General features: G+C 72.3%; 50 protein-coding genes and 1 pseudogene (1 of these 51 running past the window's edge). 15 read left to right on the top strand and 36 right to left on the bottom strand.

Annotated elements, in window-relative coordinates:
• On the bottom strand, positions 1–1,180 hold the 5' portion of the coding sequence (locus tag AC3EN4_RS24805; protein ID WP_435208192.1) for an MFS transporter. It extends 221 nt beyond the left edge of the window; only the first 1,180 of its 1,401 coding nucleotides appear in the window; it begins with the start codon at positions 1,178–1,180; its stop codon lies off the left edge, out of view.
• Positions 1,181–1,212: 32 nt separating this feature from the next.
• On the bottom strand, positions 1,213–1,527 hold the full coding sequence (locus tag AC3EN4_RS24800) for an MGMT family protein (protein WP_435208190.1): 315 nt from the start codon (positions 1,525–1,527) through the stop codon (positions 1,213–1,215).
• 13 nt (positions 1,528–1,540) lie between these two features.
• Here AC3EN4_RS24800 and proB point away from each other — a divergent pair, with 13 nt between their 5' ends.
• Positions 1,541–2,698: a glutamate 5-kinase gene (gene proB, locus AC3EN4_RS24795; RefSeq protein WP_435208189.1), complete on the top strand. Its 1,158-nt coding sequence runs from the start codon at positions 1,541–1,543 to the stop codon at positions 2,696–2,698.
• 10 nt (positions 2,699–2,708) lie between these two features.
• Positions 2,709–3,950, top strand: a complete 1,242-nt coding sequence (locus tag AC3EN4_RS24790) for a glutamate-5-semialdehyde dehydrogenase (protein ID WP_435208187.1) — start codon at positions 2,709–2,711, stop codon at positions 3,948–3,950.
• A gap of 49 nt (positions 3,951–3,999) precedes the next feature.
• Here AC3EN4_RS24790 and AC3EN4_RS24785 read toward each other — a convergent pair whose 3' ends face one another.
• The 6 genes and pseudogenes from AC3EN4_RS24785 to AC3EN4_RS24760 all read right to left on the bottom strand — a co-directional run.
• The gene (locus AC3EN4_RS24785; protein ID WP_422740834.1) at positions 4,000–4,887 is read right to left on the bottom strand and encodes a prenyltransferase/squalene oxidase repeat-containing protein; all 888 of its coding nucleotides are present in this window, start codon (positions 4,885–4,887) and stop codon (positions 4,000–4,002) included.
• A gap of 106 nt (positions 4,888–4,993) precedes the next feature.
• Positions 4,994–6,175 carry an adenylyltransferase/sulfurtransferase MoeZ gene (moeZ, locus tag AC3EN4_RS24780; RefSeq protein ID WP_435208186.1) on the bottom strand — a complete coding sequence of 394 codons (1,182 nt, stop codon included), beginning with the start codon at positions 6,173–6,175 and terminating at the stop codon, positions 4,994–4,996.
• Positions 6,176–6,283: 108 nt separating this feature from the next.
• The gene (locus AC3EN4_RS24775; protein WP_435208184.1) at positions 6,284–7,111 is read right to left on the bottom strand and encodes a DUF3152 domain-containing protein; all 828 of its coding nucleotides are present in this window, start codon (positions 7,109–7,111) and stop codon (positions 6,284–6,286) included.
• Positions 7,112–7,185: 74 nt separating this feature from the next.
• Positions 7,186–8,025: a DUF3152 domain-containing protein gene (locus tag AC3EN4_RS24770; RefSeq protein ID WP_435208182.1), complete on the bottom strand. Its 840-nt coding sequence runs from the start codon at positions 8,023–8,025 to the stop codon at positions 7,186–7,188.
• Between the two features lie 5 nt (positions 8,026–8,030).
• Positions 8,031–9,005 carry an alpha/beta fold hydrolase gene (locus AC3EN4_RS24765; RefSeq protein WP_435208181.1) on the bottom strand — a complete coding sequence of 325 codons (975 nt, stop codon included), beginning with the start codon at positions 9,003–9,005 and terminating at the stop codon, positions 8,031–8,033.
• 87 nt (positions 9,006–9,092) lie between these two features.
• Positions 9,093–10,790: pseudogene (locus AC3EN4_RS24760) on the bottom strand (hypothetical protein); the annotation flags it as partial.
• A gap of 1,869 nt (positions 10,791–12,659) precedes the next feature.
• Between AC3EN4_RS24760 and AC3EN4_RS24755 the strand changes: the two are divergent.
• Both AC3EN4_RS24755 and AC3EN4_RS24750 read left to right on the top strand, forming a co-directional pair.
• Entirely contained in the window at positions 12,660–13,298 is a 639-nt protein-coding gene (locus AC3EN4_RS24755; protein ID WP_435208180.1) for a TetR/AcrR family transcriptional regulator, read from the top strand.
• 61 nt (positions 13,299–13,359) lie between these two features.
• Entirely contained in the window at positions 13,360–13,587 is a 228-nt protein-coding gene (locus AC3EN4_RS24750; protein WP_030329796.1) for a DUF3107 domain-containing protein, read from the top strand.
• Positions 13,588–13,654: 67 nt separating this feature from the next.
• On the opposite strand, the gene AC3EN4_RS24745 is transcribed toward AC3EN4_RS24750, so the two are convergent.
• Complete coding sequence (locus AC3EN4_RS24745) at positions 13,655–14,296, bottom strand: ferritin-like fold-containing protein (protein ID WP_435208177.1); 642 nt, start codon at positions 14,294–14,296, stop codon at positions 13,655–13,657.
• Positions 14,297–14,561: 265 nt separating this feature from the next.
• On the opposite strand from AC3EN4_RS24745, the gene AC3EN4_RS24740 reads away from it, so the two are divergent.
• Together AC3EN4_RS24740 and AC3EN4_RS24735 are read left to right on the top strand one after the other, a co-directional pair.
• Positions 14,562–16,235, top strand: coding sequence for a DEAD/DEAH box helicase (locus tag AC3EN4_RS24740; protein WP_422737017.1), 1,674 nt, complete (start codon positions 14,562–14,564; stop codon positions 16,233–16,235).
• A gap of 91 nt (positions 16,236–16,326) precedes the next feature.
• On the top strand, positions 16,327–17,484 hold the full coding sequence (locus tag AC3EN4_RS24735) for a class I SAM-dependent methyltransferase (protein ID WP_435208175.1): 1,158 nt from the start codon (positions 16,327–16,329) through the stop codon (positions 17,482–17,484).
• 9 nt (positions 17,485–17,493) lie between these two features.
• Here the strand turns inward: AC3EN4_RS24735 and AC3EN4_RS24730 are convergent, their stop codons facing one another.
• From AC3EN4_RS24730 to AC3EN4_RS24720, 3 genes are all read right to left on the bottom strand, one after another.
• Positions 17,494–18,345: a GSU2403 family nucleotidyltransferase fold protein gene (locus AC3EN4_RS24730; protein WP_435208173.1), complete on the bottom strand. Its 852-nt coding sequence runs from the start codon at positions 18,343–18,345 to the stop codon at positions 17,494–17,496.
• Positions 18,323–19,420: a hypothetical protein gene (locus AC3EN4_RS24725; protein ID WP_435208172.1), complete on the bottom strand. Its 1,098-nt coding sequence runs from the start codon at positions 19,418–19,420 to the stop codon at positions 18,323–18,325. The genes AC3EN4_RS24730 and AC3EN4_RS24725 overlap by 23 nt, the downstream gene beginning before the upstream one ends.
• A gap of 198 nt (positions 19,421–19,618) precedes the next feature.
• Positions 19,619–20,059 (bottom strand): hypothetical protein, encoded by a 441-nt coding sequence (locus AC3EN4_RS24720; protein ID WP_435208170.1) that lies wholly within the window; start codon positions 20,057–20,059, stop codon positions 19,619–19,621.
• A gap of 238 nt (positions 20,060–20,297) precedes the next feature.
• On the opposite strand from AC3EN4_RS24720, the gene AC3EN4_RS24715 reads away from it, so the two are divergent.
• Positions 20,298–20,714: a helix-turn-helix domain-containing protein gene (locus AC3EN4_RS24715; protein WP_435208169.1), complete on the top strand. Its 417-nt coding sequence runs from the start codon at positions 20,298–20,300 to the stop codon at positions 20,712–20,714.
• 156 nt (positions 20,715–20,870) lie between these two features.
• Here the strand turns inward: AC3EN4_RS24715 and AC3EN4_RS24710 are convergent, their stop codons facing one another.
• From AC3EN4_RS24710 to AC3EN4_RS24700, 3 genes are all read right to left on the bottom strand, one after another.
• On the bottom strand, positions 20,871–21,926 hold the full coding sequence (locus AC3EN4_RS24710; RefSeq protein ID WP_435208167.1) for a hypothetical protein: 1,056 nt from the start codon (positions 21,924–21,926) through the stop codon (positions 20,871–20,873).
• Between the two features lie 123 nt (positions 21,927–22,049).
• Positions 22,050–24,179, bottom strand: coding sequence for a RecQ family ATP-dependent DNA helicase (locus AC3EN4_RS24705; protein ID WP_435208166.1), 2,130 nt, complete (start codon positions 24,177–24,179; stop codon positions 22,050–22,052).
• A 62-nt stretch (positions 24,180–24,241) separates the two neighbouring features.
• Positions 24,242–25,906 carry an AfsR/SARP family transcriptional regulator gene (locus AC3EN4_RS24700; protein WP_435208164.1) on the bottom strand — a complete coding sequence of 555 codons (1,665 nt, stop codon included), beginning with the start codon at positions 25,904–25,906 and terminating at the stop codon, positions 24,242–24,244.
• Positions 25,907–26,048: 142 nt separating this feature from the next.
• Here AC3EN4_RS24700 and AC3EN4_RS24695 point away from each other — a divergent pair, with 142 nt between their 5' ends.
• Entirely contained in the window at positions 26,049–26,867 is an 819-nt protein-coding gene (locus AC3EN4_RS24695) for a hypothetical protein (protein WP_435208163.1), read from the top strand.
• Positions 26,868–27,014: 147 nt separating this feature from the next.
• Here the strand turns inward: AC3EN4_RS24695 and AC3EN4_RS24690 are convergent, their stop codons facing one another.
• The 7 genes from AC3EN4_RS24690 to AC3EN4_RS24660 all read right to left on the bottom strand — a co-directional run bounded on the left by AC3EN4_RS24690 (position 27,015) and on the right by AC3EN4_RS24660 (position 33,034).
• Positions 27,015–27,761 (bottom strand): SDR family NAD(P)-dependent oxidoreductase, encoded by a 747-nt coding sequence (locus AC3EN4_RS24690; protein ID WP_435208161.1) that lies wholly within the window; start codon positions 27,759–27,761, stop codon positions 27,015–27,017.
• Positions 27,762–27,892: 131 nt separating this feature from the next.
• Positions 27,893–28,984: a branched-chain amino acid ABC transporter permease gene (locus AC3EN4_RS24685; RefSeq protein ID WP_435208159.1), complete on the bottom strand. Its 1,092-nt coding sequence runs from the start codon at positions 28,982–28,984 to the stop codon at positions 27,893–27,895.
• The gene (locus AC3EN4_RS24680) at positions 28,981–29,871 is read right to left on the bottom strand and encodes a branched-chain amino acid ABC transporter permease (protein WP_435208157.1); all 891 of its coding nucleotides are present in this window, start codon (positions 29,869–29,871) and stop codon (positions 28,981–28,983) included. The genes AC3EN4_RS24685 and AC3EN4_RS24680 overlap by 4 nt, the downstream gene beginning before the upstream one ends.
• Positions 29,871–30,641, bottom strand: coding sequence for an ABC transporter ATP-binding protein (locus AC3EN4_RS24675; protein ID WP_435208155.1), 771 nt, complete (start codon positions 30,639–30,641; stop codon positions 29,871–29,873). The genes AC3EN4_RS24680 and AC3EN4_RS24675 overlap by 1 nt, the downstream gene beginning before the upstream one ends.
• A complete protein-coding gene (locus tag AC3EN4_RS24670) occupies positions 30,641–31,384 on the bottom strand; it encodes an ABC transporter ATP-binding protein (protein ID WP_435208154.1) in 744 nt (247 codons plus the stop codon). The genes AC3EN4_RS24675 and AC3EN4_RS24670 overlap by 1 nt, the downstream gene beginning before the upstream one ends.
• A gap of 3 nt (positions 31,385–31,387) precedes the next feature.
• Entirely contained in the window at positions 31,388–32,587 is a 1,200-nt protein-coding gene (locus tag AC3EN4_RS24665; RefSeq protein ID WP_435208152.1) for a substrate-binding domain-containing protein, read from the bottom strand.
• A 207-nt stretch (positions 32,588–32,794) separates the two neighbouring features.
• On the bottom strand, positions 32,795–33,034 hold the full coding sequence (locus AC3EN4_RS24660; protein WP_435208151.1) for a hypothetical protein: 240 nt from the start codon (positions 33,032–33,034) through the stop codon (positions 32,795–32,797).
• 278 nt (positions 33,035–33,312) lie between these two features.
• Here AC3EN4_RS24660 and AC3EN4_RS24655 point away from each other — a divergent pair, with 278 nt between their 5' ends.
• Positions 33,313–33,543 carry a GntR family transcriptional regulator gene (locus tag AC3EN4_RS24655; protein WP_139586398.1) on the top strand — a complete coding sequence of 77 codons (231 nt, stop codon included), beginning with the start codon at positions 33,313–33,315 and terminating at the stop codon, positions 33,541–33,543.
• Positions 33,544–34,101: 558 nt separating this feature from the next.
• Here AC3EN4_RS24655 and AC3EN4_RS24650 read toward each other — a convergent pair.
• Positions 34,102–35,214, bottom strand: coding sequence for a glycerophosphodiester phosphodiesterase (locus tag AC3EN4_RS24650; RefSeq protein ID WP_435208150.1), 1,113 nt, complete (start codon positions 35,212–35,214; stop codon positions 34,102–34,104).
• 141 nt (positions 35,215–35,355) lie between these two features.
• Here AC3EN4_RS24650 and AC3EN4_RS24645 point away from each other — a divergent pair, with 141 nt between their 5' ends.
• Both AC3EN4_RS24645 and AC3EN4_RS24640 read left to right on the top strand, forming a co-directional pair.
• Complete coding sequence (locus AC3EN4_RS24645) at positions 35,356–36,690, top strand: TrkH family potassium uptake protein (protein ID WP_435208149.1); 1,335 nt, start codon at positions 35,356–35,358, stop codon at positions 36,688–36,690.
• A gap of 16 nt (positions 36,691–36,706) precedes the next feature.
• Positions 36,707–37,375, top strand: a complete 669-nt coding sequence (locus tag AC3EN4_RS24640; RefSeq protein WP_435208147.1) for a potassium channel family protein — start codon at positions 36,707–36,709, stop codon at positions 37,373–37,375.
• A gap of 41 nt (positions 37,376–37,416) precedes the next feature.
• Here AC3EN4_RS24640 and AC3EN4_RS24635 read toward each other — a convergent pair whose 3' ends face one another.
• The 7 genes from AC3EN4_RS24635 to AC3EN4_RS24605 form a co-directional block, all read right to left on the bottom strand.
• A complete protein-coding gene (locus AC3EN4_RS24635; RefSeq protein ID WP_435208145.1) occupies positions 37,417–39,057 on the bottom strand; it encodes a serine/threonine-protein kinase in 1,641 nt (546 codons plus the stop codon).
• 71 nt (positions 39,058–39,128) lie between these two features.
• Entirely contained in the window at positions 39,129–40,682 is a 1,554-nt protein-coding gene (locus AC3EN4_RS24630) for a fused MFS/spermidine synthase (RefSeq protein WP_435208143.1), read from the bottom strand.
• 36 nt (positions 40,683–40,718) lie between these two features.
• On the bottom strand, positions 40,719–41,732 hold the full coding sequence (locus tag AC3EN4_RS24625; protein ID WP_435208141.1) for a coiled-coil domain-containing protein: 1,014 nt from the start codon (positions 41,730–41,732) through the stop codon (positions 40,719–40,721).
• Between the two features lie 206 nt (positions 41,733–41,938).
• Entirely contained in the window at positions 41,939–42,748 is an 810-nt protein-coding gene (locus tag AC3EN4_RS24620; protein ID WP_422737039.1) for an inositol monophosphatase family protein, read from the bottom strand.
• Entirely contained in the window at positions 42,741–43,193 is a 453-nt protein-coding gene (locus tag AC3EN4_RS24615) for a response regulator (protein WP_421473310.1), read from the bottom strand. The genes AC3EN4_RS24620 and AC3EN4_RS24615 overlap by 8 nt, the downstream gene beginning before the upstream one ends.
• Positions 43,190–44,917, bottom strand: coding sequence for a sensor histidine kinase (locus AC3EN4_RS24610; RefSeq protein ID WP_435208139.1), 1,728 nt, complete (start codon positions 44,915–44,917; stop codon positions 43,190–43,192). The genes AC3EN4_RS24615 and AC3EN4_RS24610 overlap by 4 nt, the downstream gene beginning before the upstream one ends.
• Entirely contained in the window at positions 44,914–46,113 is a 1,200-nt protein-coding gene (locus AC3EN4_RS24605) for a PP2C family protein-serine/threonine phosphatase (protein WP_435208137.1), read from the bottom strand. Before AC3EN4_RS24605 ends, AC3EN4_RS24610 begins: the two co-directional genes overlap by 4 nt.
• Positions 46,114–46,318: 205 nt before the next feature.
• Between AC3EN4_RS24605 and AC3EN4_RS24600 the strand changes: the two genes are divergently transcribed.
• Positions 46,319–48,739, top strand: a complete 2,421-nt coding sequence (locus AC3EN4_RS24600) for a M28 family peptidase (protein WP_435208135.1) — start codon at positions 46,319–46,321, stop codon at positions 48,737–48,739.
• Positions 48,740–48,808: 69 nt separating this feature from the next.
• Here the strand turns inward: AC3EN4_RS24600 and AC3EN4_RS24595 are convergent, their stop codons facing one another.
• The gene (locus tag AC3EN4_RS24595) at positions 48,809–49,300 is read right to left on the bottom strand and encodes a hypothetical protein (RefSeq protein ID WP_435208134.1); all 492 of its coding nucleotides are present in this window, start codon (positions 49,298–49,300) and stop codon (positions 48,809–48,811) included.
• A gap of 284 nt (positions 49,301–49,584) precedes the next feature.
• Here AC3EN4_RS24595 and AC3EN4_RS24590 point away from each other — a divergent pair, with 284 nt between their 5' ends.
• Positions 49,585–51,735, top strand: coding sequence for a tetratricopeptide repeat protein (locus AC3EN4_RS24590; RefSeq protein WP_435208132.1), 2,151 nt, complete (start codon positions 49,585–49,587; stop codon positions 51,733–51,735).
• A gap of 4 nt (positions 51,736–51,739) precedes the next feature.
• Here the strand turns inward: AC3EN4_RS24590 and AC3EN4_RS24585 are convergent, their stop codons facing one another.
• Both AC3EN4_RS24585 and AC3EN4_RS24580 read right to left on the bottom strand, forming a co-directional pair.
• On the bottom strand, positions 51,740–52,681 hold the full coding sequence (locus AC3EN4_RS24585; RefSeq protein ID WP_435208131.1) for a threonine/serine dehydratase: 942 nt from the start codon (positions 52,679–52,681) through the stop codon (positions 51,740–51,742).
• A 16-nt stretch (positions 52,682–52,697) separates the two neighbouring features.
• Positions 52,698–53,498, bottom strand: coding sequence for a 2OG-Fe(II)-dependent halogenase WelO5 family protein (locus AC3EN4_RS24580; protein ID WP_435208129.1), 801 nt, complete (start codon positions 53,496–53,498; stop codon positions 52,698–52,700).
• Positions 53,499–53,793: 295 nt separating this feature from the next.
• Here AC3EN4_RS24580 and AC3EN4_RS24575 point away from each other — a divergent pair, with 295 nt between their 5' ends.
• Entirely contained in the window at positions 53,794–53,970 is a 177-nt protein-coding gene (locus tag AC3EN4_RS24575) for a hypothetical protein (RefSeq protein WP_422737048.1), read from the top strand.
• 209 nt (positions 53,971–54,179) lie between these two features.
• On the top strand, positions 54,180–54,749 hold the full coding sequence (locus AC3EN4_RS24570) for a P-loop NTPase family protein (protein WP_435208127.1): 570 nt from the start codon (positions 54,180–54,182) through the stop codon (positions 54,747–54,749).
• 68 nt (positions 54,750–54,817) lie between these two features.
• Here AC3EN4_RS24570 and AC3EN4_RS24565 read toward each other — a convergent pair whose 3' ends face one another.
• The 3 genes from AC3EN4_RS24565 to AC3EN4_RS24555 form a co-directional block, all read right to left on the bottom strand.
• Positions 54,818–55,300 carry an SRPBCC family protein gene (locus AC3EN4_RS24565; RefSeq protein ID WP_435208125.1) on the bottom strand — a complete coding sequence of 161 codons (483 nt, stop codon included), beginning with the start codon at positions 55,298–55,300 and terminating at the stop codon, positions 54,818–54,820.
• Positions 55,300–55,617, bottom strand: a complete 318-nt coding sequence (locus AC3EN4_RS24560; protein WP_435208123.1) for an ArsR/SmtB family transcription factor — start codon at positions 55,615–55,617, stop codon at positions 55,300–55,302. The genes AC3EN4_RS24565 and AC3EN4_RS24560 overlap by 1 nt, the downstream gene beginning before the upstream one ends.
• A 62-nt stretch (positions 55,618–55,679) precedes the next feature.
• Entirely contained in the window at positions 55,680–55,934 is a 255-nt protein-coding gene (locus AC3EN4_RS24555) for a Smr/MutS family protein (protein WP_088987488.1), read from the bottom strand.
• Positions 55,935–56,021 lie beyond the last annotated feature (87 nt).

Here is a 56,021-nt window from a genome sequence, read left to right as displayed (position 1 = left end):
GGCCGTAGATGCCGGGGCCGAGAGCCAGGCCGAAGGTCTCCCCGGCGGTCCACAGGCCGGTGAAGACACCCGCCTGCCGGCGGCCGGTACGCGCCGTGTCGTACGCGATGCAGTCCGGGAGCATGGCCAGCGCGAACACCTGCTGCCCGGCGTACCCGACGCCGAGCACGGCGACCACCAGGTAGACCACGACCGGGGGCAGCACCGGGGCGGCGACCAGGGCGAGCGCCCCGGCGGCGAGGATCAACCCGGCGGTGACCAGGGCGGCCCGCTTGCCCAGCCGGGCGCCGACCCGGGCCCAGAGCGGCATCACCAGCAGGGCCGGCCCGACGAAACAGGCGAAGAGCAGCGTCGGCCCGTTCCGGTCGTCGCGCAGGATCTGCCCGGCGAAGTAGTTGACCCCGGCGAGGATGGTCGCCACCCCCACGGACTGCACCACGAAGCAGATCAGCAGCGCCCGGAACGGCCGGTTGGCCCCGGCCACCGCGAGTTGGGCACGCAGCGACGGTTCACTGACGCCGACCGCGCCAGCGGGTGCGGACCGGGTGCCGAGGAACGCGCCGAGCGCGCCGACGGCGATGAGCGCCGCCACGAACAGGCCCATCCAACGATGCCCGGGCAACCCGTCGCCGCCGGCCGTCACCACCAGCGGAGCGACCGCGCCGGAGATCAGGATGGCCAGCGCCAGCAGGGCGATCCGCCAGGTCATCAGCCGGGTGCGTTCGGTGTGGTCGCCGGTCATCTCGGCGGGCATCGCCATGTACGGGACCTGGAAGAAGGCGAACGCGGTGGCCGTGGCCAGGAAGGCGAACGCCACGTACGCCGCGGCGGCCGGCCCGTTGTCGAACGGCGCGGCGAAGATCGCCGCGAAGAGCACGGCGAGCGCGAGACCGGCGACGAGCAGGTACGGCCGGCGTGCGCCCCAGCGCGACCGGGTGCGATCGGAGATCCGGCCGGCGACCGGGTTCACCAGCACGTCCCACGCCTTGGGCAGCAGCACCAGCAGGGCGGCCATCCCGGCGGCGACGCCGAGCGTGTCGGTCAGGTAGGGCAGCAACAGCAGGCCGGGCACGGTGCCGAACGCGCCGGTTGCCAGCGAGCCGAGCGCGTATCCGACGTGCACCGGGCGGGGCAGCCGACCGGTGGCGGGCAGGCCGGCAGCACCCGGCGGCTGGTTCATGGGGCCGAATGTTACTCACGTTATGGCGGGGGTCACATCCCCTCCTCGGGCGACCAGCCGGCCGCCGCGATGTCCACCCCAGAACCGCGCAACGGCGTCCCCTCGGCCCGCAGTCGGGCCCGCGCCTCGCGCTCGTGCCCCGGCGGCAACCGGCCACCCGCGGTCACCACCCGGTGCCAGGGCACCGAGCTGCCGTGCCGGGCCATGATGCCGCCCACCAGTCGCGCGGAGGAGCGACCCGAGCGTTCGGCCAGCGCGTCGGCGACCGCGCCGTACGACATCACCCGACCCTCCGGAATCCGCTCCACGAGGTCCAGTACCGCCTCGACGTACTCGTCAGGAGTCACAATCGGCCACCATATGGGAACGCCACCGGACCACGCGGGCGTGACCACGCAGAATGGGCGGGTGCGCGACGCAGTCACGGCCGCTCGGCGGATCGTCGTCAAGATCGGATCCTCCTCGTTGACCACCGCGACCGGCGGGCTGGCCGACGAGCGGGTCGACGCGCTCGTCGACACCCTGGGCCGGCTCGGCGCCGAGGGCCGCGAGGTCGTGCTGGTCTCCTCCGGCGCGATCGCCGCCGGCCTCGCCCCGCTCGGCCTGACCCGACGTCCGCGCGACCTGGCCACCCAGCAGGCCGCCGCCAGCGTCGGTCAGGGCCTGCTGATCGGCAGGTACGCGGCCAGCTTCGCCCGGCACGGTCGCACCGTCGGCCAGGTGCTGCTCACCGTCGACGACGTGACCCGCCGGGCGCACTACCGCAACGCGTACCGCACCCTGCGCAAACTGCTCGACCTGCGGGCGGTGCCGATCGTCAACGAGAACGACACGGTCGCCACCGAGGAGATCCGGTTCGGCGACAACGACCGGCTGGCCGCCCTGGTGGCCGCCCTGGTGCACGCCGACCTGCTGGTGCTCCTCTCAGACGTGGACGCGCTCTGGACCGGCGACCCGGCCCGCCCGCAGTCGGTACGGATCGCCGAGGTGCGTGGCGAGGAGGATCTCGCCGGGATCACCATCGGCGGCGCCGGCCGGTCCGGCGTCGGCACCGGCGGCATGGTGACCAAGGTCGAGGCGGCCCGGATCGCCACCGGCTTCGGCATCCCCGTGGTGCTCACCTCCGCCGACCTGGCCGCGCCGGCGCTGACCGGTGAAGCGGTCGGCACCCTGTTCCACCCGCAGCGGCAACGGCCGACGGCCCGGCTGTTCTGGCTGGCCCACGCCACCTCGCCCCGGGGTCGCCTGCACCTGGACCCGGGCGCGGTGGCCGCCGTCGTCGGGCGGCGCAAGTCGCTGCTGCCGGCCGGGATCACCGCCGTGGACGGCACCTTCACCGCCGGCGACCCGGTGGACCTGGTCGACACCGCCGGCGCACCGGTCGCCCGTGGCCTGGTCAACTACGACGCGGTGGAGCTGCCCGGGCTGCTCGGCCGCTCCACCTCCGAACTCGCCGCGGCGCTCGGCCCGGCGTACGAACGGGAGGTCGTCCACCGCGACGACCTCGTACTGCTCTGAGGAGTCGATGATGAGCGTCGCCGAACAGGCGCGGCGGGCGCGGGAAGCCGCCGCCGACCTGGCCGTGGCCACCCGTACCGTCAAGGACGCCGCGCTGGTCGCGATGGCCGACGCGCTGGTGGCGCGTACCCCGGAGATCCTGACCGCGAACGAGGCGGACCTGGCGGCCGGGCGCGAGGCCGGGCTGAGCGCGGCCGTGCTGGACCGGCTCGCCCTCGACGAGGGCCGGGTGGCCGGCATCGCCGGCGCGCTGCGCGAGATGGCCGCGCTGCCCGACCCGGTCGGCGAGGTGGTCCGGGGGTCCACTCTGCCCAACGGCCTGGAGTTGCGGCAGATCCGGGTGCCGTTCGGGGTGGTCGGCATCATCTACGAGGCGCGGCCCAACGTGACGGTGGACGCGGCCGGCATCTGCCTCAAGTCCGGCAACGCGGCGCTGCTGCGCGGGTCGTCGTCGGCCGCGCACTCGAACGCCGCGCTGGTCGCGGTGCTGCGCGACGCGGTCGCCGAGGCCGGTCTGCCGGCCGACGCGGTGCAATTGCTCGACGCCGCCTCACGCGACTCGGTGAAGGAGCTGATGCGCGCCCGAGGGCTTGTCGACGTGCTCATCCCGCGCGGTGGCGCGTCGCTGATCCGCACCGTGGTCGAGGAGTCGACGGTGCCGGTGATCGAGACCGGGGTGGGCAACTGCCACGTCTACGTCGACGCCGCCGCCGACGTGGCAAAGGCGGTCGCGGTGACGTTGAACGCCAAGACGCAACGGCTGTCCACCTGCAACACCGCCGAGTCGCTGCTGGTGCACGCGGACGTCGCCGACGCGTTCCTGCCGCCGATGCTGGCCGCGTTCGCCGAGGCCGGGGTGACCGTGCACGGCTCCCCCGAGGTGGCCGCCCACTCGGCCGCCGTGGTCCCGGCCACCGAGGAGGACTACGCCACGGAGTACCTGTCGGCGGACATCTCGGTGGCGGTGGTCGACTCGCTGGACGCGGCGGTCGCGCACATCCGCCGCTTCGGCACCGGGCACACCGAGGCGATCATCACCGACTCGACGACGGCCGCCCGCGCGTTCGTCGCCCGGGTGGACGCGGCAGCGGTGATGGTGAACGCGTCGACCCGGTTCACCGACGGCGGCGAGTTCGGCTTCGGCGCGGAGATCGGCATCTCCACCCAGAAACTGCACGCCCGGGGGCCGATGGGCCTGCCCGAGCTGACCAGCACCAAGTACGTCGTCACCGGGGACGGGCACGTGCGCTAGGGCCTGTCGGCCACGGACGGGCGGCCGTGCGCCACGGCGCGTCGGCCGCTCAGGCGGCTGCGGACGGGCGGCAGGCCCGGATGGCGGAGAGCGTGGAGTGCACGTCGAACTGGTGGCCGTCGTCGCTCTCCCAGCCACCGTCGCTGCGCTGGGTCTCGGCGAGCCGGCGCAGGGCGCGCACCATGACCCAGTCGTGGGCGTCGATGCCGACCCGGCGCAGCGTGGCCGCCAGCCAGGCCACGTCGCCGGCCGACATGGTGGCCATCCGTTCGGCGAGCACCACCTGGATGCGCGCCGATTCCTGGAACATGTCCTGACGGTGCAGGACGGCCGCGCCCAGCCAGCCGGCGGCGAGGAACGACGGCCAGCTCCCGTCCGGGCGCAGCCGCGCGACGATCGACTGGGCGGCGGCCTGCACCACACCGGCGTACGCCCCACCGACCCGGTGGTCGAGCGGACCCGAGGCGCGGGCGTCCAGGCCGGCGACGGTGAGCCAGAAGCCGGCGTTGGTGGTCAGGAAGAGTTTCGCCTCGGGGTCGCCGGGGCGGGCCCACTCGGGTGCCGAGCCGGCCAGCGAGAGGTCTTCGTCCCAGCCACCGTCGGGCTGCTGCCGGGACGCCAACCAGTCCAGAGCCCGGCGGGCGGCGGGACGGCCCAGCGCGCCGAGGTCGTCCAGCTCGCCGAGGCGGAAACAGGTGGCGTCGACCGAGGCGACCTCACCGCCCCAGGTCGCCGGCCAGCCACCGTCGGGCGACTGGCCGACCTCGGCCGCGTCCAACAGCTCGGGCGGTGCGGGCGTACCGTTGCGCAGCCAGGACAGGCGGGCGCGTTCCACCGCGTCACCGTGCGCCACGACGAACCCGATCGCGGCTTCCAAGTCGACCACGGCGGAGACGCTACCTGCGCAGACGCGATCCCGCCTCGGGGAATCGGCCAGCCGGAAATGGCTGCGTCGCTCGGCCCGCGGGTCTGGTCGGAGCCATCTGCGTCGATTGACGCGACGGGTCGGAGCCGGGACGGCAGGGCCGCCCCGGCTCCGCCGGTCAGTACGCGGGCAGCGACGGGTCGATCTGCTTGATCCAGGAGAGCACGCCACCCTGCACGTGCACGGCGTCACGGAATCCGGCCGACTTCAGCGCGGCGAGCGCCTCGGCGGAGCGGACGCCGGACTTGCAGTGCAGCACGATCTGCTTGTCCTGCGGGAGCTTGGCGAGGGCCTCGCCGGAGATGATGTCGCCCTTGGGGATCAGGGTGGCGCCGGGGATCCGCACGATCTCGTACTCGGCCGGCTCGCGCACGTCGACGAGGAAGATGTCCTTGCCGGCGTCCTGCCACTCCTTGAGCTCCAGGGCGGTGATGGTCGAGTCGAGCGTCGCCTCCTGCGCCTCGACCGAGACCGCGCCGCAGAAGTCCTCGTAGTCTTCCAGCAGGTCGGTGACGGTCGGGTTCTCGCCGCAGAGCACGCAGTTCGGGTCCTTCCGGACCTTGATCTTGCGGTACTCCATCTCCAGGGCGTCGTAGACCATGAGCCGACCCACGAGCGGCTCGCCGATGCCGGTGAGCAGCTTGATCGCCTCGTTCACCTGGATCGACCCGATCGACGCGCAGAGCACGCCGAGCACGCCGCCCTCGGCGCAGGAGGGGACCATGCCGGGCGGCGGCGGCTCCGGGTAGAGGCACCGGTAGCAGGGGCCGTGCTCGGCCCAGAACACCGACGCCTGACCGTCGAAGCGGTAGATCGAACCCCAGACGTACGGCTTGCCGAGCAGCACCGCCGCGTCGTTGACCATGTAGCGGGTGGCGAAGTTGTCGGTGCCGTCGACGATCAGGTCGTACTGGGCGAAGATCTCGCGGACGTTCTCCCGGTCCAACGCGGTGTTGTGGATCTCCACGTTGACCAGCGGGTTGATCTCACGGATCGACGCGGCGGCGGACTCGGCCTTGGACCGGCCGACGTCGGACACCCCGTGGATGACCTGACGCTGGAGGTTGGACTCGTCGACGGTGTCGAAGTCGATGATGCCGAGCGTGCCCACCCCGGCAGCGGCCAGGTACAGCAGGGCGGGTGAGCCGAGGCCACCGGCGCCGACACAGAGCACCCGGGCGTTCTTCAGCCGCTTCTGCCCGGCCACCCCGACGTCCGGGATGATCAGGTGGCGCGAGTAGCGGCGGATCTCGTCAACGGTCAGCTCGGCGGCGGGCTCGACGAGCGGGGGCAACGACACGGTGGACTCCCCGGGATCGGCGGTGTGAACCGCGCCATTGTTGCTCGCCGGGGCCCCGCTCGGCCATGAGGGAGGACACGTGGTCCGCGATGCGGGAGCGGGAATAACTCAGGGAACGATGTCGCCCGCGTAGCGACGGCCGTCGAGGTAGGGCCAGGCGTTGGCCACGCAGCCGTGCAGCCCGTACGTCTGTTGCTGCATCACCGGCGCGGGCTCGCCCGGCCCGGGGCACGCCTCGTGCTCCGCGCCGAACTCGTGGCCGACCTCGTGGTTGATCACGTAGGTGCGGTACGTCTCCAGCGGCGCGCCGTAGTCGGGCACCGCCTCCTGCCAGCGGGCCAGGTTGATGATGACCCGGCCGGGCAGCCGGCAGGACGTGTACCGCTCGGTGGTCAGCCCGCCCTCGGCGCACATCCGCTCCGAGGTGACCGGGGTGGCGAGGTAGATGGTGAAGTCGGCGGCCCGCGCGTCGGCCACCCGCTGCACGCGTAGCTCGCCGGAGGCGATCCAGCTACGCGGGTCGGCCAGCACCTCGTCCACCCGCGCCGCGAAGGCGTCGGCGTCCTGGCCGCTGTCGCGCTCGACCACGACCCGGTACCGGCGCAGCGGCCCGTCCTCGCCGTGCACGACCGTGCCCCCGTCGGCGGCGGTGAACCGTCCCGCGCCGACCGACGGGTAGTCGCTGGGTACCGGGTGGGCCGCCCCGCCGCCCACGCCCATGCCGCCGTCGGTCGGGGTGACCGGTGCGTCGGCCGGCTCCTCGCCTCCCCGGGCCACGGTCACGCCAACGGCGGTGGCGAGGACGAGAAGCCCGAGCAGCACGGCGCGTCGACGACGACGGCGCATCCGGGTGAGCGTGGGACGTACGCCCTCGTCCGCCGACCCCACCGATGGGTCGGGCGGCTCGGGCGGGCCGTAAGGGGACGACGGCATCATGACGTCCAGCGTGCCAGACTATTCGGTCAATTCTCCGCTTTTCCCGCCTATTACCGCAATACGTCTGAGCGGTCTCAGAGTGCCGGCCCGGCGTAGCGCCGACCGTCGACGTACGGCCACGGATTGGCCCGACACCCGTTGAGGAAGAGGGTCTGCTGCATCATCACCGGCGCCGGGCGTCCCGCGCCCGGGCAGCGCTCGTGGTGGTGACCGAGCTGGTGACCGACCTCGTGGTTGACCACGTACGTCCGGTACACCGACAGCGGCACCCGCGCCGAGACGTAGTGCGGCACCGACAGCCGCCACCGGTCCAGGTTGACGATCACCTGACCGGGCGCGCGGCAGGAGGTGTACGGCCGTCCGCCGACCCGGATGTCCACGCCACCCGCGGCGCACATCCGGCCCGCCGTACGGGCGGTCGCCAGGTAGACGGTGAAGTCCCGGGGAGCGTCCCCGGGCACCTGTTGCAACCGCAGTCGACCGCTGTCGACCCAGCTACCCGGCCCGGTGAGCGCCACCTGGACAGCCTGCGCGAACGCACCCGCGTCCTCGTCGCTGCCCGACTCGACCGCCACCCGGTAGCGACGCAGCCCGCCCGCACGGCCCAGAACCGGACCGGACCGGTCGTCGTACTCGAACCGGCCGGTCCCCGCGCTCGGGACCACACCGGACATCTTCAGCACCGGCGGCGTGCTCGGCGACGCCGCCACCGTGGCGCTCGGCGACGGGCTGACCGACTCCGGCAGCGGCCCCGCCACCAGCGGCGGCGCGGCGGCCTCCTCGGCGGTCAGCCGATCGGACGGCTCCCCCCGCTCCTCGGCGACCACGGTCACGGCCGCGCCGATCGCCAGCACCACCGCCACCAGCTGGGCGATCAGTGCGAAGCGTCGGTGGCGGGGAGCGGATCTGAACATCCGGGTCAGCCTGCCAGATCGGACCGCCGGACGGCGTCCCCCTTTTCGGTGAGCAGACCGACCACCGCCCGGGCGACCAGTCGAGGCACCTCGAGTTGCGCCACGTGACCGACGCCGTCGAGCATCAGCAGGCGGCTGTCCGGGATGACCCGGGCGGTCTGCGGTGCGACCCGGACGTCGACCAGCCGGTCCTGCCGTCCTCCCACCACGAGCGTCGGCGCGCGGACCGCTCCGGCGAGCCGCCACAGCGATCCCGACCCCGGCAGATACGCCCGCAGGAAGCTGGAGACCAGGCCCCGGAACGTGCGGACGTACGCGGCCGCGTAGTGCGCCGCCTCGTACCGCACCCGGATCTCCTCCAACGCCTCCTCCCGACGCTGCGCGCAGATGCGACTCAGGTCGGCGACGCACGCCTCGAGCACCTGCTCGGCCATCACCTCCGGGGCGAGCTGGGTGAGTCGCCGGGCGACCAGCCGCTCACCACCCGGGATGGCCAGCACCGGCAGCATCCTGCCCTGCAACGACCGCCGGAAGTCCAAAAACGGCAGCGCCGGAGAGATCAGGGTGAGGGTACGGACCAGGTCCGGCCGCAACCCCGCCACCTGGACCGAGACCGCGCCGCCCAGCGAATTGCCGAACAGATGGACCGGCCCTCGACCGGAGTGCTCGATCCAGCGGATGACCAGCTCGGCGAAGGCCGGGATGGTGTAGCGCCGGCCCGGGTCGCTGCGACCGAACCCGGGCAGGTCGATGGCCTGACCGGCCAACCGGTCGGAGAGCAGCCCGGCCAGGTCGGTCCAGTTCTGCGACGAGCCGCCGAGCCCGTGCACGAACAGCGCCGGCTCCGCGTCCGTACTCGTCGCCGGGGTGTCCCGCACGTAAGTGACCATGCCGTCGAGACGGACCTCCCGGCCCGGCCAGGGCGGCGGCACACCGCCCTCGGGAAGGAGGTGGTCCGGCCAGAGGGTGGCGCGCTTCATCCCCCCAGTCTGCCTCGCACCCCTCAGGGCCTGTTTCATAAGGGCGGTCGAGCCGAGGCGGAGTCCGGGCGGCGATCCGGCAAGGCCCTAGGACAGCAGCGCCTCCAGCCGACGGTTGACCGCCGCGAGGGTGGCGCGAACCACCGCCTGCCGCGGGTCACCGGCCACCAGGGCCGAGCCGGCGAGCTGCTCGACCCAGCCGTCGCAGACCAGCAGCACCACCACGGTCGCCACCTCGCAGTTGCCGAACGGCACCACCGCCGCGTGCTCGACGAAGCAGCGGCCACGCTCGGCGTTCTCGGTGCCGCGCAGCAGCTCGTCCACGGCCGCGGCGGCGGCCACCGCGCAGAGCCGCAGCACGTAACCGTCCACCGCGGGGCCGGTCGCGTACCCGGCGGCGCTGCCGTCGCCGGCCAGCAGCCGTACCTCCACATTGGCGTCCAGACCGAAGGTGCTGACCTGCACGTGGTCGATGACCACGCGCGGCCCCGGCGCGCCGCCGTTGTCCAGCGGGCGGGAGGGCGCCGACTCCGTCGTGGTCACCTGACCACCGGAGTACGACGTACCGACCGTCGCCGGGCTGCCGGTCGCCCCACCGGCGGGTACACCCGAGACCGAGCCGGGCTCCTCGACCGTGGCGCGCCCGCGGTGCGGGCTGCCCGTCCGCCGCTTACGTGCGGCGTCCGGGCCGGTCCACTGCTCGGGGCCGGGCGGTGCGGCCTCCGCCGGCCGGGCGCTCGCCGGCGCCTCGGCGGTCCCCGACGTCGCACCGGCGTTGCGCGGCTCGGCAGGTCGGGTGTCGGTGGACCGTGCGTTCGTGGGTTTCGCGCCACCGGGCCGGGGCTCGGCGGACCGCGGCTCCGCCGCGCGACGGCGCACCGGCGGGGCCGGCGTGCTGGGCAGGCCGGGCACGTTCTGCGGGGCGGCGGCGAGACCCATCCGTTCCTGGAGCAGGCGGGCGACCTGACGGCTCACCTCGGCCGGATCCGCGCCGTCGGCCAGGTCCAGCCGGAGGCTGTGCGCACCCGCCGGGGTACGACGCAGCGCCGCGTCCCGGACACCGGCCACCTCCCGGACGGCGTCCAGGATGGCGTTGACGTCGAACCCCTCGGGCCGCTCCCGCAACGGAGCGGGCTCGTCGTCCCGGCGCAGGTGGGTGGCGATGCGCGCGAGTTCGGGGGTTTCGGCAGGTGGTTCCACGGCTGGCGGCTCCGGCACGACGGGCACGTCCGGTTGCGCGGGGACGCGCTGCGGCAGTACCGCCGGTGTGTCGGGCCGTCGCCCACCGGCGGCGGGGTCGGCCGGCGACGTCGGGTCCGGGGCGGATCGGCGGGCCGCGTACGCAGGGGTGGACGCGGACGACGGTCGGTCGTGCCGCCCCGACCCGCCGGTGGCCGACGCCGGACCGGTTGCCGCCCCGGCGGTCGAGGTCGGCCCGGCGGTCGACGGGTCGGGTGGCTCGGGGCTGGCCGGCCGGAGCCGGAACGGCGCGGTCGGTGGTCGGACCGGGTTGGCCGACTCGCCCGCCTCGCTCGCGCGAGCGGGGTTCACCGGTCGCTTGGCCGGCCAGGACGGGCGATCGGCCGGCGTGGCCGGCGGGATGCGTCCCTCGGACCAGTCCGGTCGCTCGGCGGCCGCGTTCGCCACGGGTGTCGGCGAACTCCCGGCCCACGACGCACGCTCGGACGCCGGCCGGGCCGGTTTCGCTGGTGACGGCGTGCTCGGCGACGGCGCATCCACCACCGCCGCCGGCGGGCCGGCAGGGGCCGGTGGCGGATCGGCCGGCGTCGACGGCTCCACCGGCGCGGGGCCGGCCCAGGTGGGGCGCGTGGGCGTGCCATCGGGGACCTGTGCACCGGCCCAGGGCGGACGTGCCGCCTCGAAGCTGCTCGGAGCCGGGTCGGGCTCGCCGGCCCAGGAGGGGCGTGGCGGCGGTGGAAGGGCCGATGCCGGACCGGCCCAGGACGGGCGCTCGGCAGCCGGCGGGCCGCTGGTCGGCTCCGCGTGAGCGGCGCTGGTCGGGGTGGCACCGCCGGCCCAGGACGGACGCCCGACCGCCGGCGGACCACTGGTCGGAGTCGCACCCCCGGCCCAGGACGGACGCCCGACCGCCGGCGGACCACTGGTCGGAGTCGCACCCCCGGCCCAGGACGGACGCTCGGCCGCCGAGGCGGCGGGTGTGGGTGACCCGGCGCCGCTGGTCGGCGTGGGATCCGAGGCGCCCGCGCGGGACGACGGATCAGCCGGCACGCTCGACGGCGGCGCGGCCCAGGACGGGCGGTCCCCGGGAGGCGTGCCGACCGGCTCGGACGTCGACCCGCCGGCCCAGGACGGGCGCTCGACCGGCTCGGAACGGGAGGCTGCCGGCGGCACGCTGGTCGGCGTCGTGGCCGGACGTTCCCCGGCCCAGGACGGGCGCGCGGGCCGGTCGCGGTCGGATGCCGCCTCGGCCTCGGAAGCGATGTCGTACGCACGCGGCGGCTCGGCGGACACCGGCTGGTACGGACGGGTCGGTTCGGCCCGTACCGGCTCGTACGGCACGCTGGGCTCGGCGACCCAACCCGGCGCGGAGTCGTCCCGCGTCGGCGGGTCGGACGGCTCGCCGTCCTGCCGGGACCAGGGTGGCGCCCATCCACTGCCCCAGCTCGGGCGGTTCCAACTGGGCCCGGACCAGTCCGGCTCGACGGAGGAGGACTCGCCCGCGCGGCGGGTGTCGGCGGCGGGGCGGTCCGGCTCGGAGTCGTCGCCGCGCCCCGACTCGGCCGAGGCCTCCGGCGCGAGGGCTTCCCGCCGTCCGCGCGACCCGGTCGCCGGCTCGTCGACGGCCGAGCGGTCGCCGGTGGGGGCCCGCAGGCCGGGTGGCACCTCGAAGCCCGAGGCCGCCGTACCGACGGGCGGCACCTCGATGGGCGCGGTGCCCGGCACACCGGCTTCGGCCCAGTGGGCGCCGCGCGGTGTCGTGGGGTCGGCGGTCAGGTGCCGGGCCCGGCCGGTGTCGGCCTCCCCCGCCCCCGGTTCGGGGGGCGGCGCAGGACGCTGGGCGGGCACCGCGAGGCGGCCGGTGCCGAGGTCGGACCGGTCGTCGGCGGAACGCCCCGGCGGGGCGCTCACCGGTGCCTGGCGACCGGACGACGGGCCCACGCCGTTGACCTCGGCGTCGCCGTGGACGCCGTTGACGACGCCGTCACCGTCGATCTCGGCCGCACCGTGGTGGACGCCGTTGGTGTGGTGACCGTTGACCCGGGTCCTCGGCTCGACGCCGTCGGCCAGCCCGGGCAGCGGCGCGGGCAGATCACCGTGCCTCTTGGAGGTGGTGCGCCAGCCGGACGCGGGGTCGGGCTGCCATCGTGGCGCCTGCTCCCCGGCCGCTTCGCGCTCGCCAGACGGGGACCACCCGCCCGTCGAGGGCGCCCACCCGCTGCCGGGACGTCCCGGGTCGTCGTGCTGACCCGCTCCGTCACCGTGCTCTCCCGGGGTGGCGGCTCCGGGTTGCCCTGTTTCACTCACCGCGCGCTCCTTGGTCGCCCTCGCTGAGGCTACCGTGTGGGGAGAGTGGCGATAAGTTACAGCGGCGGGCCAATTCCACGACGCGGTCGGGGGCCGCCCCGGTCTGGGGGGAAAATGGCGGCTCGTACGAAGAACTCGGAGGATCCCATGACGGCTGTGGGGAACGGCGCACAGACCGCTGGCAGGCCCACCCGCCTGCCCCGCTCCGCGCGTCGTAAGCAGCTGCTCGCGGCCGCTCAGGAGGTGTTCGTCGCGCAGGGCTACCACGCTGCGGCGATGGACGACATCGCCGAGCGGGCCGGGGTCTCCAAGCCGGTGCTCTACCAACACTTCCCCGGCAAGATGGATCTCTACCTGGCGCTGCTGGACACGCACTGTGACGCCATCGTCGCTCAGGTGCGTGAGGCGATGCAGGGCACCAGTGACAACAAGGAGCGGGTCAGCGCGTCGGTCCGGGCGTACTTCGACTTCGTCGACCACGAGAGCGAGGCGTTCCGCCTCGTCTTCGAGTCGGACCTGCGCAACGATCCGGCGGTACGGCAGCGGGTCGAGCGGGTCGAGCAGGGCTGCATCGCGGCGATCACCGACACCATCATCTCCGACACCGGCGTGAGCCGGTCGCACGCCGAGTTGCTGGCCTCCGGGCTGGTCGGCGCGGCGGAGACGGCCGCGCAGTTCTGGCTGGCCGGCGGCCGGCAGGTGCCCAAGGCGGAGGCCGAGGCACTGGTCGCGGCGCTGTCCTGGCGGGGCATCGCGAGCTTCCCGCTGCAAGGTGAGTCAGCCTGACCGCCACCCCCGTGATCGGATAGCCTTCGCAGGGCGGTTATCGCCCAGTTGAGGAGGCACAGTGGAGGTCAAGATCGGCGTGCAGTACGCGCCGCGCGAGCTGGTTCTGGACAGCGCGCAGTCGCCGGCCGAGATCGAGCAGATCGTGACCGACGCCTTCGCCGGTAACGGCGGCACGCTCTCCCTGACCGACGAGAAGGGCCGGCGGGTCATCGTTCCGGTCGAGAAGGTCGCCTACGTCGAGATCGCCGAGGCGTCTCCCCGAGCGGTCGGTTTCACCGTCCGCTGACCGGTCCGGCCGTCGCGGCAGGTCGACATCCGGTCACCTGCCGCGGGCCGGTACCGCGTGAACGCGTTCAGTTGTTCAGTCCGACGGCCGCCATCCGCGCGGTGTGCGCGTCGGTGAGCCGCGCGAAGAGCCCCGGCACGTCGATCCGGTCGGCCCGCGTGATCAGCGTGGTTAGCGTGGCGCGTTCGGCGGCCACCCGGCCGGCCTGGGACAGTGCCTCGCCGACCAGCCGCCGGGCCCACATGGAGAGCCGGCCGGCCACCCGCGGGTCGGCGGCGACGGCCGTCCGGATCTCGGCGGCGGCGAATTCCGCGTACCGGGAGTCGTGCAGCACGTCGAGCACCAGCGTCCGGTCGGGTCCGTCCAGCGCGTCGGCGATCTCCCGGATGAAGTCGTCGGTGATGGCGTCGCCTACGTACGCCTTGGTGACGACCTCGGCCCAGTCCCGTGGCTCGGTGGAGTCGTGGTACGCCTGCAACGGTCGCAGGTACGGCGTCATCGCCGCCTCCGGCGACACGCCCAGTGCGGTGAGCCGGTCGGCGAGCCGGCGGTAGTTGTCGATCTCAGCCGCGGCCATCTGGTGCAACGCGACGCGCCGGCGCAGGTCCGGGGCGAGTCGTGCGTCAGCGGCCATCCGTTCGAAGGCGAGCAGTTCGCCGAAGGCGACGAGGCCGAGCAGGTCGGGGACGGCGGAACCGGCGATGGACACGAGCGCACGCTATCGTGTGTGAGGCAGCTCACATTCAGTCGCCCCGCGTGGCGGCTGGCCGACCGGGAATCGGGACGTGAGCTTGCCTGTTCGGGTAGCATAGAGCAGTTGCCGTGGGCGCCGATCCGTTCGACGTTCAGCCCGCGGCGCGCGTGCGGCCCGGTCCGGCTCGGCAGTCTGCCCCCGACCGTGTGGCCCGCGTCATACCGACCGCGCCCTGAGGACATGACGGGGCGCACCCACGAGAGGGCACCCCCACATCCACATGAGCGAGCTGACTCAAGATCTGATGGACGGCCAGGAACTGGCCCCCACCGCCCCGGTCCGACCCGAGGCACCCACCTTCGCCGCCCTCGGCGCCCGCGACGAGACCGTCGAGGCGCTGGCCGCGGCCGGCATCACCCGCGCGTTCGCCATCCAGGAGTACGCGATCCCGATCGCGCTGCGCGGCGTCGACCTCATCGGCCAGGCGCCCACCGGCACCGGCAAGACCCTCGGCTTCGGCGTACCGCTGCTGGAGCGGGTCTTCGCGCCGAGCGAGGGTGGCGACGGCGTCCCCCAGGCGCTCGTCGTCGTCCCCACCCGCGAGCTGGGCATCCAGGTGGCCAAGGACCTGGCCGCCGCCGGCCGCACGCGCGGCGTCCGGGTGCTGCCGATCTACGGCGGCGTGGCGTACGAGCCGCAGATCGACGCGCTGCGCAAGGGCGTCGAGATCCTGGTCGGCACCCCCGGCCGACTGATGGACCTGCAGAAGCAGAAGCACCTCCGCCTCGACCGGGTGCGCGCGCTCGTCCTGGACGAGGCCGACCGCATGCTCGACCTGGGCTTCCTCGACGACGTCGAGAAGATCCTGGCGATGCTTCCGGAAGACCGGCAGACGATGCTCTTCTCGGCGACCATGCCGGACCCGATCGTCACCCTGTCCCGGCGCTTCCTGCGCCAGCCGATGACGATCCACGCCGGGCACACCGCCGAGACCGGGCCGTCGCCGCAGACCCAGCAGCTGGTCTACCGCACCCACTCGATGAACAAGGTCGAGGTGGTTGCCCGCATCCTCCAGGCGGAGGGGCGTGGGCTGACCATGATCTTCACCCGTACCAAGCGGGCCGCCGACCGGGTCGCCGAGGATCTCGACTTCCGGGGGTTCGCCGTCGCCGCCGTTCACGGTGACCTCGGCCAGGGCGCCCGTGAGCGGGCCCTGCGGGCCTTCCGCGCTGGCAAGATCGACATCCTGGTCGCCACCGACGTCGCGGCCCGGGGCCTGGACGTCACCGGCGTCACCCACGTCATCAACTACGACTGCCCGGAAGACCAGGACACCTACACCCACCGCATCGGTCGTACCGGCCGGGCCGGGGCGACCGGCGTCGCGGTGACCTTCGTCGACTGGGACGACATGCCGCGCTGGCGGATCATCGACAAGACCCTCGGTCTGGAGATGCCCGAGCCGCCGGAGACCTACCACACCTCGCCGCACCTCTACACCGACCTGCACATCTCGACCGAGGTGACCGGCACGCTGCCCACCGCCGAGCGCACCCGCGCCGGGCTGTCCGCCGAGATCGAGGAGGACCTGGGCGGCACCACGCGCTCCCGCCGCGGAGACGGCGGTGGCCGGGGTTCCCGACGCGGTGAGAGCCGTGGCGGCGAGCGCCGGGGCCGGGGCGACGGCCGCCGGGACCGGGGCGACGCCGGCACGCCGGCCGCCGAGGCGTCCACGGACGCCACCGGCGACGAGGCCACCCGCACCCCGCGCCGCCGGCGCCGCCGCCGGGCCGGCGAGACGGTGTCCGGTGAGCCGACCGCCGTGATCACCGCCGACGCGTCGCCGGCCGAGCCGGCCGACGCCGAGGGCGAGCCGTCGAAGCCGCGCCGCCGCCGGCGCCGTCGTGGTGGCGGTTCCGGCGGGGGTACGCCGGCCGAGGCGACCGCGGACTGACCCAGCGAGAGATCCATCCGACATCCCCCGCGCCGCTCGAGCGGTACGGGGGATGTCCCCTTCTGCCCACCCACCTGCCGAAGATGGAACGATGCCGGAACCACTGGATGCCGCCCTCACCGAGGTCCGTGCCCTGCTGCTCGACCCCGCGCTGACCCGGGCGGTCGCCGCCGGGCGTCGCCGCGGGCACCGTCCCAGCGTCGTGCGGGCCGAACTGCGGCCGGTGACGCTCAAGGCCGGCGCACGGCTGCAGATCGCCACCTCCGACGGCGCACGCCCGTACACCCGTAACGTCGCTCCCGGCCCCGAGGCCGACGCGGCGGTCGACGAGCTCCTGGCCGAGCCTTTCGGCAACTGGCACGTGGAGACGGCCGACGCGACCCTTCAGCTCCGGGTGACCAAGTCCGGCGAGGCGCAGGTGCACCGCGCGGCGACGGTCCGACCGGCGGCGAAGGCGAGTGGGAACGACCGGGCGAAGGAGTACCTGCTCGATCCCGGCGATGAGATCTTCGCCGAGATCGGCGGTTCGGCGGCCAAGCGCCGCCAGGTCGACGCGTTCCTGCGGGCCCTGGCCGCGACCCTGCCCGACGACCTGACCGGTCCGCTGCGGGTGGTCGACCTCGGCTGCGGCAACGCCTATCTGACCTTCGCCGCCTACCGCTACCTGGCGAGCCGTGGACTCGACGTCGAGCTGGTCGGCGTGGACGTCCGGGAGGACCAGCGCCAGCGCAACACCGCACTGGCGCAGCGGCTGGGCTGGGCTGACAAGGTCAGCTTCGTCGCCGGCACCATCGCCGAGGCCGTCGTCGACCCCGCCCCGGACCTGGTGCTGGCGTTGCACGCCTGCGACACCGCCACCGACGAGGCGCTGGCCCGGGCGGTGCGCTGGCAGGCCCGCTGGATCCTCGCCGCGCCCTGCTGTCACCACGACCTCGCCAAGCAGCTACGGGCGCGGCCCGCTCCGGCGCCGTACGAGCTGCTGACCCGGCAGGGCATCCTGCGCGAGCGCTTCGCCGACGTGCTCACCGACGCGCTGCGCGCCGGCCTGCTACGGACGCACGGTTACCGGGCCGAGGTGGTGGAGTTCATCGACTCCCAGCACACGCCCCGCAACCTGCTGATCCGCGCCCGCCGCACCGGTGCCGCCGACCCGCGCCAGGCGGAGTACCGCGAGCTGGTCGACCAGTGGCAGGTCACACCCCGACTGGAGGTCCTGCTGGCCGCCGACCCGCAGCCCAGTAGGAGTTGAGCCCTAGCCTCAACCCGTCGCGGGCGTGTCGAGTGACCGGCCAACCAGAGCAAGTAAATCGTCAGCCAAGGCAGCGGCAGCGGCCGACACGACAGGGGGATCACCGATACCCTGCTCGGCTCTGCCAGCCATCACCGACCCCGGCGCTTCGGGGCCTGCCGCAAATAGATCTGCCAGGAAAACCAAAGCCTGTTCGGTGACCTGTTGCGCCAAATCATCCGCCCGCAACTTCGCCAGGCTGGCGGCGAGCCGCTCGGTCCGCACCGCGACCAGGAGACGGTAGATGTCGTGCGCGTCCTTGTCGACAAGGCGTTTGGGCGTCTCCTGCCGCTCGCCAATCTTGTGCAACTTCGCCACCAGCAGAGCGGCAGGGCCGGCGACATTGGCCGCATAAACCCGACTGTCGCCCGGAGCAAGCGCACGTATGTCTATTGCGACGTGATCGACAACAGCCGCCTCCAGTCCAACAGCCCTCCTGGCTGCGTTCCGGGCGTGCGGCGGAATTTTGACGGCACGGCGACCCGACCCTCCAGCAAGCGCTTCAGGAACCATCAAGTCGACAGGAATGCCTTTTGGGTTCAGCCACGCCCCAGGCTGCTGCGCCTGGACATTGAGATGAAACCCGGCTGCCCGCATAGCCTCCTCGAGCAACGGCTCCTCGGGAAGGACGCGCGCGTCAAGGGCCAAGTCGCAATCCTTGGTCGCCTCCGCAAGCGCGACAGGCGCGGCACCGGTGTGCAGGTAGACCGCCTGCGCCCCCACCACGACCACAGCGTCGGCGTGGTGACGGAGAGCTTCGAGGGCATCCAGTAATGCGCTACGCGCGGCAACAAGTAGATCAACGTCGCCAAGCTCGCTCATGCCCCTCCATCCAATCGAGGAGTTCCTGTCCCTCAGCCGGGGTCCGACCAGGGCCCGTCAGTAGATCAACAGCGGCTTGGCTCGGCGCTACATAAAGTAGGCCTTCATCGTGCGCCAGCCGATCGAACACGACGTCGTACTTTCCGTGCGCCACCAGTACGTTCGCGCCCGTTTCAACGGGACGCAGCTTGAGTCTTCGGGCGAGCTGTTCCGCATCGTCGGCGTAGAGCATCGCCAGCCTGGCCGGAGCATGGGGCGCTAGACGATGGGCCGCCAGAGACCCCGTCAATGCGTAACGCAATCCGCTCGCCTCACGCAGGTCCTCCTGAAAGGCTGGTATGCCTCGCGGACTCAGATAGGCGTTGACACTGTTGCTGCGCTGAAACCCGTAATCCTCACTCCATCTCTCCAGGATCCGACGCCACTTGACGTCCATGATCGGCCCCCCTCGGGGGCGTGTCACCAGCGCTTCGCGCTCCAGGAAATCAACCACGCGATACGTCGCACCTGTCGATGCCCCTGACAGCCGTATCAGGTCTGGAACCGTCATACTTCCGGCAAAGTCCACGAGGGCCCGAACCACACGAGCAGCCGGGGGGCCTTGCAGGGTGCCGCGTGGCCTGCCGGGCCCGCGCCACGGATCTCGATCGGAACCCCGGTCATGCAGGTAAATCGCTGGGCGTTCAAGCGATATGTGCATGTTGCCAGTGGCGTCGACATAGGAAAGGTTTCGTTCCTCCAGCCACTTCCGGGCAGAAGAGCCGATGTACCGTGCCGCGATCATGGGCACCGGGGACTCGACGTGGGACAAACTGTAGGAACGAAGTTGATCGAGGGTGCTAGCAAGATCGCCCGCAATCACCGAGCGTTTCGCCTCGATGAAGAAGGTCGCTCTCGTCCCATCCGGGGCAACCAGGTTCGCTACACCGTCGATCCGGCTTCCCGTCTCTTCCTCCGCAAGGTTGATCGACCAGCCCGCCGGCAGCCGGTCCACGACGAGCGCCACGGCGCGGCGGAGCACGTCGATCTCCCGCTCCGGCGGCTCGCCAAATGGCACCTTGCCTGAGGTCAGCACGTCTCACTCCGATGACAGCTTCGGGTAATTAACGTCTTCCGTTCCGAACGGAACCAGCGTATATCCCGAATCCATCCCAGCCGAACATAATGCTCGCACCGGCGTGCCGCTCGTGGACGGCCGAGCGCGGGCCAACTTCAACTCACCTCGTCAAGTCGGACCTTCTGCGCGCGGAACTGGAGTTCCGCCCAGGTCAGCTCAGCGTCGGCGGTCGGCGCTGCTACCCCGGTCCCGGCTGCCGGAGCGGTCGAAGACCGCCACCCGGTCCCCGCCGTTGCGCGTCGGGCGGTCCTCGTCGACCGGGCTGCTCGGGAAGGGCACCACCTTTCCCGAGCTCTCGGCGTTGCCGGCGGCCGTGAACGCGTTCCAGGAGATGTCGACGAGCAGCTTCTTCGTCTCGGCGTGCCGGACCGCCGCGTTCTGCTGGAGCGCCATCCGGGCGCCCAGCACCACGGCGACCAGCGTGGTGGTGATCGCGCCGGTGGCGGCGAGCACCTGGACGCCGGTCGCCGCGTCGGTGCGCAGCACCAGGATCAGCAGCCAGATCCAGAACCCGGCGGCGAAGACGCCGGCCTTGGCGACGAAGAAGAGGCTCACCGCACCGGGCTGGTACGGCTGCGGACGGCGCGATTCGGCCATGGTGCTCCTCGGCGGTGGTCCGGACGAACGCGGCAGGCGCGCGTGCGCCGTGCCGGGACGGGCACCGAGCTTAGTGGAAGAACGATGATGATCGCTCGGTACCGGTCCGAATACTGCCCGAGGTGGAGTCTCATCGGTGGGACAGTTTGTGCGGTCAGTCAGTGGTTTCCGATCCTCGGCGTACTACGCTCGGAGGCGCATCTTCCCAGTGCGCGGCCGGGAGGGAAAGACATACCGGATGGGTTCCGCAGACGTAACACCGCAGATGGCGTTCGCCCGCTTCGTTCGGCGGGCCATCGACGACGCCCGGGACGAGCGCGGATGGACGGTGACCGATCTGGCCGCGCACACCGGAGTGGGTCGCTCGACCGTGTTCCGTTGGCTCGCCGGTGACTGGCAGGACTACCCCGAACTGGCCAAGGTGCGCGGCTTCTGTGCCGCCCTGGATCTGCCGGTGGCCGCCGCGTTCCGGGCTCTCGGACTGCCCGACGCGGGCCCGGCGCCCCGCCGGCGCAGCGACGAGGGCCCGGTCGACGCCGACGTCCGCGCCATCCTGGACCGCCTGGCCGACCCCACCGTTCCGGCCGAGGAGAAGCACCACATCCGCGACCTGCTCCGCTACCTGGCCCGCCGCCCCACCCGCCGCGCCGGCTAACCCCAACCCCTCCCCCGCACCCACTCCGCCCCGCGCCGCGCCGCGCCGCCCCGCCCCGCCCCGCCCCGTTGATCATGAAGTTATTGCCACGACACGCCGACGCGAGTGGCAATAACTTCATGATCAACCCAGGCCGGCCGGGGGGGGTGCGGGCGGTTAGGGGATTGTGAGGGTTAGTTCGGCGGTGTGGACCTTGGTGGCTACCTGGAAGTCCAGGTAGAGGCGGTACCGGCCGGGGTTGGGGATGGTCAGCCAAAACTTCACCTGGCCGTCGACCAACTCCGGTTCGGGGTGCACGTGCAGGTAGCCGAGGTCGCCCTCGCGCAGCGCCACCAGGTGACCGTACGCGCCGAGGTAACGCTCCAGCGCCGCGCCGCCGTCCGGGCCGTCGATCCGGAAGGTCAGCGGCACCGTCACCCCGGCCTGCGGACTGCCCTGGTAGCCGACCGTGAACCCGTCCACCGTCGTCGAGGTCGCCGGCGCGGGCAGCGGACGCGGCTGGTACGCGCCCGGCACGACCAGGTCCACGCCGAGGGTCACGGCGCTCTGGCCGCCGTTGTCGGCGACCACGGTGAAGTCCGCGTACGCCCGCCAGACGCCGGGCTGCGCGAGGGTCATCGGCACCGACCAGATGCCGTCCGGCGTCATCGTCGGGTGCAGGTGCTGGTAGCCGGTCAGGTCCCGACGGACCACGATGACGTGCATCGGCTTGTCGTGCACGACGGCGAAGCGGGTGACCGGTCGACGTTGCGCGTCGCGTACCTGGAAGCGCAGTTGCTCCGGGCGACCGGCCGGGAACTCGGTGCCCAGCGGCACCAGCGTATATCCGCCCGAGCTGACCGACAGTCCGCCGGGCTCGGCGGCAGCGCCCTGGTCGACGCCGGCGACGGAGGCGTGCTCGTGGGCGGCGGTGCCCGCCGGGTGGGTGTGGTCGGGAGTGAGCGTCGTACCGCCGGCGCTGCCCCCGAGGCCGGTGCCGCCGGTGCCGGCGTTCAGGCGACCCAGGCCGAAGCCGAGCAGGACAGCGAGCACCAGACCGCCCACCACCAGCGCCATCCGGACCGTGCTCCGGTCGGGCGCCCCCGTGCCAGCCCGCTCCGGAGGAACCTCGCCTACGTCCGACGAGGCCGCGCCGACCTGGGCCGAGGCGGCGGGGCTTCCGTCCGACACGGCCGTGCCGGCCTGGTCAGGCACCGCCGGAGTCCCGCTCATCCCGCCACCGTACCGCCGCGCCCGGCCGGTTCCGGCCGACGGCGGGACAGCGTGGCGGCCGTCGCAATCCGCCCGGCCCGGGAACTTTCCGCACCGCAGCCGTCGACGGGCGGTCGGAGCGGGTCAGCCGGCCACGGCGAGGGCGAGCGGGAGCACGTCGGGAGCGCCGGCCCGCCGTAGTTCACGGGCCACCATCGCCATCGTCCAGCCCGAGTCGACCAGGTCGTCGACGAGCAGCACCGGCCCGTCCAGTGCGGCCAGCGCGTCGGCCAGTTCGGGCGGTACGGAGAAGGCGTCGTGCAGCGCGCGTACCCGCTGGGCGCTGTTGCCGCGCGGCCCGCCGGGGCCGTCCGGGCCGGTCGCGGTGACCGCGCCGAGCAGCGGCAGCCGGCCCACGGCGGCGATCCGCTCGGCCAGCGAGCCGACCAGCCGGGGCCGCCGACGGGAGGAGACCGCGACCACCGCCACCGGGCGTCGCGGCCACGGGTCGTCGCCGTGCGCCCAGGCCTTCAGCACCTCGACCACCGCGCCGGCCACGTCGTCGGGCACCGGCGCGTCGGGCGACTCCGGGCCGACCAGATCCCGCAGCCGACCGCCCCACCCCAGGTCGGAGAGGCGGCCGACCGCGCGGCCGGGCAGCGCCTGGTCCGCCGGGGCGATCCGGCCCTTGAGGGGTACGCCGACAGCCTCCAACCCGGTGGGCCAGAGCTTCTTGGGGGCGATCTCGACGCCCGGGCGGCCCAGGAACGTCTGCGCGGCGGCGAGCGCGGCCGTCGAGGTGTCCGCGGCGAACAGGGGGCCGGCGCACCTGTCGCACCGGCCGCAGTCGGTCGCCCCGGTGTCGTCCAGGCGCTCGCGCAGGTATCGCATCCGGCAGTCGGGTGTCGACGCGTACTCCCGCATGGCCTGTTGCTCGACGGTGCGCGCCTGGGCGACGCGGCGCAACCGGGCCTCGTCGTAGACCCAGGGCTCGCCCGTGGCGAGCCAGCCACCGCGCACCCGGCGGACCGCGCCGTCCACGTCGAGCACCTTGAGCATCAGCTCCAACCGGGCCCGGCGCAGGTCGACGAGGGGTTCGAGGGCCTGGGTGGAGAGCGGCCGGTCGGTGTGCAGGGCGGCCAGCACGGCCCGGACCTGCTGCTCCGGTGGGAACGCCAGCGAGGCGAAGTAACGCCAGATGGCGGCGTCCTCGACGCCGGGCAGCAACAGCACCTCGGCGTGTTCGACGGCGCGCCCGGCGCGGCCGACCTGCTGGTAGTACGCGATCGGTGACGGCGGCGCGCCGAGGTGGACGACGAAGCCCAGGTCGGGTTTGTCGAAGCCCATGCCGAGCGCGCTGGTCGCCACCAGCGCCTTGATCTTGTTGTCGAGCAGGTCCTGCTCGGCGGCGCGTCGGTCGGCGTCGTCGGCCTGCCCGGTGTACGACGCGACCGGGTACCCCCGGGAGCGCAGGAACTCGGTGGTCTCCCCCGCTGCCGCGACGGTCAGCGTGTAGACGATGCCGGAGCCGGGCAGCTCGTCCAGGTGATCGGCGAGCCAGGCCAGCCGGTGCGCCGGGCTGGGCAGGTCGAGGACGCCGAGCCGCAGCGACTCCCGGTCCAGCGTCCCGCGCAGGACGAGCGCGTCGCCCAACTGCTCGGCGACGTCCTGGGTGACCCGGGCGTTGGCGGTGGCGGTGGTGGCCAGCACGGGCGTGCGCTCGGGCAGTTCGGCGAGGAAGGTACGGAGCCGGCGGTAGTCCGGCCGGAAGTCGTGCCCCCAGTCGGAGACGCAGTGCGCCTCGTCGACCACCAGCAGACCGGTGGTCGCGGCCAGCTTCGGCAGCACGCCGTCGCGGAAGTCCGGGTTGTTGAGGCGCTCCGGGCTGATCAACAGGACGTCCACCGCCCCGGCCTGGATCTCGGCGGTGATCTCGTCCCACTCGTCGAGGTTGGCCGAGTTGATGGTGCGGGCCCGGATGCCGGCGCGGGCCGCCGCCTCCACCTGGTTGCGCATGAGCGCCAGCAGCGGCGACACGATGACGGTCGGGCCGGCCTGGTCGCCCTGCCTGCTGTCGCGCAGCAGCGCGGTGGCCACGAAGTAGACCGCCGACTTGCCCCAACCGGTGCGCTGCACGCACAGCACCCGTCGCCGGTCGACGACCAACGCCTCGATGGCCCGCCACTGGTCCTCGCGCAGCCGGGCGTGCTCACCCGCCAGCCGGCGCAGCACCGCCTCGGCCCGCTCCCGTACCGCTGCCCGCTCGTCGCCCATCCGGCATTTCTACCAGCGCGGTCCGTCAGAACCCCGGCCCGCGCGGGAGGTTCCGGTCACGATCAGGGTGTTCGCGCCTCGTCGGGCCGGGGCGCCGGGGGCAGGAAGAGCAGAAGGTCACGGAGGGGCTCGGTCGTGCTCGGCGGCAGCAGGCAGCGCGCGGCCAGTTCCTCCATCGAGGCGTACGGGCCACGCAGCCAGCGGTCCATGACGATCTGCCGGCCCTGCTCGGACGTCAGCCCGGGCAGGGCCGTGAGCACCTGCTCCGGGACCGCGTTGACGTCGACCAGGCCGCCGTCGTCGAAGCTGCGCGCCAGGTCGGGCCGGCCGAGCCGCCACTCCTCCCGGGCCGCCGGGTAGTGGTAGAGCAGGTAGCGGGCGTGCTCGCGGCGGATCCGCCGCTCCTCGTCGGCGCGACCCCGGGCGCTGTCCGGTCGTCCGGTGATCGCCTCCCAGATGCTGAGCAGGATCACGTGCATCGCGCCTGCCATCCAGGTGATGAGGCCCAGGCCGCAGAAGGTCGCCGCCGTCGGGCCGGACACCTCGGCATCCGGACTGTCGAGGTCGAGCAGGATCACCTCGATGACGACAAGCGCCAGGTAACCGACGCCCGCGAGCGCGAGACGCCAACTCCTCCGCCACGCCGCGTGGGCCAGGATCACCAGCCAGGTCAGGCAGCCGAACGAGAGCAGGACGAGCGCCGTACCGAGGATCGTGACGGTCCGGTTCGCCCAGTACGGCCTCGGCGGTCGCCCCGGGTTCGCGGGGAGCAGGGGTGGAGGCGGCGCGGCCAGGGCGGCCGGCGATACCGGTCCCGGTAGGGCGGGGACGGGACCGCCGGGTACGACCGTCGGCGTCACCAGTTCGGGACCAGCGGCCGTCACCGGCGCCGGCGGTTCGGCGGAGGGCGGCGCAACCGTCACCGGCGCCGGCGGTTCGGCGGGAGGCTGAGCCGCCACCAGGGTCGGGTCGGAGCGCAGGATGCGCCGGTGCAGTTCCCGCAACGCCTCGCCCGGCTCGATGCCGTACTCCTCGCGGAGCAGGTCGTCGAACTCCCGGTAGGCGGTCAGCGCCTCGGCCTGCCGCCCGCCGCGGTAGAGCGCGAGCATGAGCTGGTGTCGCAGGCGTTCCCGGACGGGAAACTCGGCGACCAGCTCCACCAGCTCACCGACCGTCTCGCGGTGCTGCCCGAGGTCGAGCCGCAACTCGGCGCGGGTCTCCAACGCCACGGCGCGCAACTCCACCAGCCGCTGCCGAGCCGCCTCGAAGTTCGGCACGGAGAAGCCGGTGAACGGTTCCCCCCGCCAGAGGCCCAGGGCGGTGGACAGCTCATCGAGCGCCCGTTCCGCATGCCCGGACGCATGTCGCTGGCGGGCGGCCTGGACACCGCGTTCGAAGCGGACCGCGTCCACCGCCTCGGGGTCCACCCGCAGCGAATAGCCGGCGTCGGTCAGGCTGAGCACCTGTCCGGGCGTACGCGGGGACCGGTCCGGTTCCAGCACCCGGCGCAGCCCGGCCACGTACTTCTGCACCACGTTGGGCCCGTTTGCGGGCGGCTCCTCCGGCCAGACCGCGTCGACGATCTGCGCCGTGGAGACCGGGCGGCCGGCGGCGAGCAGCAGTACGGCGAGCACCGCCCGCTGCTTGGCCGGACCGAGGTCGATCTCCCGGTCGGCGTACCAGGCCCGCTGAGGCCCGAGAATCTCGAAACGCAGTTGGCCTGACATGCGCGTTTTCGCTCCTGACACCCCCGGGACCGCCGGACGGCAGTGCCCGGCAGCCGGACGGCAGCATATCGGCAGCCGAACCGCCGTGCCGGCCCGCAGCATTCTCGTCGGCAGAAGCCACGCAGCGAGAAAGAGACATGTGATGACACAGGCAACGGGCACCGCCGGCACCATCCGACGGACGGTCGGTACGGCCGCAGCCGTACTGGCCGCGACCACCCTGCTCGCGGGTTGCGGCCCGGACAGCGAGCCCGCCGCGGCGCCACCGAGCAGCCCGTCCGCCAGCCCGAGCGTCAGCCCGAAGGACGCGCTCCTCGACGCCGTCCCGGACGGCACCGAGGGGGCGTTCCGATTCAGCGGCAAGGACGCGTCGAGCACGATCGACGGCCGGATCGACCCGGCGGCGAACGCATTCGAACTCAACATGGTCATGCCGCCCGACGAGGGCGTCGTGGTGAAGATGTCGTTCCTGGTGATCAAGGACCAGAACTGGGTGAAGGCGAAGTTCAGCGGCCGTCCCGGCCTGCCGAAGTTCCCCGACAAGTGGATGAAGCTGGACCCCACGAAGCTGACCGACGCCGCGAGCATCCCGACGTACGACGGTGTGGACCAGGGCAACACGGGTCCGCTGATCCAGGCGGCCACCGAGGTCGAGGAGAAGACCCCCGGCACGTACGTCGGGTTCATCGACGTGAGCGCCGGGGAGGCGGCGAAGGCGCTGGAGGACGGTGAGGCGGCGGCCCTCGGCGAGGCCGGCAAGAAGGTGCCGTTCACGGCGGTGGTCGGCGCGGACAAGCACCTGGCGTCCCTGACGCTGAAGATCCCGGCCGCCGGTAAGGCCAAGGCGTACGACTACGTCGTCAAGTACGCCGACTACGGCAGCGCCCCGAAGATCACCGTGCCGACCGGCGCCGCCGCCACGAAGGCCCCGTCAACGGCGTACGAACTGCTGAACGGCTGACCCACGAGGGGCGGCGGCCACACGGGGGGCCGCCGCCCATCCCGCCCTCCCGCCCGCCCCCCTTTCGTGCCGGTGATCAAGAGGTTCGCGTCATCGATCGGCCGATTTCTGACGCGAACCTCTTGATCAACACGGTCGAGGGTGCGCTTATCGGCCCAGGACTGAGCCGCCGTTGACGCCGAGGATCTGGCCGGTGACGTAGCCGGCGGCGGGGCTCGCCAGGTAGCGGACCGCCTCGGCGATGTCGTCCGGCAGCCCGGCCCGCCCGACCAGGGTCGCCGCGACCCGCTTGGCGTGCCCCTCGGGGGTCATCCGGTCGCCGAAGAACTCGGTCTCCGCCACGTAGCCCGGGCTCACCACGTTGACCGTGATCTGTTCCGGGCCGAGCTGCGCCGCCAGGTCGTACGCCCAACCGTGCAGGGCCGCCTTGCCCGCCGAGTACGGGCCACCACCACCCCGCTGGGCGGAGATCGAGCTGACCATGATCACCCGGCCGCCGGGCCGCCGCAGCAGGGGCCGAAGCGCCTCGGTCAGCAGGACGGCAGTGAGCACGTTGGCGTCCAGGTTGGCCCGCCAGTACGCGGCGGTCCCGGCCAGCGTGTCGGTCTCCCCGGCCAGGTAGCCGCCCGCGTTGTTGACCACCGCGTCGACCGGCCGACCGCCGACCGCCGCGAGGACCCGGTCAAGGTGTTCCGGCTCGGTCAAATCCGCCGTCACCGGAACGACCGCGTCTGATCGTCCACAGTCGACATTGATGCGTTCGGCGGCAGCCGCCAACACGTCCGCCCGCCGCCCGACGACGAGAACGTCGTACCCGTCCCGCACGAGCGCGGAAGCGACGGCAGCCCCGATCCCGGTCCCACCCCCACTGACCACCGCAAGCCGCGATTCCATCTGCCTACCTCCCCCATCCCAGAACCCCGTCGATCATGAAGTTATCGCCATCCGGCACGGCGTGTCGTGACGATAACTCCATGATCGACGGGGACGAGGCCGGGCCGGGGCCGGGGACGAGGCCGGGTGGGTCAGCGGCGGAGGGTTCGGGTCAGGGCGGTTAGGCGGGGGGCCAGGCTGGTCAGGCCACCGGGGAAGAAGTAGACCGCCAGGATGAAGACCGTGCCGAGGACGAACAGGGGCTGGCTGAGCGGACGGCTGAGGACGGCCGGCAGGTTGTCCACCGCGTCGCTGGTGCCGAATGCGGTGAGGCGGTGGTCCAGGTACATGTAGAGGACACCGCCGAGCACCGGCCCCCACCGGGTACCAGGTCCGCCGAGCACGACCATGACCAGCAGCGACAGGGTCAGCTCGGAGGACGTGATGTGCGGCGACGCGCCGCCGACGATCAGGACGTAGACCACCCCGCCCGCCGAGGCCAACCCGCCGGCCAGGGTGAACGCGACAAGCTTGTAGCGGTACGGGTCCAGCCCGAGCACGCCGATCCGCCGCTCGTCGTCGCGCAGCCCGGCCAGCACCCGACCGGTCGGCGACCCGCTGAGTCGGTGCACCACGAAGACCACGAGCGTCAGGTACGCGAGCGCCAACCAGTACAGGTTGACCGTGTTGGTCACCCCCACCAAAGCGGCGGGCAGCCCGGACACGTCCAGCGGCAGTCCCTCCTCGCCGCCGGTGAGCCCACCGAAGTCCCGGGCCACCAGGATCGCCCCGACCTGGGCGAACGCGAGGGTGACCATGGCGAACGCGATGCCCACGGTCCGCAGCGCCACCGCGCCGAGCAGCGCGGCGAGGATGGTGCCGCCGGTGATCGTGAGCAGCGCCGCCTGCCACAGCGGCAGCCCGGCCCGGGTGACGAGGATGTCGGTGCCGTACACGCCGGCCGCGAAGTAGAGCGCGTGCCCGAACGAGAGCATCCCGGTCCGGCCGAAGAGCAGGTCGTACCCGGCAGCCAGCCCACCGAAGATCAGGCAGATGGCGAGCAGTTGCAGGGTGCCGGGCGAGTTGACCGGCCCCTCGAAAATCCCCGGCAGGGAGATCGTCGAGTACGGCAGGACCGCCATCACGGCGAGCGCGACGAGCGGCAGGAACGGGCGGACCCGGTGGACACGGCCTGGCTTCGGCACGGTGGGCGTCGGCGTCGGTGTTGTCTGAAGAAGCGTCATGCCGTTGCCACCTTTCCGGCGATGCCCTGCGGACGCAGCAGCAGCACCACGGCCAGCAGCCCGACCACGCAGATGTCGCCCAGCCCGGACGTGCCGTAGTAGTTGACGAACTGCTGCACCAGCCCGACCACGACCGCCGCGTACGCGGAGCCGACCACCGAACCCATCCCGCCGATCACCACCACGATGAACGCGAAGATCAGTAGCGAGCCGCCCTGGCCGGGCGAGACGGTGCCGAAGTAGACCCCGCCGAGCGCCCCGGCGAGCGCGGCAGCCGCCCCACCGATGGCGAAGACCAGGGTGAACGCCTTGCGGACGTCGATGCCGAGCGCGGTCACCATCTCCCGGTTCTCCACGCCGGCCCGGATCACCAGGCCGTACCGGGTCCAGCGCAGGAACGCCAGGATCGCGCCGAGCACCAGCACCGCCGCGATGATCAGCAGCAGGCCACCGTTGGGCACCTGCGCGCCGAGGATCCCGGTCACCTGCCGGGTCCAGTCCGGGCGCGGGAACGGTCGGGCGTCCGCGCCCCAGGTGGCCTGGAGCAGCGCCACCCCGGCCAGCGACAGCCCGACGGTGACCAGCACCTGCTCGATGGTGCGGGAGTAGAGCGGGCGGATCAGCACCAGCTCGACCAGCACCGCGACGAGCGTGCCGGCGGCCACCCCGAAGGCGACCGCGAGCACGAAGCCGAACCCGTCGGACCCCGCGCCCGGCAGGTTGCCCGCCGCCCACCAGGTGCCGTACGCGCCGACGCCGAGGAACAGCCCGTGCGCGAAGTTCAGCACGTCGGCCAGGCCGAAGACCAGCGACAGGCCGGACGCGACCAGGAAGTACAGCGCCGCCAGGCCCAGCCCGGTCAACGCCAACAGGATCACGGTGCCCATCAGCGTGCCTCCTTCCCGGCCACCGGAGCCCGGTCCGCCCCGGCCGGGCGGTGCCCCTCGCCGGTGCCCACCCCGAGCAGGGACTTGGTGAGCGCGGTCTCCAACAACAGCTCACGGGCGTCGCCGGTCCAGGCCACCTTGCCGGCGGCCAGCACCACGGCGTCGCGGGCGAGCCGCCGGACCACCGCCAGGTTCTGCTCGACCAGCAGCACCGGCACCGACTCCGCGACCCGTTCCAACACCTCGGCCACCTCGGTCACCACCTTCGGCGCCAACCCCTTGGTCGGCTCGTCGACCAGCAGCAGCCGGTTGTCGTTGAGCAGCACCCGCCCGATCGCGAGCATCTGCTGCTGCCCGCCGGAGAGCGAGCCCGCCCGCTGGCGTCCGCGCCGGTCCAGCTCCGGAAAAAGAGCGAAGACCTTGTCGTACGCCGGGGTGGTGCCCCGCCGTTCGGCGAGCCGCAGGTTCTCCGCGACGGTGAGGCCGGCGAACACGCACCGGTCCTCGGGCACGTACCCGAGCCCGCCACGGACCAGCCGGTGCGTGGGCCGCGCCAGCAGGCTCTGCGCGCCCATCCGGATGGTGCCGCGTACCTCCCCGGCGGGCGGGGTGAGGCCAACGATCGCGCGCAACGTGGTGGTCTTGCCGACGCCGTTGCGCCCGAGCAGGACCGTCACACCGGTCGGGGCGACCGTGAAGGACACCCCCTGGAGGATGTGCAGCCCGGAGATCCGGACCGACAGGTCCTCCACGGTGAGGATCGGTTCCATCAGAGCGCCTCCCCGAGATACGCCTCTTGCACGGTCGGGTTGGCCATCACCGTCTCCGGGGTGTCGCAGGCCAGCAGCGCGCCGTGGTGCATGACGGCGATCCGGTCGGCCAGCTCGAGGATGACGTCCATGTGGTGCTCGACCATCAGCACCGACCGGCCGCTGTCGCCGGTCAACGACTTGATGACCGTCACCAGCTCGGGTACGTCCTCGGCGCTGACCCCGGCCATCGGCTCGTCCAACAGCATCACCCGGGGTTCGCCGGCGAGCAGCAGCGCGATCTCCAACTTCCGCTTCTCCCCGTGGGCCAGGGTGCCGGCGAGCGCCGTACCCCGGTGGGCGAGGCCGACCCGGTCGAGCGCCGCGTCGGCGGCGGCGGCGACCTCCCGGTCGGCCGCCGCCCGCCGCCACAACGCCATCGAGCCCCCGCGGTGCGCCTGCACGGCGAGCCGGACGTTCTCCCGCACGCTGAGCGAGCCGAAGACCGAGGACGCCTGGAAGGTACGGCCCAGACCGAGGCGGGCCCGCTTGTGCGGCGGGAGCCCCCCGATGTCCTGCCCGTCCAGGGTGATCCGGCCCTCCGTGGCCCGGCGCAGGCCGGTGATCAGGTTGAACAGTGAGGTCTTGCCGGCGCCGTTCGGCCCGATCACGCCCAGGAACTCTCCCGGCGCCAGGTCGAGGTAGACGCTGTCGACGATGGCGACCTCACCGATCCGCCAGGTCAGACCGCGGGTGGCGAGCATTTCTCAGCCCTTCATGGCCACGGCCGGTGGCGCGGTCTCGTCGCCGGTGAGGCTCTTCTGCGCGGTGGCCGTGAACTCGGTGCCGCTGCCGGTCAGCTTGGCCTGGAACATCGGCTGGAGCAGCGCGTGGTCGGCGGCGCGGATGGTCATCTTGCCCTTGACCCCGTCGAAGCTCCAGTCCTCCAGCGCCGTGACCATCTTGTCGACGTCGTCGCCGCCCTCCTGCACGGCCCGCACCACCATCTGGGCGGCGGCGAAGCCGTCCGGGTGGAACAGGTCGATGGTGTTCACCTTGGCCTTGAGCGCCTTGCTGGCCTCGGTGTCGGACGCCCCGTCGAAGTAGTGCGACAGGAAGGAGATCTTCGCGCCGGCCGCGCCGAACGTCGGCCAGGACGCCCGGATGTCCAGGCCGGTGACGACCGTGGTGGACGACAGGACGCCCTGCTGGTCGAGGGTCTGCCACATCGCCGGGGCGGTGGTACCGGCCCAGGCGACGAAGAGCAGGTCCGGCTTGGCGGCCTTGATCTGGCTGGCGAACGGGGTGAACTCGGTGGCGCTGGCCGGCGCCCGCACACTGCTCACGGTGGCGCCCGCACCACCGATGACGGCCTTCACGGCGGCCTCGTTGGCGTCGCCGAACGCGCCGTCCTGGGCGAAGACCACGACCTTCTTGCCGGTCGGGTCGCCGATGAACGACTTGGCGGTCACCACGTCCTGGTAGGACTGTCGGCCGGACCGGAACGTGTACTTGTTCGCCCCGGTCACCGCGTCCGTGGCGGCCGGGCCGGAGATGAACAGGACCTTGTTCTGCGCCGCGATCGGCGCGACCTGCAACGCCACCCCGGACGCGGTCGAACCGGCGATGATCTTCGTACCCTTGCCGATCAGGTCCTTCGCGGCCGAGACCGCCTTGGCCGGGTCACCGGCGTCGTCGACCTCGGTCAGCTCTATCTTCCGGTCACCGACCTTGCCGGTGCCCTTGGTGGCGAAGTCCAGCCCCGCCTTGAAACCCTCGATGTACTGCTTTCCGTAGCTGGCCAGGGCTCCCGACTGGGAGTACACCAGGCCGACCTTGACCGGGGCGGCACTGTCGCCGCCGCCGGTGGCGGTGTCCTGCGGGCTACCGCAGGCCGTGGCGGCCAACGCCGCGGCCATCATCGTGGCGGCGGAGAGGAACGCCCGCCGCGTGTGCCGGACCGTCATCGCGACTCCAGGTGAGGACAGGATGCTTGGTTGTCGGCTCACGCTAGAAGTGACGTCACCCACGGGCTATGTGGCGGAAACACACAAGTAACGCGAGGGGGGTGGCCCGGGGTTACAGCGGGCCGCACTACCACTCCCGCCCCGGACCTCCCGATGGGCCGGAACGCCACGGATGGATCGACAGGTGTGTCCCCCCAAGCCACCCCGTCAGCCGCACGGCCCGGCGTGGTCCGCCGGGCGCGGGCACCGCCGCCGGCCGCCGAGCAGGTGGTCACAGAAAACCCGATGTCGTACGCACTGAGCGTCCTCCTCCGACACCGTCGTCTCGGCCCGATCCACGTCGGCGAGGAAGCCCAGCGCTCGGGTGATCGCCCGCGCGAACCGCAGCGCCCCCGGCAGATCGGCCGCCACCACCGGCAGGTGCACCACGAAGCGTTCCCTCTCCACGACCACCGTCCTCTCCGCATGGAAGGGCGGTCCGGCGCGCGGGTAGGGGACGCGCACCGGACCGCCCGGCCCCACGCCCGCAGCTCTCGACAGCGGCGGTATGAACGCGGAGCCAACCAGTGGCCCGAACTCCGAGGGGTTTGCCGAACCAACCGGAGCCGGACACTCAGCAACCTACACCAAATGCTTGTGTAGGTCGACGACCGAAATCGCAGCTTGTTGCAGTTATTGGTGTAGGCCGGCATGATCGAGGAGCCGAACCAACCGGAGTCCTCACCATGCCCACAGCAGAAGCGCCCTATCGGCGCATTGCCAACGAGATTGCCGCGAAGATCAAGAGCGGCGAGCTGAAGCCGGGCGACAAGCTGCCGTCCACTCGGGAACTCGCGGAGAGCTACGCCGTGCACATGAACACCGCGTCGCGGGCGCTCTCCCTGCTGCACGACCGTGAGCTGATCACCGGTCAGCCCGGGCGTGGCACCTACGTCGCCGAGCATCCCGGACGTTGACGCCCCGCCACCCTCCCCGCGTCTCCATCGTCGGCCCTCTCCACTTCCGCCGTCGCCGACCGCCCTCGTCGCCCGGGGTCGCCGCCGAAGGCGGGTCGAGCACGCGAAGATCCGCGTAACTTCCTCGTTACTGCTGCCTCCGCCAGGCCCGATGCAGCAACTTCCCTGTTGTTGCTGCATCAGGCCGACTAGCCCCCGCAAGATCGTGCCCGAACCAGGAAGTAGTGGCCTCGCACTGCCTCCGAGGCCACTACTTCCCTGTTCGAGCACGATCTTGGGGAGCGTGGCCGTTGGGCACGCCACCTCCAGTTGAGCCGTATGCCTGTGAGTCATCTTGATGACTCACAGGCATCAGGTCGGCGGGTCTTGGGCCTGCGGGTTTGTCGGGGACGCCGCTGGCCCGGCATCCGGGGTGGCGGACGACGGGCCAGCGGGTGGGCCGGGCGTGATCGGCCCGGTGGTCGGCCCGGCGCCAGTCAGCGGCCGGGTCGAGGTTCGGTGCGCGGGTCAGAGGCGGGCGCAGGTCAGAGGCGGGCGCGGGTCAGCGCACAACGGGCGTCAGCGGCCGGCGCGGGCGGCGACTGCGGTGTCCGGGTGGTCGCTGAAGACGCCGTCCAGCCCGAGGCCGAAGAAGAGTTCGTACTCGGCCGTGATGTCGCCGCGCGCGTTCGGGTCGGTGCCGATCCGGAAGTCCACCGGGAGGAACTGGTTCTCCGCGCGGAACGTCCAGGAGTGCACGAGCAGCCGCTCGCGGTGCGCGTCCCGGACCACGTTCGTCGGGGCGAGCAGGTTACCGGCGGCGTCGCGGGGCACGATCAGATTCTTGTTCGCACCGATGCCGTCGGCGTACCCGGCGATCCACTTCAGGCCGGCGGCCGTGGCGAGGTCCTGGTAGGTGCGGCTGTCACCGGCGGCGGTGAAGTCGTACGGGCTGCCGGTCGCGTCGAGGAGCTGGATCAGCTTCACGTCGGTGAGGCGGCTCAGCCGGCGCAGGTTGGCCGTCTCGAACGACTGGATGAAGACCGGCGAGTTCTTCCGGTCCAGCTTGTTGCGCCGCAGCACCGCCAGCAGCGGCTCCTCCAGCGGCTTGCCGATGGACGTGAAGTAGCTCGGGTGCTTGGTCTCCGGGTAGATGCCGATGGTGCGGCCCCGTGCCCGCCCCTCGGTCCGGGCGAGGTCGATGACCTCCTGGAGGGTGGGCACCTCGAACCGGCCGTCGAAGGCGGTGTTCGCCACGCGTACCTGCGGCAGTCGCTCCTTGGCCCGCAGCGTCTTCAGCTCGGCGAGGGTGAAGTCCTCGGTGAACCAGCCGGTCACGGCGACACCGTCGATGGTCTTCGTCGCCTTGCGGGCCGCGAACTCCGGGTGCGTCGCCACGTCGGTGGTGCCGGAGATCTCGTTCTCGTGCCGGGCGACCAGCACGCCGTCGGAGGTGGACACCAGGTCCGGCTCGATGTAGTCGGCGCCCATCCGGATCGCCAGCCGGTACGCCTCGATCGTGTGTTCCGGCCGGTAGCCGCTGGCCCCGCGGTGGCCGATGACGATCGGCCGGTCGGTGGCCCGGGCATGGTCCGCGTCGGTCGAGGGACCGGCGGCGGCCACGGTGGGCACGGCCACCGCGGCGGCGAGCAGCGCGCCGGCCACGCCGAAGGTCGAGAGGGTACGTCGCAACGCCGTCTCCTGTCATCGATGGTGTCGCAGACAGCAGACCGGTCGTGATTGGCCGGGAGTTGGTCGATGGCTGGCCGGCAGGTGAATCTCCGGAATGGGCGTTCCGACTCCGGGAGGCACCCGGAACAGGAAGATTGTCTGGTGCACCGGTTACTCCGCAACCCCGTGCGGCTGGTGCCGCTGGGGTTCCTGGTGCCGATCCTGCTCGGCACCGCGCTGCTGATGGCGCGCTGGTCGACCGTCCAGCACCAGCGACCACCCCTGGTCACCGCGGTGTTCACCGCCACCTCGGCGGTGTCCGTCACCGGCATGGCGGTCACCGACACCCCCAACTACTGGTCCGGTGGCGGCCTGGTGGTGATCACCCTGCTCACCCAGCTCGGCGGTCTGGGCATCCTCACCGTCGCGGCGCTGGTCATCCTCGTGGTCTCCCGCCGGCTCGGCCTTCGCAACCGGCTGCTGGTCCAGGCCGAGTCGGCGGAGTTCGGGCTCGGCGACGTGACCCGGCTGCTGAGCCGGATCGCGGTGACCGTCTTCGCCTGCGAGGCGGTGATGACCGCGATGGTCGCCGGCCGCCTCTGGTGGGCGTACGACTACCCGCCCGGCCGGGCTCTCTGGTCGGGCGTGTTCCATGCCGTGCAGGCGTTCAACAACGGTGGCTTCGCGCTCTACACCGACGGTCTGCTGGCGTTCAGCCGCGACCCGTGGGTGTCGCTGCCGTTGGCGTTCGGTGCCATCGTCGGCGGTCTCGGGTTTCCCGCCCTGTTCGAGGCGGTGCGTGAGTGGCGGAAACCGGCGGGGTGGGCGGTGGCCACCAAGCTGACCATCTGGGGCAGCGTGGCGCTGCTGCTGCTCGGCTTCGTCGGCCTGCTCGCCGCGGAGTGGACCAACGCGAGCACCATCGGCCCGTACGACGTGGCGGGCAAGATGCTCGCGTCGTTCACGCAGATCGCGCTGAGCCGGACCGGCGGGTTCAGTGTGCTCACCATCGGCGATCTCCAGGAGGAGAGCTACCCGCTGCTCATCGTGCTGATGTTCATCGGCGGTGGGAGCGCCAGCACGGCCGGCGGCATCAAGGTGTCGACGTTCTTCCTGCTGGCGTTCACCATCTGGGCGGAGCTGCGTGGGGAGCCCGACGTGACGGTCGGGCACCGCCGGGTGGCCACCGCCAGCCAACGGCAGGCCGTCACGGTCGCTCTGCTGAGCGTCGCGCTGGTCACCGCCGGGACGATGCTCGTGCTGCTGCTCACCGAGGGCGTCCGGTTCGTCGCGGTGCTCTTCGAGGTCACCTCCGCGTTCAGCACCACCGGACTGACCATCGGCCTGGCCGGCGAGTTGCCGAGCAGTGGTCAGCTGGTACTGACGGTGTTGATGTTCATCGGTCGGGTCGGGCCACTCACCCTCGGGTCGGCGATCGCCCTGAACACCCGGCGCCGGCTCTACCGATATCCCCAGGAACAGCCGATTGTCGGCTAGCGACGAGGAGGTCGAGGTGTCGACGAGACGAGCGGACGGCGGTGGCGTCGTCGTGATCGGGCTGGGCCGGTTCGGCTGCCACCTGGCCGGGTCACTCGCCCGGATGGGCCGCGAGGTGCTGGCCGTCGATCGCAATCCGGATCAGGTGCAGCGCTTCTCCGCCCAGTTCGACCGGGTGGTGCAGGCCGACACGACCGAGGAGGGCGCGTTACGGCAGCTCGGCGTGGCGAGCTTCGGCCGGGCGGTGGTGGCCATCGGGGCGTCCGTGGAGGCGAGCGTGCTCACCGTACTGGCGCTGGTCGAGCTGGGTCTGCCGCAGATCTGGGCCCGCGCCACGTCGCAGAAGCACGCCAAGATCCTGTCGTCGGTGGGCGCGCACCACGTGATCTTTCCGGAGGCGGAGACCGGGGACCGGGTGGCGCACCTGATCGTCAGTCGGCTGCTCGACTTCATCGAGTTCGACGACGACTTCGCGATCGCCACCGTCCGGGTTCCCCAGTCCCTGGTCGGTCGTACCCTGCACGACCTACGCCCACAGGAACGCGACGGGGTCCGGGTGATCGGCGCGAAGGTGCCGGGCGAACGTTTCCGGTACGCCTCGGACGACACCGCGCTGGTGGACGGCGGAGTGCTGGTCGTGGAGGGCGGGATCGACCAGGTGCAGCGGTTCGCGGGGCGGCGCTGACCGCTCTCACTTCGGGTGGCGCGCGTGGCCCTCAGGCGCTTTCACCCTTTTCCCGGACCACCCGGTCCCTTGCCGCCGGACGGCTTCTTCGGCGCCTTCGGCTGCTCGGCCGCCTTCGGCGCGGGGGCCTTGGGCGCGACCTTCGTGGTGGTCTTCGTCGTCTTCTTCGGCGGCGCCTTCGTCGGGGCGGCCTTGGTCGCCGGGGCGGTGGACGGGGTCGACCCGGCCACCCCGGAGACGCGTACCCCGCAGGTCGCGTCGCCGAGCCGGAACTCCACCGGCAGCGGGTTCGCCCCGGTGTACGTCCCGGCCAGTGTGAGCTTCTCGGCCGCGCCGGGTGCCAGCGTGGTCCGCTGCGCCGCGGGGCGGATCTGCACCGCGCCGCCCTGCTGCTGCGCCGGGGCGGGCTCGGCCTTGGTCACCTTCTGCTGACCGGGGAACGTGAAGCTCATCGTCCAGTCGTCGAGCGCCCGGTCGCCGGTGTTGGTGAGGGTCAGCTCGGCCGTGAAGTCCTTGCCGGAGTCGCTGCGCAGCGCGTACGCCACCTCGCAGGGCGCCTTCTCCGGCAGACCCATCCGCGCCTCGGTGGTGGGCCGGTCCTGACCGCTGGCCGGGCTGCGGGAGGTGAGCCCCCACATCGCCCCGGTGACCGCGATCAGCCCGACGGCGGCCACCCCGGCCTCCACCCGCCGACGCCGGTTCGCCTGCCGGATGCGGCTGCGCCGGGTCCGCGACAGCGGAAGGGCGTCGGTCTCCGCCGACCAGGGCAGGATCGTGGTGCCGGCGTTGGCCAGCGCGGTCGCGTCCAGCGGTCCGCCCGCCGGTGACACCGGTACCGCTGTCAGCATGCCGGCCGCCTCGGCGAGGGTCCGGGCCAGCTCGGCGGTGGCCGGCCGGTCGGCGGGGCGCTTGGCGAGGCAACGCCGCACCAGGTCGGTCACCTCGTCGGGCAGCCCCGGCACCGGCGGCATCGGCTCCGGGTCGCTGTACATGTGCGCCCGCAGCATCTGGGTGGTCGTGGTCGCCTCCCACGGCAACCGGCCGGTGAGCATCCGGTAGAGCAGCAGCCCGACGGCGTACACGTCGGTGGCCGGGGACACCTGGCCGTTGTCCAGCCGCTCCGGCGCGAGGTACGCGGGCGTACCCAGCAACGCGCCGTCCGGCCCCTTCTCGCTCTCCCCCACCAGCGCGGAGATCCCGAAGTCGACCACCTTCACCCCGGTCGAGGTGAGCATGACGTTGCCCGGGGTGACGTCGCGGTGCACGACCCCGCGACCGTGTGCGGTGGCCAGCGCCGAGCTGACCTCCGCGCCGATCGTCACCGCCTCCCGCCACGGCAGGCGCACCTCCCGGCCGAGCCGGGCGGCCAGCGAACCGCCGTCGACGAGTTCCATCACGACGTACGGCACGGTCAGGCCAACCTGGTGGGACTCGCCGTAGTCGTACACGTTGGTGATGTTGGGATGGCAGAGCCGCGCGGCGGCCTGCGCCTCGACCCGGATGCGGTGCCGGAAGGCCCGGTCGGTGGCCAGCCGCGAGGCCAACACCTTCACCGCGACCTGCCGGCCCAGCACCTCGTCGTAACCGCGCCAGACCACTGACATGCCACCCGCGCCGAGCTGCTCGACGAGCCGGTACCGCTCATCGAGGAGTTGCGCGCCGTTACGGTCCCCACCGCCCATGGTGGCCGTTGTTGCCCAGCACGGCCCGGGCTACACCTGAAGGATCGGAATCGGTCAGGAATATCACCCGATCAGGCGGTCGCCAGCAGTTGGTCCACCGGGGCGTAGTCGTCGGTCAGCACCATGGCCGAGCCGACGAAATCCGTGAGGTCCGCGCCGGAGAGCAGGCTGACGGTCGCGTCGACCACGTCGAGGCGGGCGCGGACGGCGGCCAGCGGCAGCGGCGCGTCCGAGGCGACGATGAGGAAGTTGCTGCCCCGCTGTTCGGCGAGGGCCTCGGGCGGGGCGATCAGTGCGACGTTGCTGAACTCGGCGGCGACCGTCGCCAGCTCGGCGCGGATGAACCGCAGCGGCGGGTAGTCGATGACGTTCTGCACGTACACGCCGCCGGGGCGGGTCACCCGCCGGATCTCGGCGGCCATCTCCCGGGTCGCCAGGTGCCACGGCACCACCAGGTGGCCGAACGCGTCGCCGACGACCAGGTCGCGGCTGTCCGCCGGCTCGCCGGCGACCAGCATCCGGGCGTCGCCCACCACCGTCCGCAGGCCCGACCCCGGGCGTACGCCCAGTTCCCGTTCGCCCAGCTCGACCAGCCCACCGTCGATCTCGAACACCACGTTGTCGGTGCCCGGCCGGGTGGCGGTCAGGTACGTCGGCACGGTGAAACCGCCCCCGCCCAGGTGCAGCGCGTCCAACCGCTGCCCGGCCGGCGCGGCCACGTCCGCGACCGCGCCGATCCACTTCGTGTACGCGTACTCCAGGTGCCTCGGGTCGGCCAGGTCGACGTACGAGTGCTGGGCCGAGTTGAGCAGCAGCGTCCGACCGGTGGGCCGGTTCGGGTCGGTGACGACCCGGGCGCAGTGGTACGCGGTCTCGATGTCACACGGGTTCGGCGCGATGGTGCTCAGCCCCGCCCCGAGCAGGCCGAGGATCGCCAGGGCGGCCCGGGCACGGGCCGGACCGGGCAGGCCGCTGGGTGCCTGCCGGCGCAAATACCAGCCGAGTCCGATACCGACCAGGCCGAGGGAGATCGCCAGGGCCAGCAGGATGACAGTGGTGGGCAGCGCGGCGACCAGCACGAACCCGGTGAGCAGGGTGGCGGTGATGCCGCCGAGGGTGCCGATGCCGGACAGCCGGCCGACCACCTGGCCGGTGCGGCGCAGATCGGCGAGCTGGAGCTTCACCACCAGCGGGGTGACCGCCGCCAGCAGCGCCGCCGGCACGAACACGGCGAGCGCCACCAGCAGCAGGATCGCGCTCGCCGCCCCACCGCGCAGCACCTCACCGGCGTAGCGCACCACGGGCAGGGTGATCGCGGTGGCTATCCCGGCCAGCACCAGCGCGGGCGCCAGCAGGCCGCGCGGGTCACGCCGGTCGGCCAACCAGCCGCCGGACCACGCGCCGTACGCGATCGCGGCGAGCGCGATGCCGATGACCGAGCTGGTCACCTGGAGGGTCACCCCGACGTACGGGCCGACCAGGCGCAGCGCGACCGTCTCCAGCACCAGCACGGCGCCGCTGGAGAAGAAGACCAGGAAGGCGGCCAGCCCGTTGGGCAGCGCCCGGCCGGTGACCGGCACGGGCGGGACCTCGGGAGCCGCGACGTCGGACGATGGGGAACTCATCGTCGCGATGGTACGCAGCGAAGCTGCCGCTCCGGGTCAGTACATCGAGAGATGAACATGGTTCGTGTGGGACGCGGCGGGACTGCCGCTGCCACTGTAGGCACGCCAGCCGGTGCCGGGATGCCAGATCTGCCGGTACCAGATCACGTAGAGCACACCCAGCCGCTCGGCGTTGCGGACGTGCCAGGCGGCCAGGCTGTCCCCGTACGCCTTGTCGCCGCCGGTCGCGTTCTTGTCCTCGAAGCCGTTCGTGGCGGCCGAGAAGTCGCAGGCCCGACCCTTCGGGTGCTCGCCGCCGCCACCGCTGCGCTTGCAGGAGACGTGCCGCTTGTAGCCGGCCGCCTGGGTCTCCTTCAGGGCGTGCAAGGTGCGCGGGGTGATACACCCCGAGGTGGTCGGGTCCTTCACCGAGCAGGACTCCGACGGCCACGACCCGTCGGAGTTGCGCGGCGCCGGCTTCGCCGAGGTGGAGCTGCCGCCGCTGAAGCCGTTGCTGCCGCCCGAGCTGACCTCGGCCAGCGCCGCCTCGGCCTCCTTCTTCTTCTTGGCCATCACGGCGAGCTGCTTCTGCTGCTCACGAACCTCGGCGTCGATGGCGATCTTGGCCTGCTGGGCCTGCTGCCGGGCCTCGGTGAGATCGCGCAACCGCTTGCTGTCCCGCTGGGCCATCAGGTCCAGGTCGGCCGCCCGTTGCAGGAACGCCTGCGGCGTCGCCGTGTTGAGCAGCATCGCCGTGGGGGTGAGCCGACCGGCCCGGTACGACTGCGCGGCCACCTCGCCGACCTGGGCGGTCAGTCCGACCAGGCGAACCTCGACCGCCTTCAGCTCACCGTTCAACGCCGTCTGCCGCCGCTTGGAGTTGTCCAGCTTGGCCTTGGCCTCGATGTGCCCCTTGGCGGTCAGTTCCAGCGCGTCCCGCAGCTTCTTGGTGCCGCCCTCGTCCGGCTCCGCGAACGCGGGCACACCTGGCGCGAGCACCAGCGTCAGGGCGGCGAGCAGCGGAAGCAGTACGCGGCGAACGCGCGGCTGACTGAGCCTGGTCCTGGGCACGAAAGCGTCCTTCCGTCGACCGCCGGCCCCCGGGTGACACGCTGCGCGGCGGCGTCCCCGCCGGCGCCGGGCGGCGGCCTGCTGGCGGAGACCGCCGGTCACGATACCGGAACGTACGCCGGTGACCAGTCCCGCGACCGGCCGCCGGCCGCAGTGTCGACGCAGCGTGCCAGCGTGGTTGCGGGCCGCACGCGAGGGCTCGCGATTCAGGAGCTGAGCAGTGCCTCGTGCACCTGGGCCCAGATCTCTTCGTTGGCCGCGACGAGCAGGCCACGACCGTCGTCGGCCGGGTGGTAGTCGACGCCGTCGAAGCGGCGGGCCACCCCACCCGCGGCGCGGACCAGCAGCGCGCCCGGCGCGTGGTCCCACGGCAGCGTGCGCCAGAAGAGGGCGAACTGTTGCTCACCGGTGAGGATGTCCAGGTACTCCCGGCCGGCGCAGTGCTGGCCGGGCAGCAACTCGCCGAGCCGTCGACCGCCGGCCCGGACCCGGTCGCGGGTCTCCGGCGGCAGGAAACGCGTCATCGCCGCGCCGCGGATGTCACCCGGCGGCGCCACGACATCGGCGGTGCCGACCGGCTCGCCGTTGAGCAGGGTGCCCTCGTCGGCCAGGCCGGCGGCCAGCGTGCCCGCCAGCGGGTCGAGGATCCAGCCGGCTCGCGGTCGCCCGTCGGTCAACAGCGCCACCATCAGGGCGAACGGCCGGCGGCCGGCGGCGAAGTTGGCGGTGCCGTCGACCGGGTCGACAAGCCACACGTCCCCGGCGTCGCGCAGGTGGCCCAGCAGTGCCGGGTCGTCGGCGACGCCCTCCTCACCCACCACCAGCGAACCGGGCCGCAGCCGGCGCAGCCCGGCGGAGATCAGCTCCTCGGCGCGACGGTCGGCGACGGTGACCACCTCGCCGGGCGCCTTCTCCGACACGTCATCGTCATCGAGCTTGCGGAACAGCGGCAGCACGACCTGGTCGGCGGCCTCGGACAGGAGGTCGCCGACGTCGTCAAGCAGGGTGTCAGCCACGCGGCGGCAACTTGACCACGCTGACGAAGAACTCGTCGATCTGCCGGACCACCGAGATGAAGCGCTCGAAGTCCACCGGCTTGGTCACGTAGGCGTTGGCGTGCAACTGGTAGCTACGCAGGATGTCCTCGTCGGCCTGCGAGGTGGTGAGCACGACCACCGGGATGCGGCGCAACTCCTCGTCCTTCTTGATCTCCTCCAGCACCTCCCGCCCGTCCCGGCGGGGCAGGTTGAGGTCGAGCAGGATCAGGTCGGGCGCCACGGCGTCCGCGTACGGGCCCTCCCGTCGCAGGTAGGCCAGCGCCTCCGCGCCGTCGGAGACGACGGTCAGCCGGTTGCGCAGCTTGTGCTCCTCGAACGCCTCCTGGGTCATCAACACGTCACCCGGGTCGTCCTCGACGAGCAGGACCTCGATCGGGCTCTTGCCGTCCGCCGGCGCGGTCATCCCACCGTCTCCCTCATGTCACCCGTTCTACCGCTTTCCGGCGGCCCGTCGGCCCGGTCCGGCTGGTCCGCCCCGGCGGAGTGCTCCGGCTGCGCGGAGGACACCTCGTCCGCAGGCGTGGTCTCGCCCGCCGTGACCTCCTGCGGCTCCTCGGCGGGATCGGCGGCGGCCTCCACGTCCTCCGGACGCGCCGGCAGCGTGAACCGGATGGCGGTGCCCTCCGGCACGTCGGTGTCCACCCAGACCCGGCCGCCGTGGTATTCCACGATCTTCTTGACGATCGCCAACCCGATGCCGGTGCCCGGGTACGCGTCCTTCGAGTGCAGCCGCTGGAAGATCACGAAGATCTTGTCGGCGAACTCCGGCTCGATACCAATGCCGTTGTCCTGGCAGCTGATCTCCCACTCGGCGTCGACCAGCCGAGCCGAGATGTGCACCTTCGGCGGCACGTCCGGCCGACGGAACTTGATCGAGTTGCTGACCAGGTTGGCCAGCAGGTTGGTGAGCAGCGGCTCCTCGCCCCGGATCACCGGCAGGTCGGTCCAGGTCAGCTCCGCGTCGGCGTACTGCCGGGCCGCCTCGGTCTGGCCGGCCACGTCGCCCATCACCTTGTTGAGGTCGACGTCCACGAAACCGGTGGTGAGCCGGCCGATCCGGGAGAACGCGAGCAGGTCGTTGATCAGGCGTTGCATCCGCTGCGCGCCGTCCACCGCGAAGGCGATGTACTGGTCGGCCCGCTCGTCGAGCTGCCCCGCGTAGCGGCGCTGGAGCAACTGGCAGAAGCTGGCCACCTTGCGCAGCGGCTCCTGCAGGTCGTGGGACGCCACGTACGCGAACTGCTCCAGGTCACGGTTGGACCGGGTCAGCTCCTCGGCCTGCTTCTGGAGCTGACTGTTGACCCACTCGATGCGTTCGCGGGCCTCCCGCACCTCGGCAAGGTCGGAGGCGATCTTCTGGCGCATCGCGTCCACGTCGTCGCCGAGCCGGATGAACTCCGGTGGGCCGACGGTGGCGACACGGTGCTGGTAGTCGCCCTCGGCGACCTCGCGGACCTGGTCGGCCAGCCCGGTCAGCGGCTTGACCACCATCCGGTCCAGCGAGAGCAGCAGCACCGCGCCGGCCACGACGACCACCAGGGCCGCGACGATCAACAGGACGACCAGCACGTTGCTGCTGCTGCGCACGTTGTCGGCGGCCTGCTCCCGGGCGGCGAGGATCTCCTGCTGGAGGTCGTCGACGGCCGAGCGGACCTCGTCGAACCGCTGCCGGGCCTGCTCGGTGACCAACGCCTGGCCAGCCCGGGTGCCGTCCCGCTGCGTCGTGGTGATCACCGGCTCGGCGACGGTCTCCCGCCACTGCGCCGAACGTTCCTCGACGATCCGCAGCTCCTGACCGATCTGCGGGTAGTCGTGCAGCAGGGCCCGCATCGCGGTGACGGTGGCCTTCTCCTGGTTGAGACCCGCGTCGTACGGCGCCAGGTCGGCCGGGTCACCGCTGACCGCGTACCCGCGGATCGCCGTCTCCTGGTCGAGCACCGCGTTGAGCAGTTCCTGCGACTGCACCCGCAGCGGCCCGGTCTGGTTCAGGATGGCGTCGATCTGGGTGCGGTTGCGGGCGGCGATGGCCGCCTCCGCGACGGCCAGACCGATCAGCAGCACACCGACGACTGTGAGCAGCGTGATGACCCGGCGGCGCAGACTCCAGCCGCCGACCACCGGCGTCACCGGCCACCACCGCGACTGACCAGCAGCATCGCCACGTCGTCGGCGAGCGGACCGCCGTTGATCTGCTCGGCCCGGCCGACCAGCCAGGCGGGCAGCTCGGGCAGCGACACCTCCCGGTTGGCGGGCTCGTCGAGCAGCCCGCTCAGGCCCGGCACGTCGAGCCGTTCGTTGCCGGTGCCCACCCGTCCCTCGATCAGGCCGTCGGTGTACATCAACAGGGACCAGTCATCGGTGTCGAACTCCAGGTCGTAGGCGATCGGCCGGCGGGGTTGTACGCCCAGCAGCAGGCCGCCAGGGGCGGGTACCGGAACGACCCGACCGCCGGAGAGCAGCAGCGGCGGCGGATGCCCGGCGAGTCGGACGGTGGCCCGGTTGGCGTCGAGGTCGAGTCGGGTGGTGGCCACCGTCGCGAAGATCTCCTGGAGGCGGCGCTCGCTCATCAGCACCTGCTCGAGAGCCGGCAGCACCTCGTCGTCCGGCACACCGGCGAGCACGAGGGCCCGCCAGGCCACCCGCAGTTCCACGCCGAGCGCCGCCTCGTCCACGCCGTGCCCGCAGACGTCCCCGACGATCAGGTCGAGACGGTCCGGGCGGGTCTGCACCACGTCGAAGAAGTCCCCACCGATCAGCGCGGCGTGCCGACCCGGACGGTAGAAGGTGTGCACCGCCACCTGGTCGGTCGTCATCAGCGGCTGCGGCAGCAGGCCGCGTTCGAGGCGGGCCGACTCGGCCTGGCGCAGCTCGACCTCGCGCAGCCGGCGGGCGTTCTCGTCGGCGCGCTTGCGCTCGACCGCGTAGCGCAGCGCCCGGGTCAGCAGCACCCCGTCGACCTGGCCCTTGACCAGATAGTCCTGGGCGCCCTCGGCGACCGCCACGATGCCCAGGTGCTCGTCCGAGCGGCCGGTCAGGACGCAGACGGCGGCCCCGCTGGACATCTCCAGCACCTGGCGCAGCCCGTCCAGCCCCTGGGCGTCCGGCAGGCCCAGGTCGAGCAGGACGCAGTCGACATTGGTGATCCGCTGCCGCGCCTCGCTGAGGCTGGTGGCGACCACCAGGTCGATCATCGAGTTCGTCTCGGCCAGCAGCTCGCCCACCAGGAAGGCGTCGCCCTCGTCGTCCTCCACCAGCAGTACCCGCAGTCGCTCGCCGGGCGGCAGGTTGCCGTGCCGAGCCAGCCCACCGTGCGGGTACGGCACGACTGGGGAGCCGGCCAGGCCGCCTCCCCGGTGCGGCCGGGTCACCGCCGCGAGACGCGGGAGTTCGCTGGTGATGTCGGGCTCCTTCCGAGTGCCCTGCTGATCCTGTATTAGACAACGGTCGCACACAACACGATGGCCGCGGCACGGGGCGGGGATGGGCAGGATCACTGCCGGTCGGCCCCACTACCCTCGAGGAGTTCGGATGGGCGCACCCCCCACCCCCGTCACGGCGGACGTACCGCTCCGGCCAGCTCGGGGCGTACCCCCCGCCGACCGTGCGCTGACCCGACCGCGCCGGCGGCTCCTGGCCGCCGCGGCCGCGCTGGTCGCGCTGGCCGCCGTCGGCGCCGGCAGCCTGCTCGACCTGCGGACCCCGGCGCCCCGGCCGGCGGACGCGCCGGCGGGCGAGTTCAGTGCCGCCCGGGCGTACGCGGACGTCCAGGTGATCGCGGCCCGGTCGCACGTCGCCGGGAGCCCGGCCAACGACCAGGTACGCGCGCACGTCGAGCAGAAGCTGCGCGGCCTGGGCCTGGAGACGCAGGTGCAGGACACCGTCGCGCCGGAGGCCGGCCAGCTCAGCGGGGCGGCCGGCGGCGCGACCGTCGCCCGGGTCCGCAACGTGGTGGCCCGGCTCCCCGGGACCGACCCGACCGGCCGGGTGTTCCTGGTCGCCCACTACGACTCGGTGCAGACCGGACCGGGTGGCAACGACGACGCGGCCGGCACCTCGGCGATCCTGGAGGTGGCCCGCGCCCTGTCCACCGGCCCACGGCCCCGCAACGACATCGTCTTCGTGCTGACCGACGCCGAGGAGGCGTGCCTGTGCGGAGCGGCGGCGTTCGCCGCGAGCAACCCGCTCGCCGCCGACGGCGGCGTGGTGCTCAATCTGGAGGCGCGCGGTTCCACCGGTCCGGTGATCATGTTCGAGACCTCGAAGAACAACGCGAAGCTGGTGGACGTCTTCGGCCGGGCCGCCCCGCACCCCGTGGGCACCTCGTTCGCGGTGGAGATCTACCGGGCGCTGCCCAACGACACCGACTTCACCGCCTTCCTGGACCGTGGGTTCGTCGGGTTGAACTCGGCGTACATCGACGGCGGCGCGATCTACCACACGCCGCTGGACACGCCCGCCGCGATGGACCGGGGCAGCCTCCAACAGCACGGGGACAACGCCCTGGGCCTGGCCCGGGAGTTCGGCGCGGTCGACCTGACCGAGCTGCGCTCCGGGCACGACGCCACCTACTTCCCGCTGCCGGGTGGGCTGGCCCGTTACCCGGGCTGGCTCGTCCTGCCGCTGGCCCTGCTCGCGGTGCTGGCGGTCGCGGCGCTGGGGTGGCTGACCCGCCGCAGCGGACGGGCCGGCACCGGTCGGCTGGTCGCCGGTTTCGGCCTCGCCCTGGTGCCGATCGTGGCCGCGCCGGTCGCCGCCCAACTGCTCTGGTTGGCGATCACCGCGATCCGGCCGGGCTACGCGGAACTGCTCGACCCGTACCGCCCGATCTGGTACCGGCTGGCCGTGCTGGCGCTCGCCGCCGCCATCCTGTTCACCTGGTACGCGCTGACCCGCCGCCGGATCGGCCCGGCCGCGCTGGCCGTCGGCGGCCTGGCCTGGTTGGCGCTGCTCGGGGTGCTGCTCGCCGTGGCGGTACCCGGCGGGGCGTACCTGACCACCCTGCCGGCCCTGGCCGGCGCTCTCGGGGGCCTGGTCGCGCTGCGCACCCGGCAGACCGGGCCGTGGCCGGTGGTGGCGGTGACCGCCGCCGCGGCGGTCGGCGTCGTGATCCTCCTGCCGACGGTGGTGCTGCTCTTCCCCGCGCTGGGAATGGCGATGGGCGGGGTCGCCGCGCTCGTCGCGGTGCTGCTCGGCCTGACCGCGCTGCCGGTGGTCGACCTGCTGCACCCGCAGGCCGGCGGGCAGCGCGGCCTGCTGGCGCTGCGGGCCCGGCGCCGCGCGGCGCTGCCGGCCGGCGCCGCCGCCGTGGCGGCGGTGGTGCTCGCCGGGGTCGGGCTTGCCGTGGACCGCTTCGACGCCGCCCACCCCGCGCCCACCCACCTGATGTACGCCATGGACGCCGGCACCGGGCAGGCGCGCTGGTTGAGCCACGAGACCGACCCGCAGCCGTGGACGGACGGCTACGTGGACGGGGTGGCCAGCGTGGCGGACGACTTCCCCGGGCTCGGCGACGGCGAACTGCGGGTCGGCCCGGCCCAGGCGGCCAGCCTGCCGGCGCCGAAACTCGACGTGCTGGCCGACACCAGCGCCGGTGGCGAACGCACCCTGCGGCTGCGCCTCACCCCGCAGCGGGCGGTCCGACTCACCACCCTGCACGTCGACACGACGACCGCCACCGTGCTGCGCGCCGAGGTCGCCGGGCGCACCGTGCCGGTGGAGCCGCGGGCGGGCAGGTGGGGCTTCGGTCTGGTCTTCCACGCCCCGCCGCCGGAGGGTGTCGAGGTCACGCTGACGCTGCGGCCGATCGCCGCGCAGGTGGCGCTCCGGGCGATGGACGCCAGTGACGGGCTGGACGCGCTGCCCGGCTTCCGGCCCCGGCCGCCGGCCGTCGGCGTCGTCGGGTCGCACAGCTCCGAGATGCTGGCCGTCGCCCGCACCTATCCCGTCTGAGAAAGACGAACCGGCGGTCCGGCGGACGTTATATACCGCCGGACCACCGGTTCGACAATCGTGTTTCTGTCAGTTCACCGGCTCGGGTTGACCGGAGCCGATACGCCGCCACCGGTTTCCGTCGTGATCGGTGAAGGTCAACTCCACCAGAACGGTGTCGGTCGACGCCTGTAACCGGTGCTCGGCGGTGACCGTGATGAAAAGATCCGCGCTTTCCCGGCCGTGAATACGGCGGACCTGTTTGGCCCCGGCAAGGTCGACAGGGGGATCGTCCGGATCGTCCGACGGCACCAGCCGCGGCAGTACCGTCACGTCGAGCACCGGCGCGTCACTCTCGTTGGCCACGGTCACCCGCAGCACCGCGTTGCCCCGGATCTCGGTGACCGCCGAGACCAGCCGGGCCTGGGTGGCCCGGACCCGCATCTCGTCGGCGCGCCGGGCGCGGATCTCCCGGCGCAGACCGAGATACACGAAGAGCACACTCGCGATCGAGCCCAACGCGCCGAACCAGTCCGGCACCGAACCCCAGTCGGCCACATCGTCGTACGGCAACCAGTTCATGTGTCCATCGTGGATGCACCACGCGAACGTCGAGGACGGCGGATCGGTCCGAATGACCGACGAATTGTAAATGGCGATGTCGATTCCGGTCGACCGGGTGACCTAAACGGAGAGTGTGCAAGTCAGTACGGTGGTGGATACCCTTGCGGTTGACGTAGGGCGGGTGACGACCCCTCCGAATGTCCACTCAATGGACATGATCTTTTCTGCCACCCGCCGCGCCGCAATTTCGCCACCGAAGGGGGACCGCATTGACTGCGGACGTTCCACCCGCGGATGCGGGCGTGCGCCGACCTGCCTATGACCGACCGAGTCGCGTCTCGGTCGACCCGCCCCTCGGGCGCCTGGACACTCCACTGCACGGCCGCGACGCACTGATCGACGAGATCCTGCTCCCGGCGGACACCGACGAGGCAGCGCCGTCGGTGCACATCCTGTGCGGCATGGGTGGCTCCGGCAAGAGCCATGTGGCCCTGGAGATCGCCCGGCGGGCACGCGCCGACGGCCGGACCGTCTGGTGGGTGCAGGCCGGCCGGCTCAACTCCGGGATGCGCGAGGTGGTCAGCCAACTCGGCGCGTCGGAGAGCCAGGTCGACCAGGCCTGGTCCGGCATGATCAGCGCCACCGACCTGGTCTGGCGCTACCTCAACCAGGCCCGGCAGCCGTGGCTGCTGATCTTCGACAGCGCGGACGAGCCCGCCGCTCTCGGCCCCACCGACGGGGTGCTCGCCGACGGCACCGGTTGGCTGCGCCGGCCGGAGGCCGAGGACGGCATGGTCCTGGTGACCACCCGGGACGGCAACCGTGCCACCTGGGGCACCTGGTCGACGCTGCACCAGGTGCGTCCACTCGACGCCGACGCCGGGGCGCAGGTACTCATCGACCGGGCCGGCGCGCAGGCCGGCGACCTCGACGACGCCCGCGAACTGGCCCGCGAACTGGGCGGGTTGCCCCTGGCCCTGCGGGCCGCCGGCAACTACCTCCGCTCGGTCAACGCCAGCCTGGTCTGGCGCGGATCCTCCACCATCACCACCTTCGCCGACTACCGCAGCGCGGTCCAGCGGCGGTTCCGCTCACCGCTGGACGCCCCCGGCGTCGACCTCGACGAATCACTCGGCCTGGAGATCGTCCAGAAGGTCGACGACATCTCCCTGGACCTGCTGGCCCGCCGCGGGCTGGAGCAGAGCCGGCCGCTGCTCAACGTGCTGGCCTGCCTGAGCATCTCCCCGGTGCCCTACGAGGTGGTCCTCAAGCCGGCCATCCTGGCCGGATCACCCCTGTTCGAGGGGCTGACCGCCCGGCAGCGGGTGAAGGTGTTGGAGGGGATCGGCGACCTCGCCCTGGTCGACTTCGACGTCCAGGAGGACGTCACCGACCCGGCCTTCGCGCATGTGCTGTCGCTGCACCCGCTGGTGCACGCGATGTTCCGCGACCGCGACGAGGTCCGCGAGCAGATCGCCGAGTACCACGGCGTCGTCATGAAGCTGCTGCTCGCCGCCACCGAGGGCCAGAATCCGGACGACCCGGCCGCCTGGTCGAACTGGGACGTGCTGGTGCCGCACCTGGTCGAGGCCGTACGCGAGTACCTGGTGCCGCAGAAGCACAAGCACGACCCCGAGACGGTACGCCGGGCACTGGAACTGGCCCGGCTGACCGCCCGCTACCTCATCGCCGTCGGTCTGCCCGGTTCGGCCTACGACATCCTCGAACCGATCGTGCGGGGCTGCGCCGCGTACGACCACGACCTGGACCGGCCGCAGGTGCTCGCGCTGCGCCACGAGTTGGGCCGCACCTGGCTGGAGCGCAACCAGCCGGAGATGGCCGACCGGGTGCTGCGCGACGTGATCGCCGACCGCACCCGGGTGCTCGGCAGCGACGACCCGGACACCCTCGCCAGCCGGCACAAGCTCACCAAGGCGATCATGGCGCAGCGCCAGTGGCCGGAGGCCGAGTCGGAACTCCGACAGATCGTCACCGCGGAGCACCAGGTACGCGGGCCCGAGCACTGGGACACCATGGTCGTGCGGCACAGCCTGGCACTGGCCGTCCTCGCCCAGCACCGCGCCCCCGAGGCCGAGGAGATGCTGCACGCGATCCTGGAGGTCCGGTACCGGCTGTGGCCGTCGAACCAGCCGGAGACCTGGCAGGCCCGGCACACGCTGGCCCGGTGCATGCAGGAGCAGGGCCGCCTCGACGAGGCGGAGGCGGAACTGCGAGCCACCCTGGCCACCGTGGAGCCCCGGCACGCCGACCGCAGCGAGGTGCTCGCCATCCGGGCCACCCTCGCCGTGGTGCTCCTGCTCGCCGGACGGGTCGACGAGGCGATCGAGGTGTACGAGGCCCTGCTGGCCGACCGTCGGCGGCTGCTCGGGGACTTCCACCTGGACACCCTCCAGGTGGAACATGCCCTGCGCCGCCTGCGCAACGGCGAGTGACCGGTCAGTGTGGCGCGGCGGGCCCCAGGTCGCTCGGGTCGGTGTTGCCACCGCAGACGATCACCGCGACCCGCTCCCCCGCCCGGGGCACGTACGCCCCGCCGACCAGCGCGGCCAACGCGGCGGCGCCACCCAGCTCGGCGGCGACCCGCAGCTCCGACCAGAGCAGGCGACGCGCGCGCACCAGGTCGTCGTCGCGTACCAGCACCGAGACCACACCGGTACGACGGGCGGTGTCGAAGGCGATGTCGCCGATCCGGCGGGCGCCCAGCGAGTCCGTGGCGATACCGCCCACCTCGATGTCGACCGGCCGGCCCGCCTTCAGGGCGGCGTTCAGGGTGGGGATCTGCTCCGGCTCGACGGCGACGACCCGCACCGACCCGTCGAACCAGGTGGCGATGCCGGACACCAGCCCGCCGCCACCGACCGCGACCAGCACGGTGTCGACCCCGCCGAGCTGACGTTCCAGCTCCCGGCCCACGGTGCCCTGCCCGGCCACCACCTCCGGCTGGTCGTACGCGTGCACCACGAGCGCTCCGGTCTCGGCGGCCCGCTGGGTGCTGGCCGCCAACGCCTCGGCGTAGTGCTGACCCACCTGCCGCACCTGCGCGCCCAGGCCGGCCAGCCGCTGCACCTTGACCGGCGAGGCGGTGACCGGCACGAAGACCTCCGCCGGCACGCCCAGCGAGCGGGCCGCGTACGCGACGGCGAGGCCGTGGTTGCCCCCCGAGGCGGCGATCACCCCGGACGACGGCAGCGGCCCCTGGAGCATTCGGTTGAACGCGCCGCGCGGCTTGAACGAGCCGGTGTGCTGGTGCAACTCCAGCTTGAGGCTGACCAGCCCGGGGACGCCCAGGTCGGCACCGTCGACGGCGATGACCGGCGTCTCGCGGACCCGCCCCTCGATGCGCGCCGCAGCCGACTCGACGTCGCTTCTGTCCACCATGGGGAAACGCCCTTCACTACGACCAGAGAGCCAGTCGACCTTCGTCGGTGAGTCCGACGAAACATCCTATGGAGATACGCCGGCCATCCGTCGCCGGACGCACCGTGTGATAGTGGCGCGGGTCGAAGAGGAATCCCTCTCCCAACGTCGGGCGCAAGGTCAACGACTGCGCGCCGTCGGCCACCGACTCCCGATAGCCGTACCCGCCGGGAATGCGCAGGTCCTCGTCGCTCGGCTGCCACCGGCGACGCCACAGCACCGTCTCCCCGCCGCCGGGCGGCACCTGGACGTAGATGTTGAACGCCAACTGGGCCACCACCTCGGCGTCGAGCAGCCGACCGGCGTACTCCCGGACCGCGTCGTCGAAGTGCACCTGAAGGCCGGCGTTGATCTCCCGGACGATGCCGACGTGCATCTGCCGTCCCTGCCGCGTGCCGGGCGTCACGTCCGGCCAGGCAGCCCGGAAGGCGGCGAGGCACAGCTCGCGGGGCGCATCCGGCAGGCCCAGCGTGGACCAGCCCTTCTCCGCGGCGTCAGCCGCCTCCCAGTAGTCCTCGCGTAGGTCACCACCATTGCGGTGGTCGTTGATGGCCGGGCCGAACTTGGCGACGACGGGAAAGACGCGACTCTCGTCGTAGCGGTCCATCTCCGCGTCGGCGAGCGCGGCGGTGATGGCGTGGCAGCGGGCGGCGGACAGCAGCCCCGGCACCCGGACGGCGGCGATCCGCCCGGCGGCCAGACCGGCGACGTCCGCGCGGGTGATCTTTTCCGACTCGACGGCCACGAACAACGGATCTGTTCTGCTCGGTTGTCGCACGGCGGTCCTTCCGTTTCGAAGATCCCTGACCGGACCGGTCGCGCCTTCCGATCCGCGCACCGTGCAATGTAGCGAGCGTCGGCAAACCCGAACGCCACCATTGACCGTGGCGTATCTGGTGCACACTTCTGGCAGTTCCCGGGCGAGGTGGTGGACGCGCCGTTACCATCGGCCCATCTAGGGGTACGACACACCGGGCCGTACGGCGGATCGATTCCACCGATCGGAGAATGGTGGCGACTCCCCCGCACGGTGGATGATGCGACTAGTTCGAATGCGGACGAGGAGTTCGATTATGGCTGGCGCCGGCCCGACCGATCTTGACGCGTACGTCGACCGCCTCGAGATGGCGCGTCGAATAGCCCGGGAAATGATCGAGTCCGACCACCTCGCGCTGGAGTTGGCCGTCCGGCAGCGCCCCCAGTGCTGGTCCCGACGCCCGGTCGTGCACGCCTCCCGCACCGACGCCTGACACCCACGCCGGCCCGCACCTGGGTCGCCGCCCGCGCCGCCCTCCGCGCCCGGATGATCGACTCCAGATCGCCGAACCGGGGCCATCTTGCTGCGGGGATACCCCCAGTTCGCCGAACTGGAGTCGATCACCAACCGGGACCACGAACGTGGCAGGGTCGGGCAGGATGGCACCCATGCGCCCGATCCGGTCGAACTACCCTCATTGCCATGCCGCACATGGACGCCGACGATCCCCTGCCGCGCCGTCCCCGCCGCGTGCTGGTGGCCGGCACCTCGGGCGCCGGAAAGACGACCCTCGCCTCCCGCATCGCCACGTCGTTGCAAGCGCCGCACATTGAGATCGACGGTCTGTTCCACGGACCGTCGTGGACCAGACGTCCGTCCTTCGAAGACGACGTACGACGCTTCAGCGCAGGACCCTCCTGGGTGACCGAGTGGCAGTACAGGGCGGTACGCACCCACCTCGCCGACCGCGCCGACCTGGTGGTGTGGCTGGACCTGCCGAAGATCACCGTCATGCGCCAGGTCGTCCGGCGGACCGTCGTACGCCGCCTTCGACGCCAACAGCTCTGGAACGGCAACGTGGAACCGCCGCTCTGGACCCTGCTCACCGACCCCGAGCACATCGTCCGCTGGGCGTGGAACACGCATCCTCAGACGGCCACACGTATCGAGGCCCTGGCGGCCCGGCGTCCGGACCTTCCCGTGGTCCACCTCCGCAGTCACGCCGCCGCCCATCGCTGGTTGCTCGGCCCGCTGAGGGAGGCTCAGCCCTGAGAGTCGTGACCTTCGTCGCTACTGGTCCACCTTCAACGGCCTGGCCCGGCCGGCCGGCACCTGTGCGGCTAGCCGTCCTCGCCGAAGAGCGCGCGGTACCGGTCGAGGTAGAGCGGCCATCCCTCGTCGGCGTCGACCCCGTCACGGACGGACTCCCAGCCGGGGCCGTGCCGGTCAAGGTGCCGGTGCTCCAGCTCAACCCTGGTCCGGCCCGGGGTCTCGGCCACGAAGACGACCTCGACCTCGCTGGTGAGGTCCGGGTCGCTCTCGACCTGCCAGGTGGGGCCGATGTCCCAACTGAAGACCACTCGGTTCGGCGGCTCGTACGCGAGAATCCGGGCCCACCGGCATTCGCTGCCGTCAGCGCCCCGGTCGTAGATGTGGCCGCCGACCCTGGGCTCGAAGACGGTTTCGACGATCGGGGCCTGAAGCAGGTTGTGCTCGCGCGGCTTGACGTCGCCGAACCGCTCGGTGAACACGGCGAACGCCTTGTCGATCGGCGCGTTGACGACGACCTCCCGACGGACCACCGCTGTAGCTGCGTGCGTCATCAGTTCTCCTCGGTCTCCTCGACGACGGCCTGGTAGCCGTCCAGCGCCCGGCGCCAGAAGGTGTCGAGCTGGTCCCGCAGAGCTGCCAGCCCGACCGGGCTGAGCCGATAGACCCGGCGGGTGCCCTCCGAGTGGTCGACGACCAGGCCCGCGCCCTTGAGCACTTTGAGGTGTTGGGACACGGCCGGCCGGCTGATCGGCAGCTCGTCGGCCAGTTCCCCCACGGCATGGGGCCGCTCGGCCAGTCGTTGGACGATGGCGAGCCTGCTGGGATCACCCAGCGCCTCCCAGCCCGGGTGCGCTCCGTAAGTCGCCACGAACGTAAGCTACGACTTACCGATGCAGCCGTCAAGGCGTACCGCTCACAGACCCGCTGCGGCTACTTCCAGCGGAAGTGGACGAAGAGGCGGCCGAAGTTCTTCGAGTCCTTCTCGACCCGGTGGTAGAGCTGCTTGACGTCCTTCTGGTCGAGGAACCGCAGCACCCGCTTCTTGAGCTGCCCCGAACCCTTGCCCGGAATGATCTCGACGAGGGTGGCCTTCTTCGCGACCGCCTCGTCCATGATCCCGCGCAGCGCGCGGTCGATGTCCTGGCCCTTGTTGAAGATGTCGTGCAGGTCCAGCTTGAGCTTCATGCCGCAGCCCTCGGCCGGTCAGGTCCCATGTCCACCATCCTAGGGCCCGTTTCATGAGGACTGGCCGGCCTGCGGCGGGCCCGGACG

The sequence above is a fragment of the Micromonospora sp. bgisy143 genome, from assembly GCF_057708145.1.
This window is presented reverse-complemented; position numbering and strand designations above follow the sequence as displayed.

What these genes read in the sequence shown, in the direction of transcription:
- AC3EN4_RS24570 (WP_435208127.1), top strand. Translation starts at nt 54,180, where the DNA reads ATGCCGCACATGGACGCCGACGATCCCCTGCCGCGCCGTCCCCGCCGC.
- AC3EN4_RS24735 (WP_435208175.1), top strand. Translation starts at nt 16,327, where the DNA reads ATGCCGGAACCACTGGATGCCGCCCTCACCGAGGTCCGTGCCCTGCTG.
- AC3EN4_RS24740 (WP_422737017.1), top strand. Translation starts at nt 14,562, where the DNA reads ATGAGCGAGCTGACTCAAGATCTGATGGACGGCCAGGAACTGGCCCCC.
- AC3EN4_RS24675 (WP_435208155.1), bottom strand. Translation starts at nt 30,641, where the DNA reads ATGGAACCGATCCTCACCGTGGAGGACCTGTCGGTCCGGATCTCCGGG.
- AC3EN4_RS24690 (WP_435208161.1), bottom strand. Translation starts at nt 27,761, where the DNA reads ATGGAATCGCGGCTTGCGGTGGTCAGTGGGGGTGGGACCGGGATCGGG.
- AC3EN4_RS24670 (WP_435208154.1), bottom strand. Translation starts at nt 31,384, where the DNA reads ATGCTCGCCACCCGCGGTCTGACCTGGCGGATCGGTGAGGTCGCCATC.
- AC3EN4_RS24720 (WP_435208170.1), bottom strand. Translation starts at nt 20,059, where the DNA reads ATGGCCGAATCGCGCCGTCCGCAGCCGTACCAGCCCGGTGCGGTGAGC.
- AC3EN4_RS24715 (WP_435208169.1), top strand. Translation starts at nt 20,298, where the DNA reads ATGGGTTCCGCAGACGTAACACCGCAGATGGCGTTCGCCCGCTTCGTT.
- AC3EN4_RS24705 (WP_435208166.1), bottom strand. Translation starts at nt 24,179, where the DNA reads ATGGGCGACGAGCGGGCAGCGGTACGGGAGCGGGCCGAGGCGGTGCTG.
- proB (WP_435208189.1), top strand. Translation starts at nt 1,541, where the DNA reads ATGGGAACGCCACCGGACCACGCGGGCGTGACCACGCAGAATGGGCGG.
- AC3EN4_RS24680 (WP_435208157.1), bottom strand. Translation starts at nt 29,871, where the DNA reads ATGGGCACCGTGATCCTGTTGGCGTTGACCGGGCTGGGCCTGGCGGCG.
- AC3EN4_RS24695 (WP_435208163.1), top strand. Translation starts at nt 26,049, where the DNA reads ATGACACAGGCAACGGGCACCGCCGGCACCATCCGACGGACGGTCGGT.
- AC3EN4_RS24775 (WP_435208184.1), bottom strand. Translation starts at nt 7,111, where the DNA reads ATGATGCCGTCGTCCCCTTACGGCCCGCCCGAGCCGCCCGACCCATCG.
- AC3EN4_RS24765 (WP_435208181.1), bottom strand. Translation starts at nt 9,005, where the DNA reads ATGAAGCGCGCCACCCTCTGGCCGGACCACCTCCTTCCCGAGGGCGGT.
- AC3EN4_RS24600 (WP_435208135.1), top strand. Translation starts at nt 46,319, where the DNA reads ATGGGCGCACCCCCCACCCCCGTCACGGCGGACGTACCGCTCCGGCCA.
- AC3EN4_RS24655 (WP_139586398.1), top strand. Translation starts at nt 33,313, where the DNA reads ATGCCCACAGCAGAAGCGCCCTATCGGCGCATTGCCAACGAGATTGCC.
- AC3EN4_RS24595 (WP_435208134.1), bottom strand. Translation starts at nt 49,300, where the DNA reads ATGAACTGGTTGCCGTACGACGATGTGGCCGACTGGGGTTCGGTGCCG.
- AC3EN4_RS24700 (WP_435208164.1), bottom strand. Translation starts at nt 25,906, where the DNA reads ATGTCAGGCCAACTGCGTTTCGAGATTCTCGGGCCTCAGCGGGCCTGG.
- AC3EN4_RS24770 (WP_435208182.1), bottom strand. Translation starts at nt 8,025, where the DNA reads ATGTTCAGATCCGCTCCCCGCCACCGACGCTTCGCACTGATCGCCCAG.
- AC3EN4_RS24730 (WP_435208173.1), bottom strand. Translation starts at nt 18,345, where the DNA reads ATGAGCGAGCTTGGCGACGTTGATCTACTTGTTGCCGCGCGTAGCGCA.
- AC3EN4_RS24790 (WP_435208187.1), top strand. Translation starts at nt 2,709, where the DNA reads ATGAGCGTCGCCGAACAGGCGCGGCGGGCGCGGGAAGCCGCCGCCGAC.
- AC3EN4_RS24665 (WP_435208152.1), bottom strand. Translation starts at nt 32,587, where the DNA reads ATGACGGTCCGGCACACGCGGCGGGCGTTCCTCTCCGCCGCCACGATG.
- AC3EN4_RS24635 (WP_435208145.1), bottom strand. Translation starts at nt 39,057, where the DNA reads ATGGGCGGTGGGGACCGTAACGGCGCGCAACTCCTCGATGAGCGGTAC.
- AC3EN4_RS24575 (WP_422737048.1), top strand. Translation starts at nt 53,794, where the DNA reads ATGGCTGGCGCCGGCCCGACCGATCTTGACGCGTACGTCGACCGCCTC.
- AC3EN4_RS24585 (WP_435208131.1), bottom strand. Translation starts at nt 52,681, where the DNA reads ATGGTGGACAGAAGCGACGTCGAGTCGGCTGCGGCGCGCATCGAGGGG.
- AC3EN4_RS24755 (WP_435208180.1), top strand. Translation starts at nt 12,660, where the DNA reads ATGACGGCTGTGGGGAACGGCGCACAGACCGCTGGCAGGCCCACCCGC.
- AC3EN4_RS24710 (WP_435208167.1), bottom strand. Translation starts at nt 21,926, where the DNA reads ATGAGCGGGACTCCGGCGGTGCCTGACCAGGCCGGCACGGCCGTGTCG.
- AC3EN4_RS24555 (WP_088987488.1), bottom strand. Translation starts at nt 55,934, where the DNA reads ATGAAGCTCAAGCTGGACCTGCACGACATCTTCAACAAGGGCCAGGAC.
- AC3EN4_RS24685 (WP_435208159.1), bottom strand. Translation starts at nt 28,984, where the DNA reads ATGACGCTTCTTCAGACAACACCGACGCCGACGCCCACCGTGCCGAAG.
- AC3EN4_RS24615 (WP_421473310.1), bottom strand. Translation starts at nt 43,193, where the DNA reads ATGACCGCGCCGGCGGACGGCAAGAGCCCGATCGAGGTCCTGCTCGTC.
- AC3EN4_RS24630 (WP_435208143.1), bottom strand. Translation starts at nt 40,682, where the DNA reads ATGAGTTCCCCATCGTCCGACGTCGCGGCTCCCGAGGTCCCGCCCGTG.
- AC3EN4_RS24565 (WP_435208125.1), bottom strand. Translation starts at nt 55,300, where the DNA reads ATGACGCACGCAGCTACAGCGGTGGTCCGTCGGGAGGTCGTCGTCAAC.